Origin of the sequence: Streptomyces spiroverticillatus, assembly GCA_014650415.1 — a bacterium.
Classification (GTDB): Bacteria; Actinomycetota; Actinomycetes; order Streptomycetales; family Streptomycetaceae; genus Streptomyces; species Streptomyces spiroverticillatus.
The window spans coordinates 397,935-453,627 of record BMUX01000001.1 but is presented as its reverse complement, the minus strand read 5'-3'; the positions used below and the strand labels follow the sequence as shown (position 1 = coordinate 453,627).

Sequence of the window (55,693 nt, the reverse complement as noted above, 5' to 3'; positions counted from 1 at the left end):
ACAGGGCCTGTCCGGGACGGCGGCTCAGCTCCAGGAGCAGCCGCAGTTCGGTGGGGGTCAGCTGCAGGTCCTCGCCGTTCTTCGTCACGGTCATCGCGGACCGGTCGATGACCAGCGAGCCGAACGACGCCGCGTCGTTGGCCTCGCGCTCACCGCGCCGCAGCACGGCCCGGATACGGGCGTCGAGTACCCGCCCCTGCACGGGCTTCACCACGTAGTCGTCCGCACCGGACTCCAGACCCACCACGACGTCGATGTCGTCGCTGCGGGCCGTGAGCAGGATGATCGGCAACTGGTCGGTGCGTCTGATCCTGCGGCACACCTCGAATCCGTCGATGCCGGGCAGCATCACGTCCAGAACGATGAGGTCAGGGCGCTGCTCACGCAGCAGCTTCAGACCGTCCTCGCCCGTGGCGGCCGTGGCAACACGGTGCCCTTGGCGCGTGAGCGACAGCTCAAGCGCCGTACGGATGGCGTCGTCGTCCTCGATCAGCAACAGGAAAGGCACCCGGCCATTCTGGCCCATGGGGGCGTACGAGTTCGACAGTTGGAGCGCTCCCATCGCCGTGGCCTGCTCCGGGCCCGTCCCCGGTACGGGTGTTGCGGGTTGTGCGCTGTGCCCTGTGACGCGCCTGTGACAGTCGACGGACCTCGTCATGAAACTGCGCGGGCAAGCTCTTCATCACACGAACTGCTACGGACTCCACCGACGGGGGGCGCGAGATGAACGCACTGCACAGCACCAACTCAAGCGCAGTTGTCACGCGTCTCCACGACGTCGTACGGAGCGAGAACGTCCGCAGCGGGGAGAAGTCCGGTGCTGTGACCGGGCGGGGGTGCGGTCGCGGCATCGGACGTCAGCGGGCGTCGTCGTACAGCAGTTACGGGTACATGACGGTCGTCGACGTACCGGGGGGAACCGGGGGGAACGGCGGAGCTGCCGGGGGGACGTTCGGGGGAGCGTCGGCAGCGCCCGTCACGACGGAGACGTACGGGGAGGGCTCGGGGGAGCGGACGCCCGCGACTGCGGCGGAGGCGGAATTCACCGCCTACGTCCAGGAGCGCCGCGCCTCCCTGTACGCGACCGCCTACCACCTGACCGGCGACCGCTTCGAGGCGGAGGACCTGCTGCAGAGCGCCCTCTTCTCGACGTACCGCGCCTGGGACAGGATCAGCGACAAGGCGGCGGTCGGGGGCTACCTCCGCCGCACCATGACCAACCTGCACATCAGCCAGTGGCGTCGCCGCAAGCTGAACGAGTACCCGACGGAGGAGCTGCCGGAGACGGTCGGCGACACGGACGCCATGCGCGGCACGGAACTGCGCGCTGTCCTGTGGCAGGCCCTGGCGCGCCTCCCCGAACTCCAGCGCACGATGCTCGTCCTGCGCTACTACGAGGGCCGCACCGATCCCGAGATCGCGGACATCCTCGACATCAGTGTCGGCACGGTGAAGTCCAGCATCTGGCGGTCGCTCCGCCGGCTGCGCGAGGACGAGGTCCTCAGCTTCGGCCGTGACGAGGAGGAATCCTTCGGCGAACTGGTCGCCTGATCGTCCGGAGGATACGGGGGCCGTCGCTTGGGGGGAGGCGGCGGGAGTAGGGGGAACACGGGGGAAGCGGGGGGGGACACGGGGGGAACCACGTGGGGTCCGGGGGGAGCCCACGGGGGATCACGGGGGGTACGGGGGAAGCGGAGCGGGACCACGTCGGCCGGGGGGTCTGACGGGGTCCCGTTTTCGTTTGCCGCCCTGTTGTCGCTCTGTGCGTACGTTTTGTGCGTACGTTTTGTGCGTACGTTTTTGGGCCTACGCCGCTTCGGCCGCGTCCCGGACCGGGCGGGTCGCCCCCGGGCAGCGGCCCGCGGCGGCCGCGGCCAGGCGGCCCAGGGCCTCGTCCTTGGCGCACGGGTGCGCGCCCAGCTCGGTGTGCCGGGCCACGATGCCGCGCTCGGCCCGCATCAGCCGCAGGCCGCGCCGCAGCAGGAAAGGCACCGACTTGCGGCCCTCGCGCAGGTCCCGCAGGAGGCGGCGGCGGAAGGTCGTGAAGGGGCGGCCGCGCAGGCACAGCGCGTCGGCCAGCACACCCAGCTCGCGACAGCGGGCCACGATGTCGGCCGCGAAGATGCCCTCCGCGACGAACAGGGGCGTGCGGTCGATGTCGAGCGCCTCCTCGCCCACCCGTGAGCTGGTGGCGATGTCGTACACGGGCACGGTCGTACGACCGGACCGGCACAGCTCCTCGATGGCGGCCACCGCGACGTCCGCGTCCCAGGACAGCGGGGAGTCCCAGTCGATGTCCGAGCTGCCCTCGACCAGGGGCAACGTCGGGTCCGTGCACTCCTTGTAGAAGTCGTCGAGGCGCAGCACGGGCAGCTGGGCGCGGGCCGCGAGGGACGACTTTCCGGAACCGGAGGGACCCGTGAGGAGGACGACGCGGGCGGAGAGGGGTGTAGAGCTCACGGGAGACAAGTGTGCGGCATGGTCACCCTCCAGGTCTCCCCGGGCGACGGTGACGGATACCGGCGGCCCGTTTCAACTACGCTGCGTGTGCTCGCGATTACGCACGTGGGAATGTGTGTGCGGGCTTCTTCCTGCGCTTCCTACGCCTCCTACGCCTCCTACGCAGACGGGTGACCTCCTCCATGGCACGCCACGCAGCTTCCAAGTCCCCGCGCCGCACCCTCCTCAAGGCCGGGCTCACCGTGACGGCGGTGGGCGCCGCGCTGTCGGCGGGGGCGGGTGCGGCCCAGGCCGCCGCGCCCTCGGTGCCGTTGGCCGGGGTCGGCCAGGCGCTGGACGAGTTCGGGACCAGTCCGGGGGAGGCGCTGACGGGGGCCGTCACGCACTCCGCCGCCGGGGGGCTGGGGCCGGCCAAGAACATGCGGCTGGACCCGCTTGCCGGGACGGAGGTCGATCCGCTGAGCAACACGGTCGGCACTCAGGTGGCGGACTTCAAGCCGGTCAGCACGGGGGCGGCCACGGATCCCCTCGCCAAGGGCGGTGGCCTGAAGGACCTTCCGGTCGCGGGCAAGGTCACGTCCGTCCTGCCGGGCTGAGGGGCTTGGTGCGGGTGGGGTGGGGGTGCTGTTCAGGCCGGGGGCTCTGCCCCCGGGCCCCCGGTTTGTGCCCCTGTCCCGCCCCTTCACCTAAAGCGCTCGCCGCGCGGCTGGGTGGGGGGTTGCTCGCGCAGTTCCCCGCGCCCCTGAAAGGGGCGCTGTGCGGCGCTCTTTTCGTGCACCTCGGGGTGCATTTGATGGGGCTTGGGGTGCTTGTTCCGTGGGCGCGGCTCAAGGGGCGCAGCCCGTGGGGGGTGCTTGCCGCGTCCTGGGACTCGCGGTGGTACATCGGGATCGCCGAGCACGGGTACGGCACCGTGCGCGAGTACGCCTTCTTTCCGTTGCAGCCGGTGCTGATGCGGGCAATGCCCGGGAGTGCCGAGACCGCCGGGCTGCTTCTCGCCGTCGGTGCGTCCTTCGCCGCCGTCTGGGGCGTCTTCGCCGTGGGGGAGCATCTGCATGGGCCCCGCGTCGGCATCCTCCTGGCCGGGCTGTGGAGCGCGTACCCCGTCGGGCTCGTGCAGTGGATGGGGTACACCGAGTCGCTGTTCACTGCGCTCGCCGCCTGGTGTCTGTACGCGGTGCTCACCGGGCGCTGGATCGTCGCCGCGAGCCTCGCCTGTCTCGCCGGGCTCACCCGTCCGACCGGTATTGCCGTCGCCGCCGCCGTGATGGCGGGGGCCCTGGGCAGCGGGCGCAGGCGGGCGTTCCTCGCGGGAGTCCTCGCCCCGGCCGGCTGGGTCGCGTACGTCGGGTGGGTGGGGGTCCGGCAGGGCCGCTGGGACGGCTATTTCGCCGTGCAGCGGCGCTGGCGCAACACCTGGGACGGCGGCGCCGACACCCTCCGCGAGATGCGCGGGCTCCTCGCGTACGAGATCAGGCCGCCGCTCTTTCTCGTGGTCGTCACCGGTGTGATGCTCGCGGCGGTGGTGCTCTTCGTGTGGTGCGCGGCGGTGGAGCGGCAGCCGTTGCCGCTGCTGGTGTTCAGTGGGGTGCTGCTGGTGATCGTGCTGGGGGCGGACGGTGTGTATTTTCCGCGGGCCCGTTTTCTGCTCCCCGCGTTTCCCCTGCTGCTGCCCATCGCGCTCGCGGTCGGCAGGGCGCGGGCGCGCGGTCCGGCGGCGGTGCTGGTGGTGGGCGGGGCCGCCCTGTTCGCGGCGTACTTCGGGGCGTACATGGCCCTCGTGTGGCCCAGTGCGCCGTAGGGCCCGATCTCGTACGGCCCAATCCCGTACGGACTAGACCGTCGCGAGCAGCACGATCAGCGCCACCAGGCCCACCGCGCCCGGCACGATGATCTCCAGCGCCCAGCGCACCGACGGCGTCCCCTGGGCCGACGGCTCGGACGCCCGGGACTCGGCGAGTTCCTGGAGGTCGCGGACCGTCTGGTCGCTCATCGAGACCGTCGGCTTGTTGCTCGCCGAGGAGCGGCCGAAGGAGGTCCGGGTGGAGTCGGGGTCGTTGGAGGCCGCCGACCGGGCCTGGTTGCGGATGGCCTTCTTGCGCTGGCGGATGGAGACCGGCACGGCCCACATCTGGTACTTCGCCCCGCCCGCCAGCACCTCGCTGGAGTAACCGGAGCGGACCGCGTCGACCGCCGCCCAGGGCAGCGTGATCGTACGGAACGGATTGCGGATCCGGAGCCGGTCGGCCCCCGCGTACACGGCGGGCCGGATCGTGAAGGCGACCACCAGCGGCACCACGAACAGCAGTCCGGCCAGCACCTTCCAGATCGTCGCGGCCTCGCCCTTGATCAGCGCGTCGATGGTCAGCCAGGCCACGACGGCGAGCATGGCGCAGCCCCAGAAGACGCCGGCGCCGGAGCGGAAGACGCGGTCGGCGTAGGCCGTCGGCTCGCCGGAGGGGCCCGGGGAGGCGGACGAGGACGTGGGGCCGGTGCTAGTCATGCGGACGATTCTGCCTGACGTGCGTTCGAGTCCGAAGTGTGTGGGGTCGTGGTCTCTTCCCGGTCCCGTTTCCCCCTCAGCTCTCCTCCGGGGTGTACAGGCCGCTACGCGCGTAGATATGCTCCAGTGGTGACCATGCCCACCTCTGCATCCGCTCCCGCATCCGCATTTGTCGACGCGACCGCGTCCGACAGCGCACTGCGCCGCTTCCTGCACGGGCTGCCCGGCGTCGACGCCGTCGGCCTGGAGGCCCGCGCCGCCGCGCTCGGCACGCGCTCGATCAAGACCACGGCCAAGGCGTACGCCATCGACCTGGCCATCTCGATGATCGACCTGACCACGCTCGAAGGCGCGGACACCCCGGGCAAGGTCCGGGCGCTGTGCGCCAAGGGCGCCCACCCGGACCCGACGGACCGTACGACCCCCACGGTCGCCGCGATCTGCGTGTATCCCGACATGGCGGCCACCGCCAAGGAGGCCCTCGCCGGGACGGGGATCAAGGTCGCGTCCGTCGCGACCGCCTTCCCGGCCGGCCGTGCCGCCCTCCCCGTCAAGCTGGCCGACGTGCGCGACGCCGTCGAGGCGGGCGCGGACGAGATCGACATGGTGATCGACCGGGGAGCCTTCCTCGCCGGGCACTACCTGAAGGTCTACGAGGAGATCGTCGCCGTGAAGGCGGAGTGCGGGGACAAGGCCCGCCTCAAGGTCATCTTCGAGACCGGCGAGCTGTCGACGTACGACAACATCCGGCGCGCCTCCTGGATCGGCATGATGGCCGGCGCCGACTTCATCAAGACCTCGACGGGCAAGGTGGCCGTCAACGCCACGCCCGCCAACACCCTCCTCATGCTGGAAGCCGTACGGGACTACCGCGCGCAGACCGGCATCCAGATCGGCGTGAAGCCGGCCGGCGGCATCCGCTCCACCAAGGACGCGCTCAAGTTCCTGGTGCTGGTCAACGAGACCGTGGGCGCGGACTGGCTGGACAACCACTGGTTCCGCTTCGGCGCATCCAGCCTGCTCAACGACCTGCTGATGCAGCGTCAGAAGCTCAGCACGGGCCGTTACTCCGGCCCCGACTACGTGACGGTGGACTGATCCGCATGACCTTTGAGTACGCACCCGCGCCGGAGTCGCGCGCAGTCGTCGACATCGCGCCGAGCTACGGCCTGTTCATCGACGGCGAGTTCACCGAGGCGGCCGACGGCAAGGTCTTCAAGACCGTCAGCCCCTCCACCGAAGAGGTCCTGTCCGAGGTGGCCCTCGCGGGCAAGGACGATGTGGACCGTGCCGTGAAGGCCGCCCGCAAGGCGTTCGAGAAGTGGTCCGCGCTGCCGGGCTCCGAGCGCGCGAAGTACCTCTTCCGCATCGCCCGGATCATCCAGGAGCGCTCGCGCGAGCTGGCCGTCCTGGAGACCCTCGACAACGGCAAGCCGATCAAGGAGACCCGCGACGCGGACCTCCCCCTGGTCGCCGCGCACTTCTTCTACTACGCGGGCTGGGCCGACAAGCTCGACCACGCGGGCTACGGCGCCAACCCCCGCCCGCTGGGCGTCGCGGGCCAGGTCATCCCCTGGAACTTCCCGCTCCTCATGCTGGCCTGGAAGATCGCCCCGGCGCTCGCCACCGGCAACACGGTCGTCCTGAAGCCCGCCGAGACGACGCCCCTGTCGGCGCTCTTCTTCGCGGACATCTGCCGCCAGGCGGGGCTCCCGCGCGGCGTCGTCAACATCCTTCCCGGATACGGCGACACGGGCGCGGCCCTGGTCAACCATCCCGACGTCAACAAGGTCGCCTTCACCGGCTCGACCGCCGTCGGCAAGGCCATCGCGCGCTCCGTCGCGGGCACCGACAAGAAGGTCACCCTCGAACTGGGCGGCAAGGGCGCGAACATCGTCTTCGACGACGCACCCATCGATCAGGCCGTCGAGGGCATCGTCACCGGCATCTTCTTCAACCAGGGCCAGGTCTGCTGCGCGGGCAGCCGCCTCCTCGTCCAGGAGTCGATCCAGGACGAACTGCTCGACGCCCTGAAGCGCCGCCTGTCGACCCTCCGTCTCGGCGACCCGCTCGACAAGAACACCGACATCGGCGCGATCAACTCCGCCGAACAGCTCGCCCGTATCACCGCACTCGCGGAGACCGGCGAGGCCGAGGGCGCCGAGCGCTGGTCCGCGCCCTGCGAACTGCCCTCCTCCGGCTACTGGTTCGCCCCGACGCTCTTCACGAACGTCACCCAGGCGCACACCGTCGCCCGCGACGAGATCTTCGGCCCGGTGCTGTCGGTCCTCTCCTTCCGCACGCCGGACGAGGCCGTCGCCAAGGCCAACAACACGCAGTACGGCCTCTCCGCCGGCATCTGGACGGAGAAGGGCTCGCGCATCCTCGCGGTCGCGAACAAGCTCCGGGCGGGCGTCGTCTGGGCCAACACATTCAACAAGTTCGACCCCACCTCGCCGTTCGGCGGCTACAAGGAGTCGGGTTACGGCCGCGAGGGCGGTCGCCACGGCCTGGAGGCGTACCTCGATGTCTGAGACGACCGACGTGAAGCGCCTGAGCGTTTTCAAGACCTACAAGCTGTACGTCGGGGGCAAGTTCCCCCGTTCCGAGAGCGGCCGGGTGTACGAAGTGAGCGACAGCAAGGGCAACTGGCTCGCCAACGCGCCCCTCGCCTCCCGCAAGGACGCCCGTGACGCGGTCGTCGCGGCGCGGAAGGCGTTCGGCGGCTGGTCCGGCGCGACCGCGTACAACCGGGGCCAGATCCTCTACCGCATCGCCGAGATGCTGGAGGGCCGCCGCGAGCAGTTCGTCCGCGAGGTCGGCGAGGCCGAGGGCCTGTCGAAGTCGAAGGCGGCGGCGGTCGTCGACGCGGCCATCGATCGGTGGGTCTGGTACGCGGGCTGGACCGACAAGGTCGCGCAGATCGCGGGCGGCGGGAACCCGGTCGCGGGCCCGTTCTTCAACCTCTCCACCCCGGAGCCGACCGGCGTCGTCGCGGTCGTCGCCCCGCAGGACTCGTCCTTCCTGGGCCTGGTGTCCGTGATCGCCCCCGTGATCGCGACCGGCAGCACGACGGTCGTCATCGCCTCGGAGTCCGCCCCGCTCCCCGCCCTCTCCCTGGGCGAGGTGCTGGCGACCTCCGACCTTCCCGGCGGCGTGATCAACATCCTCACCGGCAAGGCCTCGGAGATCGCCCCCTCCCTCGCCGCCCACCAGGATGTCAACGCGATCGACCTCACGGGCGCGGGCCACGGCTCCGACCTGGCCCGCGACCTGGAGATCGCCGCGGCGGACAACCTGAAGCGCGTCCTGCGCCCGTCCGCCTCCCCGGACTGGACCGCCCCCCAGGGCACGGAACGCCTCACGGCCTTCCTGGAGACCAAGACGGTCTGGCACCCGACGGGCTCGCTGGGCGCGTCGGGCTCCGCGTACTGAGCCGAACACGCGGCCTGATCCGCACGCACGGCCCTGGGCCCCGCTTCCCCGCACCGGGGGAGCGGGGCCCAGGCGCGTCGCCCCCCGCCGCCCAGATCCGGCCGTCGGCCCCGTCCCGGCCGGCCCGACGGGGTGCCGCGAGCTGCGAAGAGCAGCCGCAAGTGTGGTTTCGATCATGGAGAGTTGGCGAATCGGGAGGAGGTGAGCCACTACTCTGGTTCCCCAATGGGCTCGTGGGGCGACGGGGGCGTGACGTCATGGCCGATACCTGGGACGGGATCAGGGAAGAGTGGGACGCAGCCGTGCAGCTCGTCAACGGCTCACGCTCCCGGTCCAACGAACAACTCGGGGCGACACGCGCGGGGTTGGGCCTCTCCCAGTACCCCATCGCGCTAACCGGCGAGCCCGGCGCCGGCAAGTCCGTCCTCTTCGACGCGCTGTCGGGCCACACGGGCGTCGGCGACGCCGAGTCGCGCCGGAGCCCGGACCGCGAGGAGGGGCACCGCACCTTCCTCCTCGGCTCCACCAAGCTGCGGGTCTCGGCGATGGTCGTACCCGGCCAGGAATCCCTTCAGCGTGAACGCGCAATGAACCGGATCCTCAGCGAGAACACGTCCCCCAAGGGGCTCATCCACGTCGTGTGCTGGGGGCACAACAAGGTCTGGGACCGCACCGGGCAGCGGGCGCTGGAGCGCAACGTACGTGCTCCTGACGGCTCGATCAGCGCCGACGGAACCCGTGACTGGCACCTGGAGAAGGAACTCGTCGACTTCGAGAAGATCTGCGACCGGATCATCGAGACGGGGGCCGCGACGCGGGGCCTGCGCTGGGTGATCGTCGCGGTCACCAAGGCGGATCTCTTCTGGAACCGGATCGAGGAGGCACGCGACTACTACGTCCCGGGCAGTGACAGCGCGGGCCACCACCATTCCGCGGAGTCCGGCTTCTGCACCATGCTGCGGGACCTGATGGACCACAACGACCGGCTCCGCGTCGCGGTGGTGCCGATGAGCTCCCAGCTCATCCGGCATTCGTTCAGCGAGTCGCTCGCCCCGCAGCTCAGCCAGATCGACAGCGTGGGGGCGGGGCGACTGCGGGAGAGCTTCTACCGCACCCTGCGACGGCTGACGTGAGGCCCGTGTGACGGCGAACGAGTACAAGGGCGAGCACGGGGGCGAGGGTGTAGCGCACGACGGCGCGAGCTTCGAGCAGGCGCTGCGCGGTGCGGAGGAACTGCGGAAGAGCACCGGACGGCTCCGGATCCGGCTGCGGACCCTGCGTCTGACCATGGTCGGCGGGGCGTCGGCGATCCTGGTCGTCGTCTTCGTGGCGGCCGGGGAGCCGCGCTGGGAGTTGTCAGGGCTTGCCGTGGGCCTCGTAGGGGCCGTTGCGGCGGGGCTGCGGGCCGAGCGCTCCGTACGGTCCGAACTCGGCCGCCACGAGGAGCGGTTGGAGCGGACCGTCGGCATGCTGCGGGAGGTGTTCGTGCACGTGTCGCGCCGGGAGCAGTGGGAGAAGTCCCGTGTCCGGCGGACCAGGGAACGGATCGCCCGCTTTTCCATCGACGAAAGAAGACTGTGGTGATCAAGCGGCTGGTGGCGTTCGTGACGATCGCCGGAGTGGCGAGCTTCCTGGGCCCCGGTGCCGTCGTGGCCGTGGCCAGGGGAAGCGGCATGGCGCAGGCGATGTCCGCCAACTGGGACGCGGCCGCGGCGGTCTGCGGTCTCGTCGCCTTCGGGATGCTGGTGCTGGGCTGGGGGAGTTGGCTGTGCTTCAGCGTCTCCGGCGGGTTCCGCGACAACAACATCGCGGTGGGCGCGACGAGCCTGGTGGCCGGGGCGGGTGCCCTGACGGCCGCCGGCATCGTGCTGTGGTCCGTACTCCTGTGATGCGTAATCCTGTGATTCGTACTCCTGTAGTGCGTAGCGTCACGGCCCGGGGCCGGGCCGTGACGGTACGCACCAGCGGTCAGATGCCCGCGGCCGCCGACAGGTCGCGCTTGATGGCGGCCAGGGTCTCCGCCGCCTGCGCGCGGGCCGCCGGGAGGGCGGAGGCGTCGGCGACCGGGACCACGACCTCCAGGTAGCACTTGAGCTTGGGCTCGGTGCCGGACGGGCGGACGATCACGCGCGCACCCGTGAGGTGGTAGCGCAGGCCGTCCGTCGGGGGCAGGGACTCCGTGCCCTTCGTCAGGTCCTCGGCCGAGGTCACCGGGAGGCCCGCGAGGTGGGTCGGCGGGGTCTCCCGCAGCCGGGCCATCGCGTTGGCGATGATGCTCAAGTCCTCGACGCGGACCGAGAGCTGGTCGGTGGCGTGCAGGCCGTGGGTGACGGCCAGCTCGTCGAGGAGGTCGAGGAGGGTGCGGCCCTCCTCCTTCAGCTCGGAGGCGAGCTCCGTGATGGCGAGGGCGGCGGTGATGCCGTCCTTGTCGCGGACACCCTCCGGGTCGACGCAGTAGCCGAGGGCCTCCTCGTACCCGTACCGGATGTTCTCGACGCGGGCGATCCACTTGAAGCCGGTCAGGGTCTCCTCGTACGCGATGCCCGCCTTCTCGGCGATCCGGCCGAGGAGGGAGGAGGAGACGATCGACTCGGCGAAGACGGCGTCCGGTCCGGCCGTGCCCTTGCGGACGATGTGGGCGGCGAGCAGTGCGCCGACCTCGTCCCCGCGCAGCATCCGCCAGTCGCCGCCGTCGGGGACGGCCACGGCGCAGCGGTCGGCGTCCGGGTCGTTCGCGATGACGAGGTCCGGGTCGGTCCGGCGGGCCGTCGCGAAGGCGAGGTCCATGGCGCCGGGCTCTTCCGGGTTGGGGAAGGCGACGGTCGGGAAGTCCGGGTCCGGCTCGGCCTGCTCGGCGACCAGGACCGGCGCCGGGAAGCCCGCGCGGGCGAAGGCTGCCAGCAGGACGTCCTTGCCGACGCCGTGCATGGCCGTGTAGACGGTCGTCGCGGTGCGGGGGCTGTCCGGGGTCAGGACGGCGTCCGTACGCGCCAGGTACGCCTCCAGGACCTCCTCGTCCAGGGTGAACCAGCCGTCGTCCGGGCGGGGTACGTCGGCGAGCGCCTCGACGGCGTCGATCTCGGCGGCGATCTCGGCGTCCGCCGGCGGGACGATCTGCGAGCCGTCGCCCAGGTACACCTTGTAGCCGTTGTCGCGCGGCGGGTTGTGGCTCGCGGTCACCTCGACGCCCGCGACCGCGCCCAGGTGCCTTATGGCGAAGGCGAGGACGGGGGTGGGGAGGGGGCGGGGGAGCAGTACGGCGCGCAGTCCGGCCCCGGTCATGACGGCGGCCGTGTCGCGGGCGAAGTCCGCGGACTTGTGGCGGGCGTCGTACCCGATGACGACCAGGTCGTCGGTCGAGCGGGGGTGCGCGGGCTGCTTCACCAGGTACGAGGCGAGACCTGCGGCGGCACGGATCACGACGGCACGGTTCATCCGCATCGGGCCTGCGCCCAGCTCACCGCGGAGGCCGGCGGTGCCGAACTGGAGGGTGCCGGAGAAGCGGTCGCTCAGCGCGGCGGTGTCCCGGGCCTCGATGAGCTTGGCCAGCTCGTCGCGGGTCTCGGGGTCGGGATCCTCGGCGAGCCAGGCGCTGGCGCGGGCGAGGAGGTCCTGGGAGGTGTCCTGGGGCACTGGGTCGCCTTTCGGGGTGCGTGTGTACGGGGTGGGGTGGGCGTCGGCCGGTGGGTGACCGGTACCCGGCTCGGCCGGGCGGCATCCGGGCGGGCCCGTGCCTGGCGCGACCGGTGTCGGGGGTGCGGGCGGGGGCCGGTGCCGGGGCGGGCCCGGATCGGGCGTACCGCCCCCTTGCCCGCCCGTTCCGCCCCCGGGGGGCGGCCCCGCCGCCCAAGGGGGCGAGGGAGAAGGGGGGGAGGCGGCTGCGGAGCAGCCCCTCCAGGGGCGCGGGGAACTGCGCGACCAGCCACGACGTACCCGCACGGGACTGGGACCACGAGCCGACCCGCACGGGACTGGGACCACGAGCCGACCCGCACGGGACCGGAACCACGAGTCGACCCGCACGGGACGGGGAGTGCGACGCCCCGCACCCCCACCCCGTACCCCTTAGATCCGCTCCAGGACCCTGGCCAGCAGGCTGCCCATCCGGGCCGCCGAGTCGCGGCCGGCCTGGAGGACCTCCTCGTGGTTGAGGGGCTCGCCCGAGAGACCGGCGGCGAGGTTGGTGACCAGGGAGATGCCGAGCACCTCGGCCCCCGCCTCGCGCGCCGCGATGGCCTCCAGGACCGTGGACATGCCGACGAGGTCGCCGCCCATCACACGGACCATGTTGATCTCGGCCGGAGTCTCGTAGTGCGGGCCGGGGAACTGGACGTAGACACCCTCCTCCAGCGTCTCGTCCACCTCCTTGCAGAGGGCCCGCAGACGCGGCGAGTACAGGTCGGTCAGGTCGACGAAGTTCGCGCCGATGATCGGCGAGGTGGCCGTCAGGTTCAGGTGGTCGCTGATCAGGACCGGCTGGCCGGGGCGCATGCCCTCGCGCAGACCGCCGCAGCCGTTGGTCAGGATGATCGTCTTGCAGCCCGCGGCGACGGCCGTGCGGACGCCGTGCGCGACCGCGGCGACGCCCCGGCCCTCGTAGAAGTGGGTACGGCCGAGGAAGACCAGCGCACGCTTGTCGCCGATCTTGTACGAGCGGATCTTGCCGCCGTGTCCCACGACGGCCGCCGGCGGGAAGCCGGGCAGCTCGGTGACGAGGAACTCGCTCTCGGGCTCACCGAGGGCGTCGACGGCCGGGGCCCAGCCGGAGCCCATCACGAGGGCGACGTCATGGGTGTCGGCGCCGGTGAGCTCGCGCAGGCGCGTGGCCGCGGCGTCGGCGGCGGCGTGGGGGTCCGAAATAACAGATGCGTTCACGCGGAAGAGGGTAGCCGCTCCAGCCCTACGCGCGTAGATGTCACGGCGGACGGCAACCCGATTGTTGCGTTGGACTTTCCGACGAATGCCCCGTCCGGACCCGCGAGGGGGCTCAGCAGGGCCGCTTCCGCAGCTCCATCACATAGTCGTGCGGCGCCCCCGCCGACTCCGCCGCGTCCGCGATCTCGCCCAGGTAGCGGGCGGACGGCAGGCCGCCCTCGTACCCGTTCAGGACGTACATCCAGGTGGCTTCCTCGCCGTCCAGGGTGTGCACGCGGACTCTCATCCGGCGGTAGATGTCCAGGCCGACGCCCTCCCACCGGTCCATGGAGTCCTCGTCCATCGGCGCGATGTCGTACAGCGCGACGAAGACCTGGGAGCGCGGGGCCTCGACCACCGTGGCGAGCGAGCCCTCCCAGCCCATCTGCTCGCCGCCGAAGGTCAGCCGCCAGCCGTTGAGCCAGCCCGTGCCGCGCAGCGGCGAGTGCGGGGCGCGGCGGGACATCAGCCGCGCGTCGAGGTTGCCGGCGTACGCGGCGTAGAGCGACATGGCTCCGAGGGTACGGGAGGCCCGACGATCGCGTACGGGCACAAGCGATCTCGTACCGGAACAGGTGAGGGCACCCGGCGATGTGCGCGAAGGGGCAGTACGAACGACTGCCGACGGCGCTGAGTTCCCGTATCCGGGGCCCCGGGGCGAAGCCCGCGCCCGGGTGCGGGACAATGAAGTACGTACTGCACTCCTCCGGGGCCGATCCCCCGGGACCCCGGCCGGGGCAGGCAGGACGGGCCGGGCGGAGTCGCGGCGCACCCAAGCGGACCGTATGCGCATGCATGCGGCGACCAGACTCGGCTCAGGCGGCAGGCCCGGGCTCAAGCGAACGCGAGGCGGACTTTTCGTGACCCGGATCGTGATCATCGGCGGCGGACCCGGCGGGTACGAGGCGGCCCTGGTGGGCACCCAGCTCGGCGCCGAGGTGACCGTCGTCGACTGCGACGGACTCGGCGGTGCGTCGGTACTGACCGACTGCGTACCGTCCAAGACCCTGATCGCCACGGCCGAGGTGATGACGACCTTCGACTCCTCGTACGAGGAGCTGGGCATCCTCGTGGCCGACGACACCCCGCCGGAGGAACAGGCCGCGCGGGTGGTCGGAGTGGACCTCGGCAAGGTCAACCGTCGTGTGAAGCGGCTCGCGCTCGCGCAGTCGCACGACATCGCCGCCTCCGTGACGCGTGCGGGCGCGCGCGTCGTGCGGGGGCGCGGCCGGCTGGAGGGCCAGCAGGCCATGGACGGTTCGCGGACCGTCGTCGTCACCGCGGCGGACGGCACGGAGGAGCGGCTGACGGCCGATGCCGTGCTGATCGCGACCGGCGGCCACCCCCGCGAGATCCCGGACGCGCAGCCGGACGGCGAGCGCATCCTCAACTGGACGCAGGTGTACGACCTCGAAGAGCTCCCGGAGGAGCTGATCGTGGTCGGTTCCGGTGTGACGGGTGCCGAGTTCGCGGGTGCCTACCAGGCGCTCGGCTCGCGGGTGACGCTCGTGTCGTCCCGTGACCGCGTGCTGCCGGGCGAGGACCCGGACGCCGCCGCCGTCCTGGAGGACGTCTTCCGGCGTCGCGGCATGAACGTCATGGCGCGCTCGCGTGCCGCCTCCGCCAAGCGCGTCGGCGACCGGGTGGAAGTGACCCTGGCCGACGGCCGGGTCATCACCGGCTCGCACTGCCTGATGGCCGTCGGCGCCATCCCCAACTCCGCGGGCATGGGCCTGGAGGAGGCCGGGGTCAAGGTCAAGGACAGCGGCCACATCTGGACCGACCGGGTCTCGCGGACGTCCGCGCCGGGCGTGTACGCGGCCGGAGACGTCACCGGCGTCTTCGCACTCGCATCGGTCGCGGCGATGCAGGGACGTATCGCCATGTACCACTTCCTCGGTGACGCGGTGGCCCCGCTGGACCTCAAGACGGTCTCCTCGAACGTCTTCACCGACCCCGAGATCGCCACCGTCGGCTACACCCAGGCCGACGTCGACGCGGGCCGCATCGACGCCCGCGGCGTCAAGCTGCCGCTGCTGCGCAACCCCCGCGCGAAGATGCAGGGCATCCGGGACGGCTTCGTGAAGCTGTTCTGCCGTCCGGGTACGGGGATCGTCGTGGGCGGCGTGGTCGTCGCCCCGCGCGCGAGCGAACTGATCCACCCGATCTCGATCGCCGTCGACAACAGCCTGACGGTGGAGCAGATCGCCAAGGCGTTCACGGTTTACCCGTCGCTGTCGGGGTCCCTGGCCGAGGTTGCGCGTCAGCTGCACACGCGCAAGACGGGCGACAACTGATCGTTTCGTAGGGGTAGTTGGACACGGCCCTTACGGGTGCGGGGTGCGGCCGGACGGGTTCCGGCCGCACCCCGCACCCGTAGCGAAACGCCTATACCACCTTCGGTCACTGTTTGCGACCAACTTCTGTTATTCGGCGCAAACTGCTGAAAACTATCGGCCGGTCAGGTTACTGTCAGTTTCGTGTTCGCTGCAGAACGTCGTCAATTGATCCTCGAAATGGTGCGGGCCAACGGGGCGGTTTCGCTCCGTGAGCTCGCCCGCGTCGTCCAGACCTCCGAAGTGACCGTACGGCGGGACGTGCGGGCGCTGGAGGCAGAAGGACTCCTCGACCGCCGGCACGGCGGTGCGGTACTGCCGGGCGGGTTCACCCGCGAATCCGGCTTTCCGCAGAAATCCCACCTCGCGACCGCGGAGAAGACGGCCATCGCCGACCTCGCCGCAGGGCTCGTGGAGGAGGGGGAGGCCATCGTCGTCGGCGCCGGTACGACCACGCAGGAGCTGGCCAGACGCCTGGCCCGGGTTCCCGGGCTGACCGTCGTCACCAACTCCCTGCTCGTCGCCCAGGCGTTGGCGCACGCCAACCGGGTCGAAGTCGTCATGACCGGTGGGACCCTGCGGGGTTCCAACTACGCGCTGGTCGGGAGCGGTGCCGAGCAGTCCCTCCAGGGGCTGCGGGTGTCCCGTGCCTTCCTGTCCGGCAGTGGGCTGACCGCCGAACGCGGGCTGTCCACGTCCAACATGCTCTCGGCGAGCGTCGACCGGGCGCTGGTGCAGGCCGCGGCGGAAGTGGTGGTCCTTGCGGACCACACCAAGCTGGGGACCGACACCATGTTCCAGACGGTGCCGACGGATGTCATCACGCGGCTGGTGACCGATGAGCCGCCGGCTCACGACGAGCGCGCGGGTACGGAGTTGCAGGCGCTCGCCGACCAGGGTGTGCAGATCGCCGTCGCCGGAACGGGTGGTGCGGGAGCGTCCGGGCCGGGGGGTGAAGGCGTCCCGACGGGGCGTCAGCAGCCCCGTCGGGACATGCCGTTGCCCGGCCAGCGCAGGTCGCACCCGGGTGCGCCCGGTTCGCAGTTGCGCAGTGCGGGAGCGCTCGCGGAGCAGCAGGCGCAGGGGGCGGGGGAGCGGGCGCGGGTGGCTGATATGCGTCGGCGCTGAGCAGCGCTACGTGTGTGATTCGGTGCGGGGCTGGAGGCCTCGTACCGCCAGGGACAGGAGTCGGTCGGCCAACTGAGGGTCGTCCGGCGACTGTTCGGCGGCGAGCGCGATCGCGTTCGTCAGCTGCATGAGGTCCCGGATGGGGACGTCCGGGCGGACGGTGCCCGACTGCTGGGCGCGGGCGAGGAGCGTCGTGCCTGCCTCCCGCATCGGGGTCGAGCAGGATGTCAGCGGGGAGTTCGGGTCGGCTTCGGTCGTGCCGGATGCCGACATCAGGGCGCGGGCCAGGCCCCGGTACTCACTCGCATGAGTGATGATGGCGCGCAGCCAGGTGACGAGCGCCCCGCAGGGGTCGGTTGCCCTGGTCAACTCGTGGGCTCGGGTGAGGAGTTCGTCCACCGCGCCCTGGAAGACCGCGCTCAGCAGGGCGTGCCGGGTCGGGAAGTGGCGGTACAGGGTGCCGATGCCCACGCCTGCGCGGCGGGCGACTTCCTCCAGGGACGCGTCGGTGCCGTGCTCGGCGAAGGCGGCGCGGGCTTCGGTGAGGAGCTTCTCGTAGTTGCGGCGGGCGTCGGCGCGCATGGGTCTGGGTGGGGTGGGGTGGGGCGGCATGCGGTCCAGCATGCCATTGGGGGGTTGGGGGGCGCGGGTCGGTGGGGGGTTGCGGTCTCGCTGCGCGGTGCGGGTGCGTTGTCGGTCGCGGTCCAAGCTCGGGGGCGCTGCCCCCGGACCCCCGGGTTTCGCCCCAGCCCCGCCCCTTCACCTAAACCCGCGGGGCAATTGTGGGGTTCCGTGCGGGTGCGTCGTGGCTGGGCGCGCAGTTCCCCGCGCCCCTGGATGGATGCCCTTCGGGCACCATCCCCGGCCGACGGCCGACGGCCCGCCCGCCCCCGGGGAGGGGGCAGGCGGGCCGTTCGGTGGAGCGGGGGGCGGGTCAGTCCTTGATTTCGCAGATCTGGGCGCCGGAGGTGACCGACGCGCCGACCTCCGCGGAGAGGCCCTTGACCGTGCCCGAGCGGTGCGCGTTCAGGGGCTGTTCCATCTTCATGGCTTCCAGGACGACGATCAGGTCGCCCTCGTTGACCTGCTGGCCCTCCTCGACGGCCACCTTCACGATGGTTCCCTGCATGGGGGAGGCCAGGGTGTCGCCGGAGGCGGCGGAGCCGGCCTTCTTGGCGGCGCGGCGCTTGGGCTTGGCGCCCGCGGCGAGGCCCGTGCGGGCCAGGGTCATGCCGAGCGAGGACGGGAGGGAGACCTCCAGGCGCTTGCCGCCGACCTCGACGACGATCGTCTCGCGGCCCGCCTCGTCCTCGTCGCCCTCGGCGCCGGGGACGGTGAACGGGGGGATCTCGTTGACGAATTCGGTCTCGATCCAGCGGGTGTGGACCCGGAAGGGCGAGGCGGTGAAGGCGGGGTCGACGACGACCGCGCGGTGGAAGGGGATGGCCGTGGCCATGCCCTCGACGTTGAACTCCGCCAGCGCACGGGTGGCCCGCTGGAGGGCCTGCTCGCGGGTCGCGCCCGTCACGATCAGCTTGGCGAGGAGGGAGTCCCAGGCCGGGCCGATGACCGAGCCGGATTCCACGCCCGCGTCCAGGCGGACGCCGGGGCCGGTCGGCGGGGCGAAGGCGGTGACCGTACCCGGAGCCGGGAGGAAGTTGCGGCCCGGGTCCTCGCCGTTGATGCGGAACTCGAAGGAGTGGCCGCGCACCGGCGGGTCGTCGTAACCCAGTTCCTCGCCGTCGGCGATGCGGAACATCTCGCGGACCAGGTCGATGCCGGAGACCTCTTCGGTGACCGGGTGCTCCACCTGGAGACGGGTGTTGACCTCGAGGAAGGAGATCGTGCCGTCGGCGCCGACCAGGAACTCGACCGTGCCCGCACCGACGTAGCCGGCCTCGCGCAGGATCGCCTTCGAGGAGGCGTACAGCTCCGCGTTCTGCTCGTCCGTCAGGAAGGGGGCCGGGGCCTCCTCCACCAGCTTCTGGTGGCGGCGCTGGAGGGAGCAGTCGCGGGTGGAGACGACGACCACGTTGCCGTGGGTGTCGGCGAGGCACTGGGTCTCGACGTGGCGGGGCTTGTCGAGGTAGCGCTCGACGAAGCACTCGCCGCGGCCGAAGGCGGCGACGGCCTCGCGCACGGCCGAGTCGTACAGCTCCGGGACCTCTTCGAGGGTGCGGGCGACCTTCAGGCCGCGGCCGCCGCCGCCGAAGGCGGCCTTGATCGCGATGGGGAGGCCGTGCTCCTCGGCGAACGCGACGACCTCGTCGGAGCCGGAGACCGGGTCCGGGGTGCCCGCGACCAGCGGGGCGCCCGCGCGCTGCGCGATGTGCCGGGCGGCGACCTTGTCGCCGAGGTCGCGGATGGCCTGCGGCGGCGGGCCGATCCAGGTCAGGCCCGCGTCGAGGACCGCCTGCGCGAACTCGGCGTTCTCCGACAGGAATCCGTAGCCCGGGTGGATGGCGTCGGCACCCGAGTCCTTCGCGGCCTGGAGCACCTTGGCCATGTCCAGGTAGGACGCGGCCGGGGTGTCACCGCCCAGGGCGAACGCCTCGTCGGCCGCGCGGACGTGCAGGGCGTCCCGGTCCGGGTCTGCGTAGACGGCCACGCTCCCGATTCCGGCGTCCCGACAGGCTCGGGCAACGCGGACAGCGATTTCGCCTCGGTTGGCGATGAGCACCTTGCGCACGATGGCTCCCTCCTTGTGAAACAAGCTGAGTTTAGGGACTGCCCACACGGCCCTACGACCCGTCCTCAATGGTGAGCTTGCCCACACGGAGTGTGATTCGAGGCGCGCTGGAGTCGCGAAATCCCTTGTCGTACCACGGTACGACGGGTTACCTCATCGCACAGTAGCCCTCTGGTGTGGCCAAGGTCTCTGTCCGGGCGGCCAGTGGGGTGAGGGGATTCTTTGTGGGGTCCCTACGAAGGTGCGGGCCGTTCTTTGCTCTACGCGGATCTCTGTGCGGAGCTCCGCACGGGCCGTGCGGGTCCGGGTGCGCCGGAACCCTTGTCGTGCGCATTACTCGTTAGTAGCCTGCGCGGCAGTCCTATTGCCGGAGTAAGTACGGGAGTACGGGAGAGGGTGGGCGCCGTGGCGCGCAGGCCGACAGCCGCCGTGACGGGGCTCGTGCTGATCTTGGAGGCGTTCGGCTTCGTCTTCGTCAACTACGTGCTGGGCCGGGTGGTCGAGGGCCAGTCGATGTCCCTCGCCGGGCTCGACCCGGGCGCGATGGCCGCCGGTGCGTGGATCATGGGCGGGGTCGCGGGGGTCTTCCTCGCCGTGTGCGGGGTGTTCCTGGTGCTCGCGGCCGTCAAGGACCGGCCCGCGCTGGCCCGTTGGCTGCGGATTCTGCTGATCGTGTGCGCCGTCGTGCACGGGGTGCTCGGGGCGGCGGCCGTCGGCCTGGTCAGCTGGTGGGCCTTCGCGTGGATGATGCTGGTGGTGGGCCTGATCGTGCTGAGTCTGCTGTTGTACGGGCGCCGGAGCGACGCCCTGCACGACCCGCAGGTCGACGCGCCTCCCGCCAAGCCGACCACCCCGCCCACCACCCCGCCCGGGAACGGGTCCGCCGCGACCGCGTAAGTCCCTTATCCCGTAAGACAGTTGGGGCGTCGCAACGCGGACGAGACGCTTCCGTGCCTCTCGTGCGCCAGCATCGACACATGCCCATCGAGCTGGACGAGGACGACGCGCCGCCCCGGGACCCCCGGGGCGTCACCCGGCGACGCCTGCTCGTCGGCGGCGGCCTCGCGCTGGGCCTCGGGGCGGCCGTCGGCTACCTGGCGCTCACCGGGGGCGACCCGCTGCGCCCCTTCCGCCCGTCGCCCCTCGCCCCCTCCTGGGCGGTGCGGCTCGACGGCGGCCTCCCCGACGCCCTGACCGTCGCCCCCGGCGCCCTCTACGTCCGGAACGCCTCCGGGCTCGCCCGTTACGACCCGGGCGCGGGCGCCCCGCGCTGGACGGCACCCGGCGTCGGCCCGCACCCCGAGGGCGACAGCCCGCCCCGGCTCGTCGGCGCGCTGGTCGTGGTGCACGGCGGCGAGCGCAGGGCGTTGCGCGCCCTGCGCCGGGACACCGGGCGCGAGCAGTGGCGCATCGCGACCCCGGGGGCGATCGCCGTCCCGGACGACGGCGGGCCGCTGGTGGAGACCGTGTGGCAGGAGGAGGGGCGGGGCTGGTCGGCCGGGCTGGAGCCGGGCGGGCGACGGCTCTGGGTCAGGCCGACACCGTACGGAACGGACGTCGTCGCCGCCGGGCCGCGCACGGCGGTCGTCCTGCACGGCGCGGGCGAGGTGCGCGCGTACGGGCTGGACAGCGCGGACGGGCGGGTGAGGTGGAGCTGGCGGGGGCCGTCCGGGCTCGCCTCGCAGACGTACGAGAAGGGCGTGCTGTACGTCGCGCACAGCGCGGGGCTGACCGCGCTGGACCCGGCGAGCGGGCGTGAGCTGTGGACGTACCGGGCGGGCGACGGCCGCGACCCGCATGCTCCAGCCGTACGGGACGGACTGGCGGCGGTCGCGGCCGGCGGGCGGCTGCACGGGATCGACACCCGCACCGGCCGCGCCCGGTGGGTCGTGCCGCTGGCCGACGAACTGGTGAGTGAGCCCCCGGCGGTCGGCGACGGGGCGGTCGCCGTCGTCGGCGGCGACGGCACGCACCGGCTCACCGTGCACGACGCGGCGAGCGGGCGGCGGCGGTGGGAGTACCGGGAGGACGGGGTGCGGCTGGGGCGGCCGGTGGTCGGGGGCGGGCTGGTGCATGTGCCGTGCCGGTTCCGGCGGGACGCGAATCTGCTGGGGCTGGACGTGCGGGGGCCCCGGTGGGACTAGGCGTCCTGGTGCGTCCACAGGCTGGTGAGGGCGATGTCCAGGTCGGCGAGGAGGGTGCGCAGGAGGGGCAGGGAGAGGCCGATGACGTTGCCGGGGTCGCCCTCGATGCCGCGCACGAAGGGGGCGGAGTAGCCGTCCAGGGTGAACGCGCCTGCCACGTACAGGGGTTCGCCGGTGGCGACGTACGCGGCGATCTCCGCGTCGGAGGGGTCGGCGAAGTGGACGGTCGTCGACGCGGTCGCGGCGGCGCGGCGGCCGTTGGAGGTGTCGATGACGCAGTGGCCCGTGCGCAGGATGCCGGAACGGCCGCGCATCGCCTTCCAGCGGGCGGTGGCGTCCTCGGCGTCGTCGGGCTTGCCGAGGGCCTGTCCGTCCAGCTCCAGGACGGAGTCGCAGCCGATGACGAGGGCGTCCCGGGCCTCGGGGAGGGCGGCCACCGTGTCCGCCTTCGCGGTCGCCAGGACGAGGGCGAGTTCGGCGGGGGTGGGGGCGGTCAGGGCGTCCTCGTCGACGCCGCTGACGATGACCTCGGGGTCCAGCCCGGCCTGCTTGAGGAGGCCGAGACGGGCGGGGGAGGCGGAGCCGAGGACCAGGCGTCGGCGGGTGGGGGTGGGGGTGGGGGTGGCATCCATGCGGGCCAGAGTAGCCACCCGGCGAGGCGGCACGGTGCCGGGTGCGTTCGGCTCCGCCGCCCCGGCGGGGCGGCGGAAAGGGGCGCTCTAGCGGATGCCGGCCACGAACATGGCCAGGACCATGGCCAGGGCCAGGAGGATTCCTGCGCGGCGCAGCATGACCTGCATGTCGCGCATTTCCTTGGGGGGCTCGTTCTTCGGGTCGGACCACAGCATGCAATCGATAGTGCGCCCGAGGCGTCCGTGGCGCCTGAGTACACGTACTCAGGCGCCACGGTGCGGAATGACTAATTCGGCCAGTAGGTGCGGGACCACGCCGTCCCGCTCGGCTGCGGCAGCCGGTGGGCCGCGACCCGTGCCGGGTCGGACCACGCGGGGCGGGGGGCGGAGGGGCCCGGCGCCGCGGTGCCCGCCGCCGCGGCGCGGGCCTGGACCACCGCCAGTGCGGCGGCCAGCTCCTCAGGGGTGGGGTTGCCCCGTACGACCTTGATCATGTCGGAGGACATGGGTGAGGTCCTTTCTCGAGCAGAGGGCTAGCAGAGGGCTAGAGGGGGATGTTGCCGTGCTTCTTCGGGGGGAGGGATTCCCGCTTCGTACGGAGTTGGCGCAGGCCGCGGACGATGTGGCGGCGGGTTTCGGACGGCATGATCACCGCGTCCACGTAGCCGCGTTCGGCCGCGACGTAGGGGTTGAGGAGGGCGTCCTCGTACTCGGAGATGAGCTGGGCGCGGGTCGCCTCCTGGTCCTCGGCGGCCGCGATCGTGCGGCGGTGGAGGATGTTGACCGCGCCCTGCGCGCCCATGACCGCGATCTGGGCGGTCGGCCAGGCCAGGTTGAGGTCCGCGCCCAGGTGCTTGGAGCCCATGACGTCGTACGCCCCGCCGAAGGCCTTGCGGGTGATGACGGTGATGAGGGGGACGGTGGCCTCGGCGTACGCGTAGATGAGCTTGGCGCCGCGGCGGATGATGCCGCCGTACTCCTGGTCCACGCCCGGGAGGAAGCCGGGGACGTCCACGAAGGTCAGGACCGGGACGTTGAAGGCGTCGCAGGTGCGGACGAAACGGGCCGCCTTCTCCGAGGCGTTGATGTCCAGGCAACCGGCGAACTGCATCGGCTGGTTGGCCACGATGCCCACCGGGTGGCCCTCGACCCGGCCGAAGCCCGTGATGATGTTCGGCGCGAAGAGGGACTGCGTTTCGAGGAACTCGCCCTCGTCCAGGACGTGTTCGATCGCCGTGTGCATGTCGTACGGCTGGTTGGCGCTGTCCGGGATGAGGGTGTCGAGGGCCTGGTCCTCGTCCGAGATCTCCAGGTCCGCCTCCTCCGGGAAGGCGGGGGGCTCGGAGAGGTTGTTCGAAGGGAGGTAGGAGAGGAGGGACTTGACGTACTCGATCGCGTCCTTCTCGTCGCCCGCCATGTGGTGCGCCACGCCCGAGGTGGTGTTGTGGGTGCGGGCACCGCCCAGTTCCTCGAAGCCCACGTCCTCGCCGGTGACGGTCTTGATGACGTCGGGGCCCGTGATGAACATGTGCGAGGTCTGGTCGACCATGACCGTGAAGTCCGTGATGGCGGGGGAGTAGACCGCCCCGCCCGCGCAGGGACCGACGATGAGGCTGATCTGCGGGACCACGCCCGACGCGTGCACGTTGCGGCGGAAGATCTCGGCGAAGAGGCCCAGGGCCGCCACGCCCTCCTGGATGCGGGCGCCGCCGCCGTCGTTGATGCCGATGACCGGACAGCCGGTCTTCAGCGCGAAGTCCATGACCTTGACGATCTTCTCGCCGTACACCTCGCCGAGCGAACCGCCGAAGATGGTGAAGTCCTGCGAGTAGACGCAGACCGGGCGGCCGTCGACCGTTCCGTAACCGGTGACGACTCCGTCCCCGTACGGGCGGTTCTTCTCGATGCCGAAGTTGGTCGAGCGGTGCCGGGCGAACTCGTCCAGCTCCACGAACGAACCCTCGTCCATGAGGAGTTCGATCCGCTCGCGCGCCGTCAGCTTCCCCTTGGCGTGCTGCTTCTCGACCGCGCGCTCGGAACCCGCGTGTGTCGCCTCCTCGATGCGGCGCTGGAGATCCGCGATCTTTCCGGCGGTGGTGTGGATGTCGATCCCTGCGGAAGCGGATGCGGATGCGGATGCTGCGGGTTCTGCGGTGGAGGACACGGGGCTGCGGCTCCCTGCTTCGACTGCGTCAACGGCACGCACGGTGTCAACGGCGACGGTACGGACGGCTACTGGTCCGTAGCGTAGCTGCGGGACTGCCGCTCGGCAGTGCGTCGTTTGCCACACCTACGCTGGCTTGCATGACGCCTCCCGATGCTTCAGGCAGCTCCCCCGAATCGCCCGGCGAAAACCCCAAAACCCCCGGCGGAGCCCCCGGAAACCGCTGGAACGACCTCGACCGGCCGCCGCTCAACGCGACCGCCCTGCGCAGGGCGCTCGTCCGCGACGGCGGCCTGTGGACCTCCCTCGACGTCGTCCCGTCCACCGGCTCCACCAACACCGACCTCACCACCGCCCCCTCCCTCACCGAGGGCACGGTCCTGGTCGCCGAGGAGCAGACCCAGGCACGCGGCCGCCTCGACCGCCGCTGGTCGGCGCCCGCCCGCTCGGGACTCTTCTTCTCCCTGTACGTCGAACCGGGCGCCGGCGTCCCCGTCGAACGCTGGGGCTGGCTCCCCCTCCTCACCGGCGTCGCCGTCGCCACCGGCCTGTCCCGCGCGGCGGGCGTCGACACCGCCCTGAAGTGGCCCAACGACCTCCTGGTCACCGTCGGCGACGAGGAGCGCAAGGCGGGCGGCATCCTCGCCGAACGCGCGGGCGCGGGCGTCGTGATCGGCGTCGGCCTCAACGTCACCCTGCGCGCCGACGAGCTCCCGGTCCCCACCGCGGGCTCCCTCGCCCTCGCGGGCGCGGCCACCCTCGACCGGGACCCGCTCCTGCGGGCCGTGCTCCGTTCCTTCGAGCAGTGGTACGGGGACTGGCGAACCGCCGGCGGCGACCCGGCCGCCAGCCGCCTCCAGGAGGCGTACGCGGCGGGCTGCTCCACGCTCGGCCGCACGGTACGGGCCGAACTTCCCGGCGGCCACGTCCTCACCGGCGAGGCCGTCGCCGTCGACGGGGACGGTCGCCTGGTCCTGGCCACGGCGGAGGGCGTCCAGCAGCCGGTGGGCGCGGGCGACGTGGTGCACCTGCGCCCGCAGGGGTAGGGGAGCCGGGGCGCGGGAGGACACCCTCCCGCGCCCCCGGCGACGTACGGCAGAAGCAGTGAGGACGTACGGCAGAACCAGCGAGGACGTGCGGCAGAACCAGCGCGGTCAATGTTCCGCCAGGTCCCTCCAGGGACAGGGAGTGAGCCAGCGCACATCTGCCGTATCGTTGAGGCGACCCGCGACACCCACACATGTCGCGCGAAAGAACGACGAGGCGGCAGCAGAGCAGTGCGCAGGGAACGGGCAGGAGGCGGCAGGTGACCGTCGACGACACCACGTCCGACGGGGACACGGACCCCCACCCCTCTACTCCGGCGACCCCGGAGCCCAAATCCCCCGTCTTCCACGAGGTCGACCACACGGCCGAACCCTCGGACGACCCGCTCGCCATCCGGCTGGAGCAGCTGATCCTCGGCGCCGAGCGCCGCTACACCGCCTTCCAGGCCGCCCGTACGGCAGGCGTGTCCATGGACCTGGCCTCCCGCTTCTGGCGGGCCATGGGCTTCCCCGACATCGGGCAGGCCAAGGCCCTCACCGAGGCGGACGTGCTGGCGCTGCGGCGGCTGGCCGGTCTGGTCGAGGCGGGGCTGCTGAGCGAGCCGATGGCGGTGCAGGTGGCGCGGTCCACCGGGCAGACCACCGCCCGGCTGGCCGAATGGCAGATCGACAGTTTCCTGGAGGGGCTGACCGAGCCGCCGGAGCCGGGCATGACCCGCACCGAGGTGACGTATCCGCTGGTCGAGCTGCTGCTGCCCGAGCTGGAGGAGTTCCTCGTGTACGTCTGGCGGCGGCAGCTGGCCGCCGCCACCGGCCGGGTCGTGCAGGCCGCCGACGACGACGAGATGGTCGACCGGCGGCTCGCGGTCGGCTTCGCGGACCTGGTCGGCTTCACCCGGCTCACCCGCCGCCTGGAGGAGGAGGAGCTCGGCGAACTCGTCGAGGCCTTCGAGACGACCTGCGCGGACCTGGTCGCCGCGCACGGCGGCCGCCTCATCAAGACCCTCGGCGACGAGGTCCTGTACTGCGCGGACGACGCGGGCACGGCAGCCGAGATCGCGCTGCGCCTGATCGAGACCCTCTCGCACGACCAGACGATGCCCGCCCTGCGCGTCGGCATCGCCTTCGGCACGGTCACCACCCGCATGGGCGACGTCTTCGGCACGACGGTCAACCTGGCCAGCAGGCTCACCTCGATAGCGCCCAAGGACACCGTCCTGGTCGACGGCGCGCTCGCCGAGGAGCTCTCCCGCACCGGCGACGCCCCGGTCTCCGAGGCGGAGGCGGCTGCGGAGGCCGAGAAGGCCGCGAAGGAGGGCCGGGAGTCCCCGACGTACCGCTTCGGGCTCCAGCCGATGTGGCAGCGGCCGGTGCGCGGGCTGGGGATAGTCGAACCCTGGATGCTCTCGCGACGGGCGAAGCCGGACTCCGACTGAGAAGCCGGGCTCCGGCTGAGGGGGCTTCCCCGGCCCTTGACCCCGCCCCTAAGATCGCCCCCGTAAACGAGCGTTCACATTCAGCGGGAGGGCGGCCGGCATGGGCGAGCAGCGGTACGGGGAATTCGTGGTCGTCCGGCGGCACGGCGACGGCGGGCACGTCGCCGAGTTGGTCCTCGACCGGCCCAAGGCCATGAACGCCGTCTCCAGCGCGATGGCCGCCTCCATCGGCGAGGCCTGCGCGGCCCTCTCCGCCGACCCCACGGTCCGTACCACCGTCGTGACGTCCTCGAACGACCGCGCCTTCTGCGTCGGCGCGGACCTCAAGGAGCGCAACTCCTTCAGCGACGCCGAGCTGGTGCGCCAGCGGCCCACCGCCCGCGCCGCGTACACGGGCGTGCTCGACCTCCCCATGCCGACCGTCGCCGCCGTGCACGGGTTCGCGCTGGGCGGCGGGTACGAGCTGGCGCTCGCCTGTGACGTCATCGTGGCCGACGCGAGTGCCGTGGTCGGGCTGCCCGAGGTGTCCGTGGGTGTGATCCCGGGCGGCGGCGGTACGCAGTTGCTGCCGCGCCGGGTGGGGGCGGCGCGGGCGGCGGAGCTGGTGTTCACGGCGCGGCGGGTGGAGGCGGGGGAGGCCCGGGAGCTCGGGCTCGTCGACGTACTCACGGAGTCGGACGCCCGCGAGGAGGCCCTCGCGCTGGCCGCGCGCATCGCGGCGAACTCGCCGGTCGGGCTGCGGGCGGCGAAGCGGGCGATGCGGCTGGGGCAGGGGCTGGACCTGCGGGCCGGTCTTGAGGTGGAGGACGCGGCCTGGCGGTCGGTGGCCTTCTCGGGCGACCGGGCCGAGGGGGTGGCGGCCTTCAACGAGAAGCGCAAGCCGGAGTGGCCCGGGGAGTAGGCCGGGGGAGCTCTGGGGAGAGCTCCGGGGCAAAACGGGCCTAACCTGTACGAATGGGTGAGGACGTTCGCGTGCGGGCCGTGGTCGCGCTGGCGCAGGCGATGGCGGCGGCGCACACCCCGCGCGAGACGTGGCGGGCCGCGGCCCTGGGTGCGCGGGACGCGCTCAGCGGCAGCTTCGCCGCGCTCTCGGTGTGGGAGCGGGAGGCCGGGCGGCTGCGGGTCCTGGTCAACGAGGGGGAGCGGGCGCCGGGGGAGGACGAATTCCCGGAGGACGAGACGTACCCCGTCCACCAGTTCCCCGAGATCACGGAATTCCTGCACGAGCAGTGGGCGGGCGGCGGCGAGCCCGACGCCTGGGTCGAGACGGCTGAGGAAGGCCCCGCGACCCCCCGCCCCGGCTACTGCCACCAGCGGGTGGCTGCCCTGCGCCGCCGGGGCAGGGGCTGCTGCGTGGTCGCGCCGATCGTGCTGCACGGGCGGGCCTGGGGCGAGCTGTACGTGGCCCGGCCGCCCGGCGCACCGGTCTTCGACCGCGCGGACGCCGACTTCGCGACGGTCCTGGCGTCGGTGATCGCGGCGGGAATCGTCCAGACGGAACGCCTGGAGGAAGTCCGCACGCTCGCCTTCACCGACCCCCTGACGGGGCTCGCCAACCGCCGCGCGGTCGACATACGCCTCGACGAGGCCCTGGAGGAGCACCGGGCTTCGGGGGCCGTGGTCAGCCTGGTCGTCTGCGACGTGAACGGGCTCAAGCAGGTCAACGACACCCACGGCCACGAGGTCGGCGACCGCCTCCTCGAACGCTTCGGCTGCGTCCTCTCCCGCTGCGGCGCGATGCTCCCGGGCGCGCTCGCCGCGCGCCTCGGCGGCGACGAGTTCTGCCTGCTCTCGGTGGGCCCGACCGCCGACGAGGTGGTCCAGGTGGCCTCCGAACTCTGCCTGCGCGCCGCTGAGTTGGAGTACGGGGACGGAGTGGCCTGCGGTGTCGCCTCCACCGGTGACCCGATCGGCCCGATCACCTCCGCCCGCCGCCTCTTCCGCCTCGCGGACGCCGCCCAGTACCGCGCGAAGGCCGCCCGCTCCCGCAAGCCGGTGGTGGCGGGCCGCGACGGGGAGGTCGTCGCGCTGGCGGAGTCGGTGAGGGGGACGACGGGGGAACGCCGCCGCTTCCGGGGGGCGCCCCGCTAGGGGCGCGGGGAACTGCGCGAGCAACCACGACGCACTCGCACGGGACCGGTCCCATTGCCCCGCGGGTTTAGGTGAAGGGGCGGGGCTGGGGGCCCTCTTGGCCCGGCGGGCCGGTGCTTCACGTGCCCGGTGCCGGGAGGCTTAGCGTGGGCCCCTGTGGCTGCGCGGGTCCGGTGCGGAAGGTGCGGGTGGGGGCCGGTACCGGGGCGGAAGGGGAGGGATCTCGATTGATGGCTGGGGCTGCACCGGTGAAGCCGTACACGTACGCGGATGTCGGCGCGACCCGGGACGCCGACGGGGCCTGCCCCGACGGATTCCGGGCTCTCAGGGTGAGGACCAGGGTCGGGTACGGGGCGGAGGCGCACCGCATCGCGGGCCGGGCGGTGCTGGGGTGGGCCATGCACCGGGGGCTCGGCCTGACGGTGGACGCCGGGACGGAGTCGGCCGCGCCCGGGGTCGAGGTCGTCGTCGGGATCGGGGTCGGGCGGTGGCGGGTGCAGGCCCCGTGCCGGGTCGTGTGGGCGGTGGACGAGCCGGGGCGCGTGGGGTTCGCGTACGGGACGCTGACCGGGCATCCCGAGTGCGGCGAGGAGGCGTTCGTGGTGGAGACGGATGCCGAGGGGCGGGTGTGGATGGAGGTACGGGCGTTCAGCCGGCCGGCGGCCTGGTACGCGCGGGCGGGCGGGCCCGTGACCCGGCTGGTCCAGCACGCGTGCGCGAAGGGGTACGGGCTGGCCGTGCGGCGGGTCGTGGCACGTCAGGTGCGTCGGTCGCGGCGCAGCACGACGTAGCCCTGGGACGCGTACACCTGGTGGAAGCCCGGCTGGGTGGGGCTCGGGGGGTCGGTGGAGAAGGTGGTTTCGGTCGTGTCCAGGACCATCCAGTCGACGCGGGCGTCCGGGCGGCCGGGGCTGTGCAGGTAGACCGTGGCGCGGTCGGTGAGGTGCGGGGCGAGACGGTTGGTGGCGGCGACCCTCGCGGCGGAGGGGATGAGGGAGAGGGCGTGGCGGGCGGCGGCCGCGCGGGGCGGGTCCTGCCAGTAGGCGGGGCGGAGGGCCTCCGCCAGGGGGAGTGAGGTGGCGAGGAGGGCGGCGACCGCGACCACCGGTGTGCGCAGGTCGGGGATGCGGCCCCGGTCCCGCGCGTCGATCAGGGCGAAGAAGGCGATCGGCATCAGCACGGCCGAGTAGTGGAAGTCCGTGCCCCAGTAGAAGGTGTTGGAGGAGGTGAAGCGCCAGGCCAGGGTGGGCAGGGCGAGCAGGAGCAGGGGGCTGCGGAGGGCGCCGAAGAGGGTGGGGAGGAGGAGCAGGAGGAGGGTGGTGCCCTTGGTGTCGAGGCCTGCGGGGGCGGCGGTGTCCGTGCCGGAGGAGAGGTAGGTATAGGCGCCGGAGGGGTTGAAGTGGGGGAGGACGACGAGGACCGCGAGGGCGGCGGCGGCCGGCCCCAGTACGCACAGGGCGGTGCCCGCGCGGCGGTCGCGCCGCAGCAGGAGCAGGCCCAGGACCAGCACGGTCGCCCCCAGGTCCTCCTTGACCAGCACCAGCCCCGCACCCCACCCCGCGCACGCCCGCCACCGGCCCTCGCGGTACGCGGCCAGGGCGAGCGCGAGGAGCGGCAGCGCGAACGCGACCTCGTGGAAGTCGAAGCCGATGAGCTTCTGGACGCCCCAGGACAGTGCGTACGCCACCCCGATCCGCCGCCCGCCGGCCCGCGTGACGACGTACACGGACCAGGCGACGAGCGCCGCCTGCGCGACGAGCAGGGTCTCGACGTGCGGGAGGAGGCGGTAGAGGGGCGCGAGGGTGGCGATCACCGGGTGGAAGTGGTCGCCGAGGAGGGGGAAGGGGGTGTCGGGGTCGGGGCCGGTGGTCGCCCTGATCTCGGAGGTGGGGAGGGCGAGTTCGGCGTACGAGCGGACGGCCTGGCCGAAGATGCCGAGGTCGTAGCCGGTGGTCCGGAAGCTCGCGTGCATGCGGAGGGCGTACGCGCTGCAGAGGGCGAAGGCGAGGAGGGCGAGGGCGGCGGCGTGGGGGCGGGGGATCCGGGTGGGGGCTGAGGGGAGGGCGGGGCTGCGCGGGCGCGCGGGGCCGGGGCCGGACGGAGTGCGCTCGCGGGCACGGGTGTGCGGGCGGGCGATGCCGAGCAGGGCCGCCGCTCCGGCCCGCACCGCTGCGTGGCGGGTGTGCGGGGCGCGGGCGGGGCTCTTGCCGGGAGGCCGGTCCACCGTGCCGGAGCGGTCGGCCGGAGGCGCGGCGAGGGCGGCACTCCGCATGGGGGCGGGGCGGCGAGGAGGGCTGGGCATGGGCCGGAGCATGGGCCTCACCTGCTGAGACGACCCTGAAGGTTCCTGAAGATTCCTTCAGGGGGCCGGTCAACCCCCGTGAATACTGGGGGACATGAGACTGCTGGTCGTGGAGGACGAGGAGCGCCTCGCCGCCTCCCTGAAGCGGGGGCTGAGCGCCGCCGGGTACGCGGTGGACGTGGCGCACGACGGGCTGGACGGGGTGTGGCGGGCCAGTGAATTCCCGTACAGCGCGATCGTCCTGGACATCATGCTGCCCGGCCTCAACGGCTACCGCGTGTGCGAGCGGCTGCGCCGGGCCGGGAACGACGTCCCGATCCTCATGCTCACCGCCAAGAACGGCGAGTACGACGAGGCCGAGGCGCTCGACACGGGCGCGGACGACTACCTGGCCAAGCCCTTCTCGTACGTGGTGCTGGAGGCCCGGCTGCGTGCGCTGCTGCGGCGGGGCGGGGCCAAGCGGGGGAGCGTGCTGCGGCTCGGGGATCTGTGGCTGGACCCGGCGGGCCGCGAGTGCGGGCGCGGGGAGACCCGAATACCCCTGACGGGCAAGGAGTTCGCGGTGCTGGAGTGCCTGGCGCGGCGGGCGGGGGAGGTGGTGCCGAAGGCGGACGTGGTCGACGAGGTGTGGGACGCGTCGTACGAGGGGGACCTCAACATCGTCGAGGTGTACGTGAGCGCCCTGCGGAAGAAGATCGACGTGCCGTTCGGGCGGGCGGCGATCGGGACGGTGCGGGGCGGGGGGTATCGGGTGGAGGGGGACGGTGGGTGAGGGGCGAGGGGGCTCGGAGGTGCGGGCGGGTGGTCCGCTTGCCGGGGCGGGTGGTTCGCTTGCCGGGGCCGCTGTCTCCGCTTCCCGTCCTGCCCCCGGCGCCCGCCCTCGCACCCCCTCCGGCCGCCCCCGCATCCCTTCCGCCCGCCCTCGGCTCCGTGTCGCCGTCGTCGGCGGGGGCGCTGCGGCCCTCGTCAACGCCCTGCTCGTCACTGCCTGGCTGGTGGCCTACGAGGTCGCCCCCTCCGACGACCCGTTCGGGCGGCTCCGCCCCTTCGTCGACGGGCTGCCCTGGTACGGGGTGACCGGCGGGACCCTCCTCGTCGTGCTCGCCGTACGAGGGGTGGCCCGGCGGTGGGGCGTCGCGTGCGTGGTGGGCGGGGTGGCCGGGATGGTGCTGTGGGCGCACGCGATCTGGGCCAACCACCTCAACTCCGCCGAACCCTGGGCGACTCCCGACGCCGCGCGGGATGCCGGATTCGGGTTCGCCGTGCCCGTCACGGCCGTGGTCGTCGGTTTCACCGGGTGGGTCGTGGCCGAGCCGCTGGGGCGGCTGGTGCCGTGGCGAGGCAGGAGGCAGTGGTGGGTGCCCGCCGCGCTCGGTGCGGTCGCCGCCGGGGCGGGCGTCGTCTGGGGCTTCGTACAGCCCTGGAGCGCGCTCCCCTCCAGCGACAGCGGCAACACCCTGTGGCTGCTCCTCACCTGCGGCACCCTCCTCCTCGTCCTCACCGGCTGGGCCGCCGCCCGCCTCACCCTGCGTCCCGTCGAGGCCATGCGCGCCGAACTCGCCGACATCACCGGCCGTTCCCTTGACCGCCGGGTCCCGGTCCCCGCCATCGGCGGCGTACTCCAGAAGCTCGCCCGCACCCTCAACGCCACCCTCGACCGCCTCCAGACCGCCGCCGACCGGCAGGCCCGCTTCGTCGCCGACGCCTCGCACGAACTCCGCAGTCCCATCGCCAGCCTCCGCGCCTCCCTGGAGTCCTCCCTCACCCACTCCGAGGGCGTCGACTGGCCGCACACCGTGCGCGGCACCCTCGCCGACATCGCCCGCATCCAGCACCTCACCGACGACCTCCTCCTGCTCACCCGCATCGACGGACCCGCCCCGAACGGTGAGGAGCCGGTCCAACTGGCGGACCTGGCAAGCGACTTGGTGGAGGAGATCCGCCACCTTCACCGCAACAGCGACCTCCGTGTCACCTGTACCGCCCCCACCTCCGGCCTCCCGCCGCTCACCGGCAGCCCGGTCCGTTTGGAGCGGCTCCTGCGCAACCTCATCGACAACGCCTGCCGTCACGCCCGTACGGAGGTGGAGGTCGTCCTGAGCAGGGGCGACAGGGGCACCGTCCGCGTGGAGGTACGGGACGACGGCCCCGGCATCCCGCCCGCCGACCGCGACCGGATCTTCCAGCGCTTCACCCGCCTCGACGACTCCCGCACCCGCGCCGACGGCGGCGGCGCGGGCCTCGGCCTCGCCATCGCCCGTGAGATCGCGGTGCGGCACGGGGGTGCGCTGTTCGTCGCCGACGAGGGCCCGGGGGCGGTCCTGGTGGCCGAGCTCCCTCTCGTACGACCGGACTGGGCCGATCTCGGGGAGCCCCCGGAGGCGGAGTCGGACGTCAAGTCCCATGCTTCGAAGGCGAGTTGGGTGGTCGCGGCGGCCTCCCTCGCGGCGGTGGGACTGCTGGCGGCGGCGCTGGCGGTGACCGTGCTGGGCGGCGGGGTGAAGGATCCTTCGGGGAATCCGCTGCCTTCGCAGATGGCGGCCGAGCCGGACATTCCGCCGCCCGCCGGTTCGGTCTGGGCGGGCGAGTGGGGCGTCGTCGTCCACCTCTACCCTCCGGTCCGCACGGACAAGGAGGGCTGGGCGCGCCTCGCGAAGATGCGGCGCGAGTGGCCGCACGCCGCCCTGCCCGGCGGGGGCACGGTCAGGACTCCGGGCGCGAGGCTTCCGTACCGCAACGACCGCACGGTCTTCGTGGCGGTGCACAGATCCGAGCCGGACAATGCCGTTTTCGCGTCCGGGGAACTCCCCGCCCCGGGCGGCGGCCGGACCCACACGGCCGTCACCGCGGTCCCCTCCTCGGAGGGCGGCGAACTCGTCCTCGGCTGGGCCCCGCCCACCGTCGGCGCCCTCGCCTACCGCTGGAGCGACGGCACGGTCAAGTGGCCCGAGCTCCAGCGCGTCCCCGGCTCGGACCGCCGCTGGTTCCTCACCCAGGGCCCGCCCGGCGCGAAGTCGCAGGGGTGCGACGTCTACGATCTGGCCGACCGCAGGACGGTGGGCGAGCCGTAGCCGCGTAAGGGGTCAACCCGCCCAGGGCTAGTGACAGGCGCGCATTCAAAACGTAGGCTCCTGAATATGGATATGCACACCGCCGTTCCGGCCGCCCCGGCTGCCGCCACCGTCCTCCTGAGCACCTCCGGCACCACCGTCGACGACGTCATCGCCGTCGCCCGTGGCAACGCCCGCATCGAGCTGACCGCCGAGGCCGTGGCCGCGCTCGCCGCCTCGCGCGAGATCGTGGACGCGCTGGCCGCCAAGCCGGAGCCGGTGTACGGGGTGTCCACCGGGTTCGGCGCGCTCGCCTCCCGGCACATCAGCCACGAGCTGCGCGCCCAGCTCCAGCGCAACATCGTGCGCTCGCACGCGGCGGGCATGGGGCCGAGGGTCGAGCGCGAGGTCGTGCGCGCGCTGATGTTCCTGCGGCTGAAGACGGTCGCGTCCGGCCACACGGGCGTACGTCCCGAGGTCGCGCAGACCATGGCCGACGTGCTGAACGCCGGGATCACGCCGGTCGTCCACGAGTACGGGTCGCTGGGGTGCTCCGGTGACCTGGCGCCGCTCTCGCACTGTGCGCTGACGCTGATGGGCGAGGGGGACGCGGAGGGCCCGGACGGGGTGGTGCGCCCGGCGGGCGAGCTGCTGGCCGAGGCCGGGATCGTACCCGTGGAACTGAAGGAGAAGGAGGGGCTGGCCCTCCTCAACGGCACGGACGGCATGCTCGGCATGCTGATCATGGCGATCGCCGATCTGAAGCGGCTGTACACGTCGGCGGACATCACGGCGGCGCTCAGCCTGGAGGCGCTGCTCGGTACGGACAAGGTGCTCGCGCCCGAGCTGCACGTCATCCGTCCGCACCCGGGCCAGGGCGCCTCCGCCGACAACATGCTGCGGGTGCTGGAGGGTTCGGGGCTGACCGGTCACCATCAGGACGACGCGCCGCGTGTGCAGGACGCGTACTCGGTGCGGTGTGCGCCGCAGGTGGCGGGTGCGGGGCGCGACACGATCGCGTACGCCCAGACCGTCGCCGAGCGCGAACTGGCGGCGGCCGTCGACAACCCGGTCGTCCTCCCCGACGGCCGCGTGGAGTCGAACGGCAACTTCCACGGGGCGCCGGTCGCGTACGTCCTGGACTTCCTGGCGATCGCGGCGGCCGACCTCGGGTCGATCGCGGAGCGCCGCACGGACCGCCTGCTGGACAAGAACCGCTCGCACGGGCTGCCCGCGTTCCTCGCGGACGACGCGGGGGTGGACTCGGGGCTGATGATCGCCCAGTACACGCAGGCGGCGCTGGTGAGTGAGATGAAGCGGCTGGCGAACCCGGCGTCGGTGGACTCCATTCCGTCCTCCGCGATGCAGGAGGACCACGTGTCGATGGGGTGGTCGGCGGCGCGCAAGCTCCGGACGGCGATCGACAACCTGGCGCGGATCGTGGCGGTGGAGATGTACGCGGCGACGCGGGGCATCGAGCTGCGGGAGGGGCTGACGGCGGCGCCGGCGTCGCAGGCGGCCATCAAGGCGGTGCGGGCGGCGGGTGTCCAGGGCCCCGGTCCTGACCGCTTCCTCGCGCCGGACCTCGCGGCGGCGGACGCTTTTGTGCGGAGTGGGGGGTTGGTGGTGGCGGTGGAGTCGGTGACGGGGGCGCTGGCGTAGTCGCCTGACGGGTACGGGGAGGGGCGCTCGGCGGAATTGCCGCCGGGCGCCCCTTCCGCGTGCGTGGCCCTCGGGCCGGGAGGGGGCGGGCCGGTGCTCGGGGTGCGGGCAGGGGGCGGTGCCGGGGCGGGCCCGGATCGGGCGGGCCGCCCCCTTGCCCGCCCGTCCCGCCCCGGGGGGGGGGGCGCCCAAGGGGGCGAGGCGGAAAGGGGGCGCGCCCAAGGGGGGCGGGGGCGGAGGGGAATCGGATTGCACCCTCGCGCGTCCCCCTGTTACCTTCACGGTGGAAATACTTCACCGTGGAGGTACCGTGAATCAAGACCCCGCACCCCCCAGCGGAGCGCACCGCTGGCTGGGCCTCATCGCCATCGCCCTCGGCGTCGCCCTGATCGTCGTCGACACCACGATCGTCAACGTGATCGTCCCGTCCGTCATCGAGGACCTCGACGTCAACTCCGGCCAGGCGCAGTGGATCCAGGAGTCCTACGCGATCGTCTTCGCCGCACTCCTCCTCCTCGTCGGCCGCTTCGCCGACCTCGTCGGGGCCCGCCGCATCTTCATCGCCGGTGTGGTGGTCTTCGGCGCGACCAGCGTCCTCGCCGGGCTCGCCCCCAACGGGGAGCTGCTGGTCGTGGCCCGCTTCCTCCAGGGCGCCGGCGCGGCGATGATCCTGCCGACCTCCCTCTCCCTCCTCAACGCCACCTTCACCGGCAAGGCCCGCGGCCAGGCCTTCGCCGTCTGGGGGTCCACCATCGGCGCGGCCTCCGCCCTCGGCCCCCTCCTCGGCGGTTGGCTCGCCGAACACGCCACCTGGCGCTGGGCGTTCGGCATCAACGTCCCGCTCTCGCTCCTCATCCTGGTCGGCGCGTTCCTCTACCTCGCCCCGTCCCCGAAGACCAAGGGGAAGATCGACGCCGTCGGCGCCGCCCTCTCCGTCGTCGGCCTCGGTCTGCTCGCCTTCGGCCTGGTCGAGGGACGTACGTACGGCTGGTTCGCGACGACCCGGCCCCTCGACCTCCTCGGCTTCCACTGGGACGGCGGCCCCTCGCCCGTCCTGGTCGCGCTCGTCCTCTCCGTCGTCTCGCTGCTGGCCTTCGTCACCCGCCAGGCCGCGATCACCCGCAGCGGCGACCCGTCCCGGGCGCTCATGGACGTACGGCTGTTCTCGATCTCGTCCTTCCGCAACGGCAACGTCGCGACGCTGATCATCGGGCTCGGTGAGTTCGGGATCGTCGCCGTACTGCCGCTGTGGCTGCAGTTCACGCTCGACTACAGCGCCGTGCAGGCGGGGCTTGCGCTCGTCCCCGTGGCCATCGGCAGCTTCGTCGCCAGCGGTGCCAGCTTCGGGCTCGCGGCCAAGGTGCACGCCCTCAACCAGCTCCGCATCGGCCTCGCGCTGGAAGTCGTCGGGCTGGCGGGGCTCGGGCTCATCGCCGCCACCGACAGCCCCTGGTGGACGGTCGCGCTGGTGCTCTTCCTGTACGGAATCGGAGTCGGCTTCGCCACCGCCCAGGTGACCAACGTCGTCCTCGCCGAGATCCCCGAGAACAGCGCGGGCCAGGGCTCCGGCATCCAGAGCGCCTTCCGCCAGCTCGGCTCGGCACTGGGCATCGCGGTCCTCACCACGCTCTTCTTCACCACCCTCAGCGGCAAGCTCGGCGACCGGCTCGACAGCCTCGGCCTGCCCGCCGGCCAGGCCGACAAGCTCACCCAGGCCGTCACCGACAGCGCGGGCGCGGCCATCGGCCCGCTCTCCGGCAACCCGGCCACCGCACCGGTCGCCGACGCCGCCCGCTGGGCGATGACCGAGGGCATCACGCTCGGCGGCTACGTCGCGGCGGCCTTCGTCGTCCTCGGCCTGATCGCCACCGCGCTGATCCCCTCGGCGGGGGTACGGGCCGCGACCTCGGCGGAGGAGGAGGGGAAGCGGGCTCCGGTCGCCGGTTAGGTTGGGCCGTACGCAATGGCCTCAAGAGAGAAGCGGACTGCCTCGATGGACGCGACGGAGCACGAGCAGACGGATGCTGCGGAGCACCAGCAGACGGATGCGGCGGAGCGCCTGCAGACGGACGCGGCGGAGCAGGTGCGGCTCGCGAAGCTCCAGCAGCGCGGCCCCACCGCCGCCGACGGCATCGAGGGCCGGCAGGACCGCCTCACCGAGGGGCTGCGGCTGTACGGCGCCGACTACCAGGAGGTGGGTCGGCGGTTCGCGGACTGGCTCGGCCTGCACACCACCGACGCCCACGCCCTGGTGCAGATCCTGTACGGCGAGGAGAGGGGGGCGCCCCTCTCCCCGGCCCGCCTCAGCGAGCGCATCCAGCTCTCCTCCGGCGCCACCACCGCCCTGCTCAACCGGCTGGAGAAGGCGGGCCACGTCGTACGCACCCGGGAGAGCACCACCGACCGGCGGATCGTCACCCTGCGCGGCAGCGCCCGCGTCCAGGAGCTGACGGACGACTTCTTCCGGCCGCTGGGGGAGCGCATCGGCGGGATGCTGGCCCGCTACCCGGCCGAGCAGCTCCAGCAGTTCGAGGCCTTCCTGAACGACCTGCACGTCACCATGAACGAGCACCTGGCCGCACTGGACCGGGGGGAGATCCCGGAGAGCCCTCGCGCTTAGACGGGCAGCGCGCCCCGACGACGTACCGAGTACGTGACGAAGCCCGCGCCGATACCGAGGAAGGCCGTCCCGCCGATGAGGTACGGGGTGGTGTCGACGCTGCCGGTGTCGGCGAGCGCGAGAGCGGCGTCCTTGCCCGGCTTGGCCGGCGCGGCCTTGTCGGGCGCGGCGGCGTTCGGCCCGTGCGCGGCCTGCTGGGCCTGCGTGGGCTTCTGCCTCTCGGCGGCCCGAGTGCCCTGCGTCTGTGCGCCCTGCGCCTGCGGGGTTTCCACCGTCGCGTTCGCCGACGGTACGAACCACAGCGCGGCCAGCAGCCCGCCTGCGGCGGTGGCGGTGAGCAGCGGTCGGAGTGCGGTCACGGTATCGATCCCCCTTGAGGCACCCGCGAATTGGTCGTGCGGGCCGATGCTAATGAAAGCAGCGGGTCGGAGGAAAGGCGTGTGGGGGCGGAATTCTTGGTTCCGGCGTCCGGAAATCCGGCCGGAAACCACCCTTGCCCCCCGCATGACCCCGCCCGAGCAGGGGCAAAAGGGGCGGCGTAGCGTCGGAAGTGCACGGGTCTCGGCCCGTGGCCCCGGTGAGTGGCGTTGACCACACTTTGCTCAAAAGTGGAACGGCGGCGTCGGATCCGGGGTTGTAACAGCATTGGCAGGGGAAGTGCTGCCCGGCGGGACCCGGGTTTTCGGCCAGGTCCGCGCCCCGGCGGCTGCGGGGAAATCGGCAACGATGGAGAAGCGTGTGATCACGAACAGCAAGCGGCGCAGGGGTCTGGCGTACGCGTCCGCGCTGCTCGGCGGCGTTCTGGTGCTTTCGGGCTGTAGCGACGACGGCAAGGGCGACGGCGGCAAGAGCGACGCCGACGGGTCGAAGAAGTCGCAGGAGCAGTCCGACGCGGCAGCCGCCAAGGACACCTCCAAGGCCCGAATAGAGATCTCCCCCAAGTCCGGTGCCACCAACGTCGGCATCAACAACGACGCCAAGGTCACCGTCGCCGACGGCAAGCTCACCGAGGTCAAGCTGACCGACGCCGCCGGCAAGGAGGTCAAGGGCACCATCGCCGCCGACGGTGCGAGCTGGAAGCCCGACACCCGCCTCCAGCGCGCCACGGTCTACAAGCTGAGCGCCACCGCCGTCGACGGCGACAACCGCAAGGCGCACGAGAACCGCTCCTTCACCACGGTCTCCCCGAAGAACAGCTTCATAGGCAACTTCACGCCCGAGGACGGCTCCAAGGTCGGCGTGGGCATGCCGGTCTCGATCCGCTTCGACAAGGCGATCACCAACAAGAAGGCCGTCCAGCAGGGCATCACGGTCTCCTCCAGCAGCGGCCAGGAGGTCGTCGGCCACTGGTTCGACTCCCAGCGCCTCGACTTCCGCCCCCAGGACTACTGGAAGGGCGGCTCCCAGGTCACCATGAAGCTCAAGCTGGACGGCGTCGAGGGCGCCGACGGCGTCATGGGCGTCCAGGACAAGACGGTGAAGTTCACCGTGGGCCGCAACCAGGTCTCCACGGTCGACGCCAAGACCAAGAAGATGACCGTCACGCAGGACGGCAAGGTCGTCAAGACCATCCCGATCTCCGCCGGTTCGCCGTCCAACCCGACGTACAACGGCAAGATGGTGATCTCCGAGAAGTTCAAGGAGACCCGCATGGACGGTGCGACGGTCGGCTTCACGGACGACGACGGCAAGGGCGAGTACGACATCAAGGACGTCCCGCACGCCATGCGGCTGTCCACGTCGGGCACCTTCATCCACGGCAACTACTGGGGCGCGAAGTCCATCTTCGGCAGCGCCAACACCAGCCACGGCTGCGTCGGCCTCTCCGACACCCAGGGCGCGGACGACCCGAACACGCCGGGCTCGTGGTTCTTCAACAACTCGATCGTCGGCGACGTCGTCATCGTGAAGAACTCCCCGGACAAGACCATCAAGCCGGACAACGGCCTCAACGGCTGGAACCTGGACTGGGCGGCCTGGAAGGCGGGTTCGGAGGTCTGATCCTCCGGCTTCTCTGCTCGTACGAGGGCGGGCGCACCCTTTTCGAAGGGGGCGCCCGCCTTTTCGCGTCCGGGAGTCCTGCGGTCGGTCGGTCCTGCGGTCGGTCCTGCGGTCGGTCCTGCGGTCAGAGGTCCTTGCGGCGTACGTAGCGCAGGCCCGCCATGTCGTCGTAGAGGTCGCCCTCGACGTTGTCCCCGAGCGTGCCGCGCGGGGTGCTGCGGGAGCCGGAGGCCATCCGGAAGAAGTCCCGCAGCCAGTACCAGGGCTGGAGCGGGATCCAGCACAGCCCGCCCAGCCAGCGCACCAGCGTCCTGATCGGCCCGGGGCGGCCCCCGTCGGCGGCCCGCACCACGCGGATGCCGGTGATCAGCTTGCCGACGCTGCCGCGGAAGAGCAGCGTCAGCACGTACTGGTTCACCAGCGACGTCCCGACCACGGCGACCACGAGCACCCCGAACATCTCGGGCCCGCTCATCGTCGCCGCGTCCGGCGGGAAGATCCGGGGCCCGCCGAACAGGGCGATCATGCCGTCGATGGTGACGGCGAGGTAGCGCCGGCCTTCACCGGCGCGGGCGGGGACGCGGGGGCGCTGGGGCGGCTGGGGGTACTGGGGCTGCTGAGGGTGCTGGGGTGCGTGCGGCCCGTACGGATAGGGGTGCTGGCCCTGGGGCGGTGCGTACTGGCCCTGCTGAGGGACGTACTGGCCCTGCGGCGGTGCGTACTGGCCCTGTTGCGGGACGTACTGGCCCTGCGGCGGAGGGTACTGCCCCGGCGGGTACGGCTGCTGAGCGTATGGCTGCTGTGGGTGAGGGTGTGGCTGCTGCGGCCCCCGTGGATAAGTCATGCGCACATCATGACGCAGCTCCCCGGGCCTTTCCCCGCCCGCCTCTTTACCCCGCACGTAATCGACCCCGCCCACCCTCTGCGGCACGATTCAACTCAACGCGAGGAAGCCGGAGTTCGCACCCCCGGCAGACCCTCCGAGCAGACCCACCGAAGGGAACGGGACATGACCGCCTACGCCATCGCCCACATCGGCCCCGGCCCGATCAACGACGACGTCCTCACCTACGTCGAGCGCATGCAGAGCACCCTCGACCCCTTCGGCGGCCGCTTCCTCGTCCACTTCAAGGAGCACGAGGTCCTGGAGGGCTCCTGGCACGGCGCCCCCGTCCTGGTCGCCTTCCCGGACCTGGACTCCGCCCGCGCCTGGTACGCGTCCCCCGCCTACCAGGAGATCGTCCCGCTGCGCACCAAGCACCTCCCCGGCGACATCATCCTGGTCGAGGGCGTCCCCGAGGACTACGACCCCTCAAGGACCGCAGCCCGCATCCGGGAGGCGCAGGCGGAGAGCTGACAGACCCTCAAGAGGGCGCATTCGTACGGGAGATGAGCACCGCCACCCCGTCCAGGATCCGCTCCACCCCGAACGTGAACAGGCTCTCCAGGTCCAGCTCGAACCCGTCCTGCTCGAAGTACGAACTCAGGACCGGGAAGCCGCCCGCCGCCTGCACCTCCGCCGCGCGCGCCTCCTGGGTCGCGAGCCACTCCTCCGAGGTCATCCCGGTGTCCTGCCGGGCCCTGTTCTCCTGCTCCAGGGTCCCGGCCAGGCCCTGGGCGTGCCCGAACAGGGTGAGGTGGACGTGCATCATCTGGGACGGCGTGAGCCCCTGCCCGCTCAGCGCGTGCAGCACCCACTCCGTGTACCGCATCGCGTGCGGGGCGGCCTGCGGGCGAGTCAGCGCGGCCATCGCCTGCGCCATCCAGGGGTGCCGGACGTACATCCGCCACAGCCACCGCGTGGAGTACGTGAGCCGGGCCCGCCACCCGCCCAGTGCGGGCGACCCGAGCGGGCGCTCCGCGAACGCCGCCTCCGACATCAGGTGCACCAGGTCCGCCTTGCCGGGGACGTGCCGGTACAGGGCCATCGTGGAGGTGCCCAGCTCGGTGGCGACCCGGCGCATGGTGAGCGTGCCGAGCCCCTCCGCGTCGGCGAGCGCCACGGCGGTGCGGACGATCCGCTCCCGGGTGAGCGCGCCCGGCGCGGGTGCGTGCGCGGGCCGCGTGCCGGTCGTCGGTGGCGCCACGACCGTACCCACGCCCGGAACCGCCCGGACCAGGCCCTCCTGCGCGAGCAGTGCGAGCACCCGGCTGGCGGTGGCCATGGCGACGCCCCACTCGCGGGTGATCTCCCGGGTGGAGGGCACCCGGTCGCCGGGGGAGAGGTCGCCGGAGGCGATGCGGCGGCGGATCGCGTCGGCGATGCGGGCGGAGGGGGTGGCGGGGACAGCGGGAGCGGCGGGGGCGGCGGCAGGGGGTGTGTCGCGGGTCATGGCCGTACCGTACTAGTGCACTGCACTAGTGCACCAGGGCCCCAACTGCCCCTCTGCGGCAGTGCACTAGGTCGGCCCTGGCTGCTTCCGAGCCGGGCTGTTTATCTCGTACGCACAGAGCTTGCGTACGACGTACAGACAGCCGCACGCACCACACTCCTCGGGAGCCCGCCATGACCACCACCGCACCCCCGCCCGCCCCCGCGCCCCTCGCGGGTCGCCGCGAATGGACCGCCCTCGGCGTCCTGATGCTGCCGCTCCTCCTCGTCTCCATGGACGTGTCCGTCCTCTACTTCGCGATCCCCTACATCGGCCGCGACCTCGCCCCCAGCGCCACGCAGCAGCTGTGGATCCTGGACGTGTACGGGTTCGTGCTCGCCGGGCTGCTCATCACCATGGGGGCGCTCGGCGACCGCATCGGGCGGCGCAGGCTGCTGCTGTGCGGGGCGGCGGCGTTCGGGGCGGCCTCGGTGGCCGCCGCGTACGCCACCACGCCCGAAATGCTCATCGCCGTACGGGCGTTGCTCGGCATCGGCGGGGCGACCCTGATGCCCTCCACGCTCGCCCTCATCCGCAACCTCTTCCGTGACGCGGGCCAGCGGGCCAAGGCGATCACGGCGTGGACGGGCGTCATGACCGCCGGGATCTCCCTCGGCCCGGTCCTCAGCGGCCTGCTCCTGGAACACTTCTGGTGGGGCTCCGTCTTCCTGATCAACCTCCCCGCCATGCTGCTGCTCCTGGCCCTCGCGCCCTTCCTCCTCCCGGAGTTCAAGTCCCCGACGGCGGGCCGCTTCGACGTCACGAGTGCGGTGCTGTCCCTGGCGGCGGTCCTGCCCGTCATCCACGGCATCAAGGAACTCGCCAAGCACGGGCTGGAGTTGACCCCCTGCCTGTCCATCGTGGCGGGCCTTGCCCTCGGCCTGCTCTTCCTGCGTCGGCAGCGCACTCTCTCCTCCCCGATGATCGACGTCCCCCTCCTCCGTCAGCGCATGTTCGGCGGGGCGATGCTGGCGAACGTCATCGCGATGTTCGGGACGGTCGGGTTCGCGGTCTTCTTCACGCAGTACCTCCAGTCGGTGCGCGGCATGAGCCCGCTCGAAGCGGCGCTGTGGAGCCTGGTCCCGTCGGTCGCCGTGCCGGTCCTGGCGCCGCTGGGCGCGACGCTGGCCGCCCGTCTGGACCGTGCGTACGTGATGACCGGGGCCTTCCTCCTCGCTTCGGGCGGCTTCCTCTGGCTCACCCAGGTGTCCGTGGACTCCGCCCTCTGGTACGTCCTGACCGGCTGTGCGCTGTACGTCGGCGGGATCGTCGTGGCCATGACCCTGGCCAACGAGATGGCCCTCGGCGCGGCCCCGCCGGAGCGGGCGGGTGCGGCGGCGGCGGTCGTGGAATCCGGCACGGAGTTCGGGGGTGCGCTGGGGATGGCGATCCTGGGGAGCATCGGGGCGGCGGTCTACACGCGGGGCATGTCCGCCTTCGACCCCGCTCCGGTACGGGAAACCCTGGGCGGCGCGCTGGCCTCGGCGGCCCACTTGCCGCCGGCCTCCGCCGAACCCCTCCTCTCCGCCGCCCGCACCGCCTTCACCGACGGCCTGAACGTGGCTGCCTTCGGGGCGGCGGGGGTGATGGTGGGCGCGGCGGTCTTCTCCTGCTTGGTCCTGCGCGGGGGGTCCCGTGAGGGGTGAGGGTGGTCCCGGTTCCGTGCGGGTGCGTCGTGGCTGGTCGCGCAGTTCCCCGCGCCCCTAGATGGATGCCCTCCGGGCACCATCCCCCCTGGCGGCGAAGCCGCCCCCCTCCCTCTTCCCTCGTCCCCTTGGGCGGCGGGGCCGCCCCCCGGGGGCGGGACGGGCGGGCAAGGGGGCGGCCCGCCCGATCCGGGCCCGCCCCGGTCCCGGCCCCTGCCCGCGCCCCCCGGCACCGGCCCGCCCCCTCCCGGCCCGAGGGCCCGCACCCCCGACACGGGCCAGCCCCACCACCTCCCCACCCGAATCAACCCTCCACCCCCACCCCCTCGTCCCTCTCCACATGACCCGAACTCAGCCCAAGAGGCTTACCCGCCAGGGGAGTTGGCGCTCCGCCGCCCTCGCCGCAGCCACACTGGCCACCCTCGCCACCACCCCGGCCCAGGCCCAGTCCCCCGCCCAGGGGCCCACTCAGGGCCCCACCCCCCTCTCCATCACCCCCTTAGCCACCCGCACCCCCACCGAAATCACCACCTCCGCCCGCCAACACGGCTTCACCGGCACCGACCCCCAGTACCGCAAGGCGATCGTGCACCCCGTCACCACCTACCGCGTCCGCTACCGCACCACCACCCCTCAGGGCACCCCCACCACCGCCTCCGGCCTCCTCGCCGTACCGGTGACCGGCAAGGGCGAACGACCCCGCCCCCTCCCCACCGTCCTCCACACCCACGGCTCGATGACCTTCAAGGGCCGCGCCCCCTCCGTCGCCCCCCAGGGCCCGGACGGCACCGCCGCCCAGGTGTACGCGGCCGGCGGCCGAGCCGTACTCGTACCCGACTACCTGGGCCTCGGCGAGAGCCCCGACCGGCACCCCTTCATGCACCAGCAGTCCGCCGTCTCCGCAACCCTCGACCTCCTCGAAGCGGTCCGCTCGCTCCGCCAGTTCCGCCTCTCCGACGACACGTACGTCACCGGCTTCTCGCAGGGCGGCCACGTGGCGATGGCGGTGGGCCGGGCGGTGGCGTCCGGCGCGGTCCGCCACGCCCGCCTGAGCGGACTCCGTACCGGATCGGGCCCCTACGACCTCGAACACGCCGAACTCCCGTCCATGGCCGACGGATCCGTGCCGGGCCGCGCCGCCGTGATCCTCATCGCGTACGTACTCACCGCGCACAAGAACCTCCACACCCCGCCCCTCTACACGGACCCGGCCGAGGTCTTCCGCGCCCCGTACGCGGCCCGCGTCGAATCCCTCTTCGACGGCACCCACAAGGAGGAGGAGATCATCCCCCAGCTCCCCGCCACCCTCCAGGAACTCCTCACCCCCGCCTGGTACGCCAACCTCGCCCACCCCACCGGCAACTTCCTCCGGGCGATCCGCTCCATCGACACGACCTGCGCCTGGCGCCCGAACCTCCCCGTCACCCTCTACAGCGCGACCGGCGACCACGAATCCGTCATCGCCAACACCCGAAGCTGCGCCCGCCAGTTGAAGGCCCACGGCACCCGCCACGTCACCCTCGTCGACCAGGGCCCGACCACCAACCACTTCGGCGTCTTCCAGCACTCGATGCTGGACGTGGCACTCCACTTCCCCCGCACCTGACGGCACCCGACCACCGACCACCCCGAATCCCCTGCTCCTCACCTGGGCAGTGATCCCCTGCCCACACCCCCACCCCCACCCGAGGAGCGCCACATGCCCCCGCACCACCCCGAGGCCACCATCACCACCGCCACCGTCCAGGACCTCCACCTCACCCGAACCTGGGCGGAAGCCGAAGGCTGGAACCCCGGACTCGCCGACCTCCAGCCCTTCCTCGCGACCGACCCGCACGGCTTCCTGATCGCCCGCCGCCCCGACGACCCCACCCCGGTCTCCAGCATCTCGGTGGTCCGCTACGGCACCGACCACGCCTTCCTCGGCCTCTACCTGACCCGCCCCGACGTACGCGGCCAGGGCTACGGAATCCAGACCTGGAACGCCGGAATGTCTCGCCTCACCGGCCGCAACGTCGGCCTCGACGGCGTCGTCGCCCAACAGCCCAACTACCGCAAATCCGGCTTCACTTCCGCCTGGACCAACACCCGCTACGAAGGCGTCGTCCCCACCGACCCCACCCCCACCCCACCCGGCGTCACCCTCACCGACGCCACGACCCTCCCCTTCGCCCTCCTCGCCGCCTACGACCGCCGCTTCTTCCCCACCGCCCGAGACACCTTCCTCGCCTCCTGGCTCACCGCCCCGCACCGCACCTCACTCGCCGCCCTCCAGGACGGCCACCTCGTCGGCCTCGCCGTCCGCCGCACCTGCACGACGGCCTCCCGCATCGGCCCCTTCTACGCCGACACCCCCGCCATCGCCACCACCCTCCTGACCCACCTCGCCCAGAACACCCCCATCGCCCTCGACATCCCCGACACCAACCCCGCCGCCCTCACCCTCGCCACCGAACTCACCCTGACCCCCACCTTCGAAACCTCCCGCATGTACACGGGCACACCCCCACGCATCGACCACCCCGCCCTCTACGGCATCTCCACCCTCGAACTGGGCTGAGCACCCCGCACCCCGCCCCACCCCCGGCGATCTCCTCGACGTGGTCGACTTCAAGGATCGGCAGATCCCGGTCCGTGACGCCGTCGGGCCGGCCGCCGCAACCGGGATTCTCGCCCACGGGCCGCTGCTAGCCCCCACCACTGACAACGCCCCGCTCGAAGCCGGGCCGACGTTCGATCTCCAGCCCGGCCGCATCGGGCCACTCCGTGACCGGGTCGCCGGACGCGGAGTAGATCTCCAGCCCCGACACGTACCCCTCCGCCGTGAACAGCAGCACCCCGGCCCCGTACTCGTCATCCGCATATCCGGCCTCCACCACCGGCCGGTCGTGCCCGGGCGCCGCCGCCACGGCGCCCCGGTCCACCTCCAGGTCCACGGTCACGCACCCGCATCCGCACCGGCCCGTCACCCGCACATACGGAACCTGCGCACGCAGCGCGGCGAGGACCGGGCCCGGTCCGTCGAGCAGGGCGGTGAGGACGGCGGAGGCGTCGGGGGAGAGGGGTTCGTCCATCGGGCCATGGTTGCTGACCGGGCACGGGCCCGCCGGCCGCTTACCGCTCCCCGGCCGGAGCCACCCCGATCGGGCAGGAGACGCCCGTGCCGCCGATTCCGCAGTAGCCCGCGGGGTTCTTGTCCAGGTACTGCTGGTGGTACGGCTCGGCCGGCCAGAAGGGGTTGTCGGCGGCAGGGAGGATCTCCGTGGTGATGCGACCGTAGCCGTTGCCCGTGAGGACCTCCTGGTAGGCGTCGCGGGAGGACTCCGCCTCGCGCAGCTGCTCCAGGGAGTGGGGGTAGATCGCCGAGCGGTACTGAGTGCCTACGTCGTTGCCCTGGCGGAAGCCCTGCGTGGGGTTGTGGGACTCCCAGAAGAGCTTGAGGAGGGAGGCGTAGGAGACGACGGCCGGGTCGAAGACGACGCGGACGACCTCCGTGTGGCCCGTCAGGCCCGAGCAGACCTCCTCGTACGCGGGGTTCGGGGTCGAGCCGCCCTGGTAGCCCGCCAGGGTCGTCCACACGCCCGGGGTCTGCCAGAACTTCCGCTCCGCCCCCCAGAAGCAGCCCAGCCCGAAGTCGGCGATCTCCAGGCCCTCGGGGTACGGGCCCAGGAGGGGGTTGCCCAGCACCGTGTGGCGGGAGGGGACCTCGAATTCGGGGGTGGTGCGGCCCTTCAGGGCCTGCTCGGGGGTCGGGAGCTGCGGCGTACGGCCGAAGAGCATGGTTCCTCCAGGGGCACGGGTGGGTCGGTACGTACAACGGTGTGGGGGCGGCCGGGATTCCCGGCCGCCCCCACACACCGAGCGGTTACGGCCGCAGCGTCGCCGGGCTCCCGCCGTTGGACTCGTAGCCCGCGACCGCCAGGTTCCGGTGGAGGGTGTAGTCGGCGGCCGGGTCGGGGTTGTGGGTCCAGGGGAGCGCGCCCACGTAGCCGTCGACGGCGGCGATCTGCCGGACGGCCTCCGCCCAGCGTTCCGAGCGGACCAGGAAGAGGATCAGGAGGTGGCGGACGTGCGCCAGCATCGGGTCGTCCGGGCGGGCCGCGTGCACCGCGAAGAGCGCGCCCTCCATGGCCCGCGTCACCACCGCGCTCTGGTAGAAGCTGCTGACCAGGACCACCTCGGGGAGGTGGTCGTAGACGGAGAAGAGGGGGAGGGCCGCGAGGAGCGAGCCCTGGGGGGCGCGCGAGGCGGCCATGGTGGCGAACGAGTCGGACTCGGCGCGCGAACCGTGCCACTTCTCCGAGAGGTAGTGCAGGGCGACCAGGTGCGCCCCCATGTGCGTCGGTGCGCGGTCGATCACTTTCGCCCAGAGGCGGTCGAATTCGGGCCTGGGGTAGGCGAGTCCGCGCGCGATGGAGAGTTCGATGATGTACGGGATCGGGTCGCCGGGGGCGAGGAGGGCGGCCTGCGCGCACAGGTCGCGGGACTCCTCCAGGATGATCCGCCAGTCGTCCTTGTCGGCGGAGGACGACCGCCAGGCCTGCTGCACCAAGAATTCTGCGTGAACTTGTGCGCCGCCCGCGTCCTTGGGGGATTCGGAACGCCAGTCCCGCAGCCAGCGGCCCCCCTCGCCCGGTCGCTGGGCCAGTTCGAGGGACGCCGCGCCCGCGAAGGCCTGGACGCGCTGCCAGCGCACCTCGCCCTCCTTCGGCGTACCCGCGAGGAGCTGCTGCGCCGCCCGCCAGTCCTGCGTGCGCTGCACGACGTCGAGGACGTCCAGGAGGTCCTGGTCGGGGCCCGGAAGCCGTACGTCCAGGGCCTCCTGCCGTACGAAGCCGTAGCTCTCCGGATCGGCGGCGTCGGGCGATCCGGGCGCGGCCAGCCGGATGCCGCCGCTCCTCCTGCGCAGCAGGAAGGGGCCGAGGGCGGCGAACAGCACGCCCACCGCGATCAGGAACCAGAGAATGTCCATACGCACATTGTCCCGGACCGGGAGCGTTCCCTCCGGGCGGCCGTCGCGGCCCCGCCGCAGGCCCTCGCCATGTGTTCTGGAGTGGCCGATTCCGCAGCGCCGTTCCGCACAGCGGACGTCAGCGACCGGTGGGAGAACTACCCTCGGCCCCATGACTGATGAGCAGAGCCGCTCCGAGCGCGCCTTCGAGACCCTCGCCATCCACGCGGGCAACACCGCCGACCCCCTGACCGGCGCCGTCGTTCCGCCGATCTACCAGGTGTCGACGTACAAGCAGGACGGGGTCGGGGGCCTGCGCGGCGGTTACGAGTACAGCCGCAGCGCCAACCCGACCCGCACCGCCCTGGAGGAGAACCTCGCCGCCCTGGAGGGCGGCCGGCGCGGGCTCGCCTTCGCTTCGGGGCTGGCTGCCGAGGACTGCCTGCTGCGTACGCTCCTGTCGCCCGGCGACCACGTCGTCATCCCGAACGACGCGTACGGCGGCACCTTCCGGCTCTTCGCCAAGGTCGTCTCGCGCTGGGGCGTGGAGTGGTCGGTCGCCGACACCTCCGACCCGGCGGCGGTCCGGGCCGCGCTCACGCCCCGTACGAAGGTCGTGTGGGTCGAGACGCCCTCCAACCCGCTGCTCGGGATCACGGACATCGCCGCCGTCGCGGAGATCGCGCACACGGCGGGCGCGAAGCTCGTCGTCGACAACACCTTCGCCAGCCCCTACCTCCAGCAGCCGATCGCGCTGGGCGCGGACGTCGTCGTGCACTCGACCACCAAGTACATGGGCGGGCACTCGGACGTCGTCGGGGGTGCGCTCATCACCAACGACGCCGGAATCGCCGAGGAGTTGGTGTTCCATCAGAACGCGATGGGTGCCGTCGCCGGTCCCTTCGACGCCTGGCTGGTGCTGCGCGGGATCAAGACCCTCGCCGTACGCATGGACCGGCACAGCGAGAACGCGACGCGCATCGCCGACATGCTGACCGCCCACCCCAAGGTCACCCAGGTCCTCTACCCGGGCCTGCCCGAGCACGCCGGGCACGAGACCGCCGCCAAGCAGATGAAGGCCTTCGGCGGCATGGTGTCCTTCCGCGTCGAGGGCGGGGAGGAGGCCGCTGTCGAGGTGTGCAACCGGGCACGGCTCTTCACCCTCGGCGAGTCCCTCGGCGGTGTCGAGTCGCTGATCGAGCACCCCGGGCGCATGACGCACGCCTCGGCGGCCGGGTCCGCGCTGGAGGTGCCCGCCGATCTCGTACGGCTGTCGGTCGGCATCGAGTCCGGCGACGACCTGCTGGCCGACCTCAAGCAGGCCCTCGGCTAGACCGGGTCAGAACCCCTCCACCGGCGGCGTGAAGTCCGCCGGTGGAGCCTGCCAGGGGTGCACGATCGACGCCCACACCAGGAACGCGATCACCACCAGCGTCCCGATCACCCACCACACCCGCCGCAGCGCCCTGCGCCGCCGCATCTGCCGCGCACCGCGCTCGGTGGCCCGTACGAGCAGGTCGGAGGGTACGACGGGACGCGCCGCCTGCTCCAGGACCAGGCGGACCTCGTCGTTCTTGTGCCGTTGCAGGCTCACGACGTGACCACCTCGCGCGCCGGGGCCTTCGGTGCGTGCCGCCGCGCGTGGACGTGCGAGACCGCGCGGGCGCAGATCGCCCGGACCCGCTGCACCGGCAGCCCCAGCAGTGCCGCCGTCTGCTCCTCCGGGACCCCTTCGTACAGTCGCAGTACGAGGACGAGCCGCTCCTGCGGGGTCAGCGAGCCCAGCGGGCCGCCCCGGTGCCTGCGGTGGTGCCAGGAGGTGCGGGCGAACCGGCCCGCCAGCTCCTGCCGGGTGCGGTCGTACGGGTCCTCGCCGCGCAGGAACTCCCAGCGGGCGTACGCGCCGGCCAGCGCGGCGACCAGGAGGCTCTGGGCTCGCGGGTTGGCGTCCGCGGGCTCGGCCGTCAGCAGGGTCGAGACGTGCAGGAGCCGGCCTGCGGCGCCAGCGACGAAGGCCTCGAACTCCCTTGCGCGGCGCCGCTGTTGGGCCGCATCGCGCTCTCGCACCGTTCCTCCCCGTCCGGCTTCTTCTGCTCATATGAAGCCAGGCGGGGGTGCAGGTCAAGAGGCGGGCGCGGCGAGTGCGTGACGGTCCGTCAGCGGCGTCCGGCGAAAGGGCTCAGGAGGCGGCCGGCGGTTCGGCCGGGGCCGCGGCCTGACGGGCCGAGAGTGCCGAGTTGAACCGGGTCAGCAGCGTGGTGAACGCCTCCCGCTCGTCCTCGCTCCAGCCGTCCGTGACCTGCGCCATCAGCTCGCGCCGCGAGGAGCGGACCTCGTCCAGGCGGGACTGCCCGCGCGGCGAGAGCTGGAGCACGACCGCACGGCCGTCCTCGGGGTGCGAGGTCCGCTTGACCAGGCCGGTGTCGACGAGCGGGGCGACCTGGCGGGTCACCGTCGAGGAGTCGATGCCCATGCCCGCGGCGAGCGCCTTGACGCCCATCGGGCCTTCCTGGTCGAGGCGGTTGAGCAGCAGGTAGGCCGCACGGTCCATCGAGTTGCGGACCTGGCCGACGCCGCCGAGGCGGGTCTGTTCCGCGCGCCGGGCGAAGACGGCCACCTGGTGCTGAAGGGCATCGAGGAGACCGGCGGCGGGGTCGGTCGTCATGTCCTGGGTAGGGGGCATGGCTCGGGCTCTCTTCGTGCGGTGGTCGGGTTGGTGGGGCAAGGGTACGCGGGTGCGGGCACACACGTACCGGCGCTGCGCAAACCTGTGGACAACGGACCTCGCGGACCGGTCCCGCCGCAGGTCACCGAGGCTGCCCGTGAGACGGGCCGACGCCCGCCCCCGCCGGGCTGCCAGACTGGCCGCCATGAGCTTCCGCACGCCCGAACATGCCCGCAGCCTGATCCTCGACGACGTGCGCGGTGCGCAGAAGATGCTCTCCGGAGTGGCCCGCTGCACCCCGCTGGAGGGCAGCAGGCACCTCACGCACCTGGTGGGTGCCCCGGTCCACCTGAAGTGCGAGAACCTTCAGCGCACCGGCTCCTTCAAGCTGCGCGGCGCCTACATCCGCATCGCGGGCCTGCGCCCCGAGGAGCGCGCGGCGGGCGTGGTGGCCGCCAGCGCAGGCAACCACGCGCAGGGCGTGGCGCTCGCCTCCTCCCTGCTCGGCGTGCGCTCCACCGTCTTCATGCCGGTCGGCGCCCCGCTGCCGAAGGTGGCGGCCACCCGGGAGTACGGCGCGGAGGTGCGGCTGCACGGGCAGGTGGTGGACGAGACGCTGGCCGCGGCCCAGGAGTACGCCCGTGACACCGGGGCCGTCTTCATCCACCCCTTCGACCACCCGGACGTCATCGCCGGTCAGGGCACGGTCGGCCTGGAGATCCTGGAGCAGTGCCCCGAGGTGAAGACCGTCGTGGTCGGGGTCGGCGGGGGCGGGCTCGCGGCGGGCATCGCGATCGCGGTGAAGGCGCTGCGTCCCGACGTACGGATCGTCGGCGTGCAGGCGGCGGGCGCGGCCTGCTACCCGCCGTCGCTGGCGGCCGGGCGGCCCACCTCGCTGGACTCGCTCCAGACCATGGCCGACGGGATCAAGGTCGGGCGGCCCGGCGACGTACCCTTCGCGATCGTCAACGAGCTGGTGGACGAGGTGCGGACGGTCTCCGAGGACGAGCTGTCGAGCGCGCTGCTGCTGTGCCTGGAGCGGGCCAAGCTGGTCGTGGAGCCCGCCGGGGCGAGCCCGGTGGCGGCGCTGCTGAGCCGTCCCGAGTCCTTCGAGGGGCCGGTGGTGGCGGTGCTGTCCGGCGGGAATGTGGACCCGCTGCTGATGCAGCGCACTTTGCGGCACGGAATGGCCGCGGCCGGTCGGTATCTGTCACTGAGGTTGCGGCTGACGGACCGTCCGGGAGCGCTTGCGCAGCTTCTCGGGGCGTTGTCAGTGCTGGACGCTAACGTCGTTGACGTGGGTCACACCCGGGCCGATCCGAAGCTCGGACTCACGGAGGTGGAGGTGGAGTTGCAGCTGGAGACGAAGGGGCCGAAGCACTGCACCGAGGTGCGGGAGGCGCTCAGGGACGCGGGGTACGTGGTCGTGTCGTAGGAGCGGCGTCGTCGCGTCGCTGGTCGGGGGGCTGTTCCCCGGAAGTCCTTCCCCAGACGCGATGTATCGCGTTATGGTGTGTCTCGCGCTGCTGCCTCGCCGGGCGGCCCGGCCGGCCACCGCCGTCCGCCCCGGCGGCTCTCGCCGGGCGGTACGAACCCGGCAAACCTAATATTTCGCGTAGGACCACCCACACACATGGGGGAACCCTTATGCCAGGCGCCATCTATGCCGAGGGTCTGGTCAAGACCTTCGGCGACGTGAAGGCTCTGGGAGGCGTCGACCTCGACGTCCCCGAGGGCACCGTCCTCGGCCTCCTCGGGCCGAACGGGGCCGGGAAGACCACGGCCGTCCGCGTCCTGACCACCCTGCTCCAGCCCGACAGCGGCAAGGCCGTCGTCGCCGGGATCGACGTGCTCAAGCACCCCAACGAAGTACGGCGCTCGATCGGCCTCTCCGGCCAGTTCGCCGCCGTCGACGAATACCTCACCGGCCGCGAGAACCTCCAGATGGTCGGCCGCCTCTACCAGATGCCCAAGAAGGCGGCGAAGGCCCGCGCGGACGAGCTCCTGGTGCGCTTCAACCTCGCCGAGGCCGCCGACCGCACCGCCAAGACGTACTCCGGCGGCATGCGCCGCCGCCTCGACCTCGCGGCGGCCCTGGTCGTCTCGCCCCCCGTGATGTTCATGGACGAGCCGACCACCGGTCTCGACCCCCGCAACCGCCAGCAACTCTGGGAAGTGATCCAGGAGTTGGTCGCCGGCGGCACCACCCTCCTGCTCACCACCCAGTACCTGGAGGAGGCCGACCACCTCGCCCACGACATCTGCGTCATCGACCACGGCAAGGTCATCGAACGCGGTACGTCGGACCAGCTCAAGGCCCGTACGGGCGGCGAGCGCATCGAGGTCGTCGTCCACGAGCGCGAGCAGATCGCGGTCGCGGACGAGGTGCTGCGGGGCTTCGGCAAGGGCGACACCAAGGTCGAGCAGCACACCCGCAAGCTGACCGTCCCGGTCACCGGCGGCGCGAAGCTCCTCGCGGAGGTCATCCGCGAGCTGGACGCCCGTGGGGTCGAGATCGACGACATCGGTCTGCGTCGCCCGACGCTGGACGACGTGTTCATCTCGCTCACCGGGCACGCGGCGGAGACCGAGGCGACGGAGGAAGAGGAGGTGGCGGCGAAGTGAGCGCAGACGCCCTGACGACGACACGCAAGTCGCTCGCACCCACGCCCAAGGGCGGTCTGGTGCAGTCGATCACCGACTCACTGACCATCGCCAAGCGGAACCTCATCCGGATGTCCCGCATCCCGGAGATGATCCTCTTCGGGATCATCCAGCCGGTGATGTTCGTGGTGCTGTTCACGTACGTGTTCGGCGGATCCATGAGCGTGGGCGGCTCGACCGACCCGACCGTCTACAAGAACTTCCTGATGGCGGGCATCTTCGCCCAGACGGTCACCTTCGCCACGGCGGGAGCGGCCGCGGGCATCGCGGACGACATGCAGAAGGGGCTCGTCGACCGCTTCCGGTCGCTGCCCATGGCCCGTGGTGCGGTCCTGACCGGGCGTACGGTCGCCGACCTCGTGCAGACCTGCATCACGCTGGCCGTGCTCGCTGCCGTCGCCCTGCTGGTGGGGTGGCGCACCGGGTCCGTCGAACCCACCAACCTGGGCAAGGTGCTCGGGGCCTTCGGGCTGCTGCTCCTGCTGGGGTACGCCTTCACCTGGATCGGTGCCCTGATCGGGCTCTCCGTCCGCACCCCCGAGGCTGCCACGTCGGGCGGGATCATCTGGCTGTTCCCGGTGACGTTCATCTCCAACGCCTTCGTGGACACCAGCATGATGACCCCGTGGCTGCGGCACGTCGCGGACTGGAACCCGTTCAGCGCCATCGTGCAGGCGTGCCGGGAGTTGTTCGGGAACTCGGGGGCTTCGTTGTCCTCGGCCTGGCCCATGCAGCATCCCGTGTGGGCCTCGCTGCTCTGGTCCCTGCTGATCATCGTCGTC

At 72.2% G+C, this 55,693-nt stretch carries 54 protein-coding genes (2 of these 54 only partly in view); 32 read left to right on the top strand and 22 right to left on the bottom strand.

All coding sequences use genetic code 11. The annotated features are described in order from the left end of the window. Positions 1-508: the 5' portion of a two-component system response regulator AfsQ1 gene (gene afsQ1, locus IE269_RS02075; protein ID WP_189820919.1), read on the bottom strand. Its footprint begins 170 nt before the window's first position; the window shows 508 of its 678 coding nt (coding positions 1-508); its start codon is at positions 506-508; its stop codon lies beyond the left edge, outside the window. A gap of 215 nt (positions 509-723) precedes the next feature. On the opposite strand from afsQ1, the gene IE269_RS02070 reads away from it, so the two are divergent. Further along, positions 724-1,551, top strand: a complete 828-nt coding sequence (locus tag IE269_RS02070; RefSeq protein ID WP_189820918.1) for a SigE family RNA polymerase sigma factor — start codon at positions 724-726, stop codon at positions 1,549-1,551. 255 nt (positions 1,552-1,806) lie between these two features. Here the strand turns inward: IE269_RS02070 and IE269_RS02065 are convergent, their stop codons facing one another. Then, positions 1,807-2,460, bottom strand: coding sequence for a uridine kinase family protein (locus IE269_RS02065; protein ID WP_189820917.1), 654 nt, complete (start codon positions 2,458-2,460; stop codon positions 1,807-1,809). A gap of 182 nt (positions 2,461-2,642) precedes the next feature. On the opposite strand from IE269_RS02065, the gene IE269_RS02060 reads away from it, so the two are divergent. Continuing rightward, positions 2,643-3,056 carry a hypothetical protein gene (locus IE269_RS02060; protein ID WP_189820916.1) on the top strand — a complete coding sequence of 138 codons (414 nt, stop codon included), beginning with the start codon at positions 2,643-2,645 and terminating at the stop codon, positions 3,054-3,056. Positions 3,057-3,253: 197 nt separating this feature from the next. Continuing rightward, complete coding sequence (locus IE269_RS02055; protein ID WP_189820915.1) at positions 3,254-4,261, top strand: glycosyltransferase family protein; 1,008 nt, start codon at positions 3,254-3,256, stop codon at positions 4,259-4,261. A 33-nt stretch (positions 4,262-4,294) separates the two neighbouring features. On the opposite strand, the gene IE269_RS02050 is transcribed toward IE269_RS02055, so the two are convergent. Beyond that, positions 4,295-4,963, bottom strand: coding sequence for a PH domain-containing protein (locus IE269_RS02050; RefSeq protein ID WP_189820914.1), 669 nt, complete (start codon positions 4,961-4,963; stop codon positions 4,295-4,297). A gap of 135 nt (positions 4,964-5,098) precedes the next feature. Between IE269_RS02050 and deoC the strand changes: the two genes are divergently transcribed. The 6 genes from deoC (at position 5,099) to IE269_RS02020 (ending at position 10,287) form a co-directional block, all read left to right on the top strand. Further along, positions 5,099-6,061: a deoxyribose-phosphate aldolase gene (deoC, locus tag IE269_RS02045; protein WP_189820913.1), complete on the top strand. Its 963-nt coding sequence runs from the start codon at positions 5,099-5,101 to the stop codon at positions 6,059-6,061. Next, positions 6,061-7,497 (top strand): aldehyde dehydrogenase family protein, encoded by a 1,437-nt coding sequence (locus IE269_RS02040; RefSeq protein WP_189821350.1) that lies wholly within the window; start codon positions 6,061-6,063, stop codon positions 7,495-7,497. Before deoC ends, IE269_RS02040 begins: the two co-directional genes overlap by 1 nt. Continuing rightward, positions 7,490-8,398 carry an aldehyde dehydrogenase family protein gene (locus IE269_RS02035; protein WP_189820912.1) on the top strand — a complete coding sequence of 303 codons (909 nt, stop codon included), beginning with the start codon at positions 7,490-7,492 and terminating at the stop codon, positions 8,396-8,398. Before IE269_RS02040 ends, IE269_RS02035 begins: the two co-directional genes overlap by 8 nt. 257 nt (positions 8,399-8,655) lie before the next feature. Next, positions 8,656-9,531, top strand: coding sequence for a hypothetical protein (locus IE269_RS02030; protein ID WP_189820911.1), 876 nt, complete (start codon positions 8,656-8,658; stop codon positions 9,529-9,531). Positions 9,532-9,538: 7 nt separating this feature from the next. Then, positions 9,539-9,982, top strand: a complete 444-nt coding sequence (locus IE269_RS02025; RefSeq protein ID WP_189820910.1) for a hypothetical protein — start codon at positions 9,539-9,541, stop codon at positions 9,980-9,982. After that, complete coding sequence (locus IE269_RS02020; protein WP_189820909.1) at positions 9,979-10,287, top strand: hypothetical protein; 309 nt, start codon at positions 9,979-9,981, stop codon at positions 10,285-10,287. The genes IE269_RS02025 and IE269_RS02020 overlap by 4 nt, the downstream gene beginning before the upstream one ends. 79 nt (positions 10,288-10,366) lie before the next feature. On the opposite strand, the gene IE269_RS02015 is transcribed toward IE269_RS02020, so the two are convergent. The 3 genes from IE269_RS02015 to IE269_RS02005 all read right to left on the bottom strand — a co-directional run bounded on the left by IE269_RS02015 (position 10,367) and on the right by IE269_RS02005 (position 13,823). Further along, complete coding sequence (locus tag IE269_RS02015) at positions 10,367-12,031, bottom strand: phospho-sugar mutase (RefSeq protein ID WP_189820908.1); 1,665 nt, start codon at positions 12,029-12,031, stop codon at positions 10,367-10,369. 432 nt (positions 12,032-12,463) lie between these two features. Then, the gene (locus IE269_RS02010; protein WP_189820907.1) at positions 12,464-13,273 is read right to left on the bottom strand and encodes a purine-nucleoside phosphorylase; all 810 of its coding nucleotides are present in this window, start codon (positions 13,271-13,273) and stop codon (positions 12,464-12,466) included. A gap of 112 nt (positions 13,274-13,385) precedes the next feature. Continuing rightward, on the bottom strand, positions 13,386-13,823 hold the full coding sequence (locus tag IE269_RS02005) for a gamma-glutamylcyclotransferase family protein (RefSeq protein ID WP_189820906.1): 438 nt from the start codon (positions 13,821-13,823) through the stop codon (positions 13,386-13,388). 349 nt (positions 13,824-14,172) lie between these two features. On the opposite strand from IE269_RS02005, the gene IE269_RS02000 reads away from it, so the two are divergent. Together IE269_RS02000 and IE269_RS01995 are read left to right on the top strand one after the other, a co-directional pair. Further along, entirely contained in the window at positions 14,173-15,609 is a 1,437-nt protein-coding gene (locus IE269_RS02000) for an NAD(P)H-quinone dehydrogenase (RefSeq protein ID WP_189820905.1), read from the top strand. Positions 15,610-15,792: 183 nt separating this feature from the next. Then, positions 15,793-16,776 (top strand): DeoR/GlpR family DNA-binding transcription regulator, encoded by a 984-nt coding sequence (locus IE269_RS01995; protein ID WP_189820904.1) that lies wholly within the window; start codon positions 15,793-15,795, stop codon positions 16,774-16,776. Between the two features lie 6 nt (positions 16,777-16,782). On the opposite strand, the gene IE269_RS01990 is transcribed toward IE269_RS01995, so the two are convergent. After that, on the bottom strand, positions 16,783-17,358 hold the full coding sequence (locus tag IE269_RS01990; protein WP_189821349.1) for a TetR/AcrR family transcriptional regulator: 576 nt from the start codon (positions 17,356-17,358) through the stop codon (positions 16,783-16,785). Between the two features lie 352 nt (positions 17,359-17,710). Next, complete coding sequence (locus tag IE269_RS01985; protein ID WP_189820903.1) at positions 17,711-19,465, bottom strand: acetyl/propionyl/methylcrotonyl-CoA carboxylase subunit alpha; 1,755 nt, start codon at positions 19,463-19,465, stop codon at positions 17,711-17,713. A 405-nt stretch (positions 19,466-19,870) separates the two neighbouring features. On the opposite strand from IE269_RS01985, the gene IE269_RS01980 reads away from it, so the two are divergent. Next, positions 19,871-20,362, top strand: coding sequence for a hypothetical protein (locus IE269_RS01980; protein WP_438817519.1), 492 nt, complete (start codon positions 19,871-19,873; stop codon positions 20,360-20,362). Positions 20,363-20,442: 80 nt separating this feature from the next. Then, positions 20,443-21,609 carry an outer membrane protein assembly factor BamB family protein gene (locus tag IE269_RS01975; RefSeq protein WP_189820902.1) on the top strand — a complete coding sequence of 389 codons (1,167 nt, stop codon included), beginning with the start codon at positions 20,443-20,445 and terminating at the stop codon, positions 21,607-21,609. Here the strand turns inward: IE269_RS01975 and IE269_RS01970 are convergent. The 4 genes from IE269_RS01970 to IE269_RS01960 all read right to left on the bottom strand — a co-directional run bounded on the left by IE269_RS01970 (position 21,606) and on the right by IE269_RS01960 (position 24,351). After that, positions 21,606-22,241, bottom strand: a complete 636-nt coding sequence (locus tag IE269_RS01970; protein WP_189820901.1) for a Maf family protein — start codon at positions 22,239-22,241, stop codon at positions 21,606-21,608. The two genes, IE269_RS01975 and IE269_RS01970, sit on opposite strands and share 4 nt — an antisense overlap. Positions 22,242-22,328: 87 nt before the next feature. Continuing rightward, positions 22,329-22,457 carry a morphogenic membrane protein MmpB gene (gene mmpB / locus IE269_RS42925; protein WP_268253583.1) on the bottom strand — a complete coding sequence of 43 codons (129 nt, stop codon included), beginning with the start codon at positions 22,455-22,457 and terminating at the stop codon, positions 22,329-22,331. Between the two features lie 71 nt (positions 22,458-22,528). Beyond that, positions 22,529-22,747, bottom strand: a complete 219-nt coding sequence (locus IE269_RS01965; RefSeq protein WP_229897403.1) for an acyl-CoA carboxylase epsilon subunit — start codon at positions 22,745-22,747, stop codon at positions 22,529-22,531. A gap of 38 nt (positions 22,748-22,785) precedes the next feature. After that, positions 22,786-24,351 (bottom strand): acyl-CoA carboxylase subunit beta, encoded by a 1,566-nt coding sequence (locus IE269_RS01960; RefSeq protein ID WP_189821347.1) that lies wholly within the window; start codon positions 24,349-24,351, stop codon positions 22,786-22,788. 194 nt (positions 24,352-24,545) lie between these two features. On the opposite strand from IE269_RS01960, the gene IE269_RS01955 reads away from it, so the two are divergent. From IE269_RS01955 to IE269_RS01935, 5 genes are all read left to right on the top strand, one after another. Beyond that, positions 24,546-25,451: a biotin--[acetyl-CoA-carboxylase] ligase gene (locus tag IE269_RS01955; RefSeq protein ID WP_189820900.1), complete on the top strand. Its 906-nt coding sequence runs from the start codon at positions 24,546-24,548 to the stop codon at positions 25,449-25,451. A gap of 260 nt (positions 25,452-25,711) precedes the next feature. Further along, complete coding sequence (locus IE269_RS01950; RefSeq protein ID WP_189820899.1) at positions 25,712-26,887, top strand: adenylate/guanylate cyclase domain-containing protein; 1,176 nt, start codon at positions 25,712-25,714, stop codon at positions 26,885-26,887. A gap of 100 nt (positions 26,888-26,987) precedes the next feature. Further along, positions 26,988-27,788, top strand: a complete 801-nt coding sequence (locus IE269_RS01945; protein ID WP_189820898.1) for an enoyl-CoA hydratase/isomerase family protein — start codon at positions 26,988-26,990, stop codon at positions 27,786-27,788. A gap of 53 nt (positions 27,789-27,841) precedes the next feature. Continuing rightward, positions 27,842-28,978 carry a GGDEF domain-containing protein gene (locus IE269_RS01940; RefSeq protein ID WP_189820897.1) on the top strand — a complete coding sequence of 379 codons (1,137 nt, stop codon included), beginning with the start codon at positions 27,842-27,844 and terminating at the stop codon, positions 28,976-28,978. Positions 28,979-29,208: 230 nt separating this feature from the next. After that, the gene (locus IE269_RS01935) at positions 29,209-29,769 is read left to right on the top strand and encodes a DUF1990 family protein (RefSeq protein ID WP_189820896.1); all 561 of its coding nucleotides are present in this window, start codon (positions 29,209-29,211) and stop codon (positions 29,767-29,769) included. Here the strand turns inward: IE269_RS01935 and IE269_RS01930 are convergent. Continuing rightward, complete coding sequence (locus IE269_RS01930) at positions 29,736-31,280, bottom strand: DUF2079 domain-containing protein (protein WP_189820895.1); 1,545 nt, start codon at positions 31,278-31,280, stop codon at positions 29,736-29,738. The genes IE269_RS01935 and IE269_RS01930 overlap by 34 nt on opposite strands. Before the next feature lie 94 nt (positions 31,281-31,374). Here IE269_RS01930 and IE269_RS01925 point away from each other — a divergent pair, with 94 nt between their 5' ends. From IE269_RS01925 to IE269_RS01905, 5 genes are all read left to right on the top strand, one after another. Beyond that, positions 31,375-32,052, top strand: coding sequence for a response regulator transcription factor (locus IE269_RS01925; protein ID WP_189820894.1), 678 nt, complete (start codon positions 31,375-31,377; stop codon positions 32,050-32,052). Further along, positions 32,045-34,351, top strand: coding sequence for a HAMP domain-containing sensor histidine kinase (locus IE269_RS01920; RefSeq protein WP_229897402.1), 2,307 nt, complete (start codon positions 32,045-32,047; stop codon positions 34,349-34,351). Before IE269_RS01925 ends, IE269_RS01920 begins: the two co-directional genes overlap by 8 nt. 66 nt (positions 34,352-34,417) lie before the next feature. Further along, positions 34,418-35,992: a histidine ammonia-lyase gene (gene hutH / locus IE269_RS01915; protein ID WP_438817518.1), complete on the top strand. Its 1,575-nt coding sequence runs from the start codon at positions 34,418-34,420 to the stop codon at positions 35,990-35,992. Between the two features lie 310 nt (positions 35,993-36,302). Beyond that, on the top strand, positions 36,303-37,940 hold the full coding sequence (locus IE269_RS01910) for a DHA2 family efflux MFS transporter permease subunit (RefSeq protein ID WP_189820893.1): 1,638 nt from the start codon (positions 36,303-36,305) through the stop codon (positions 37,938-37,940). Positions 37,941-37,985: 45 nt separating this feature from the next. Then, positions 37,986-38,612, top strand: a complete 627-nt coding sequence (locus IE269_RS01905) for a MarR family winged helix-turn-helix transcriptional regulator (RefSeq protein WP_189820892.1) — start codon at positions 37,986-37,988, stop codon at positions 38,610-38,612. Here the strand turns inward: IE269_RS01905 and IE269_RS01900 are convergent. Beyond that, complete coding sequence (locus IE269_RS01900; protein WP_189820891.1) at positions 38,609-38,971, bottom strand: hypothetical protein; 363 nt, start codon at positions 38,969-38,971, stop codon at positions 38,609-38,611. The two genes, IE269_RS01905 and IE269_RS01900, sit on opposite strands and share 4 nt — an antisense overlap. 367 nt (positions 38,972-39,338) lie before the next feature. On the opposite strand from IE269_RS01900, the gene IE269_RS01895 reads away from it, so the two are divergent. Continuing rightward, a complete protein-coding gene (locus IE269_RS01895; protein WP_189820890.1) occupies positions 39,339-40,613 on the top strand; it encodes a L,D-transpeptidase in 1,275 nt (424 codons plus the stop codon). Positions 40,614-40,737: 124 nt separating this feature from the next. Here IE269_RS01895 and IE269_RS01890 read toward each other — a convergent pair whose 3' ends face one another. Continuing rightward, entirely contained in the window at positions 40,738-41,457 is a 720-nt protein-coding gene (locus IE269_RS01890; RefSeq protein WP_189820889.1) for an RDD family protein, read from the bottom strand. A 165-nt stretch (positions 41,458-41,622) separates the two neighbouring features. Between IE269_RS01890 and IE269_RS01885 the strand changes: the two genes are divergently transcribed. Then, entirely contained in the window at positions 41,623-41,970 is a 348-nt protein-coding gene (locus tag IE269_RS01885; RefSeq protein WP_189820888.1) for a DUF1330 domain-containing protein, read from the top strand. Between the two features lie 7 nt (positions 41,971-41,977). On the opposite strand, the gene IE269_RS01880 is transcribed toward IE269_RS01885, so the two are convergent. Then, positions 41,978-42,946 (bottom strand): TetR/AcrR family transcriptional regulator C-terminal domain-containing protein, encoded by a 969-nt coding sequence (locus IE269_RS01880; RefSeq protein WP_189820887.1) that lies wholly within the window; start codon positions 42,944-42,946, stop codon positions 41,978-41,980. Between the two features lie 173 nt (positions 42,947-43,119). On the opposite strand from IE269_RS01880, the gene IE269_RS01875 reads away from it, so the two are divergent. The 3 genes from IE269_RS01875 (at position 43,120) to IE269_RS01865 (ending at position 47,191) form a co-directional block, all read left to right on the top strand. After that, entirely contained in the window at positions 43,120-44,631 is a 1,512-nt protein-coding gene (locus IE269_RS01875) for an MFS transporter (RefSeq protein WP_229897401.1), read from the top strand. Positions 44,632-44,971: 340 nt separating this feature from the next. After that, positions 44,972-46,237 (top strand): alpha/beta hydrolase family protein, encoded by a 1,266-nt coding sequence (locus tag IE269_RS01870; protein WP_189820886.1) that lies wholly within the window; start codon positions 44,972-44,974, stop codon positions 46,235-46,237. A 93-nt stretch (positions 46,238-46,330) separates the two neighbouring features. Beyond that, the gene (locus IE269_RS01865) at positions 46,331-47,191 is read left to right on the top strand and encodes a GNAT family N-acetyltransferase (RefSeq protein ID WP_189820885.1); all 861 of its coding nucleotides are present in this window, start codon (positions 46,331-46,333) and stop codon (positions 47,189-47,191) included. Positions 47,192-47,318: 127 nt separating this feature from the next. Here the strand turns inward: IE269_RS01865 and IE269_RS01860 are convergent, their stop codons facing one another. The 3 genes from IE269_RS01860 to IE269_RS01850 form a co-directional block, all read right to left on the bottom strand. Then, positions 47,319-47,705: a hypothetical protein gene (locus tag IE269_RS01860; RefSeq protein WP_189820884.1), complete on the bottom strand. Its 387-nt coding sequence runs from the start codon at positions 47,703-47,705 to the stop codon at positions 47,319-47,321. Between the two features lie 40 nt (positions 47,706-47,745). Further along, positions 47,746-48,411, bottom strand: coding sequence for a peptide-methionine (S)-S-oxide reductase MsrA (msrA, locus tag IE269_RS01855; RefSeq protein ID WP_189820883.1), 666 nt, complete (start codon positions 48,409-48,411; stop codon positions 47,746-47,748). 85 nt (positions 48,412-48,496) lie between these two features. Continuing rightward, a complete protein-coding gene (locus IE269_RS01850; RefSeq protein ID WP_189820882.1) occupies positions 48,497-49,603 on the bottom strand; it encodes a hypothetical protein in 1,107 nt (368 codons plus the stop codon). A 151-nt stretch (positions 49,604-49,754) separates the two neighbouring features. Here IE269_RS01850 and IE269_RS01845 point away from each other — a divergent pair, with 151 nt between their 5' ends. Beyond that, positions 49,755-50,915, top strand: coding sequence for a cystathionine gamma-synthase (locus IE269_RS01845; RefSeq protein WP_189820881.1), 1,161 nt, complete (start codon positions 49,755-49,757; stop codon positions 50,913-50,915). A gap of 6 nt (positions 50,916-50,921) precedes the next feature. Here IE269_RS01845 and IE269_RS01840 read toward each other — a convergent pair whose 3' ends face one another. The 3 genes from IE269_RS01840 to IE269_RS01830 form a co-directional block, all read right to left on the bottom strand. After that, positions 50,922-51,176, bottom strand: a complete 255-nt coding sequence (locus IE269_RS01840) for a hypothetical protein (protein WP_229897399.1) — start codon at positions 51,174-51,176, stop codon at positions 50,922-50,924. Next, positions 51,173-51,649 carry a sigma factor-like helix-turn-helix DNA-binding protein gene (locus tag IE269_RS01835; RefSeq protein ID WP_189820880.1) on the bottom strand — a complete coding sequence of 159 codons (477 nt, stop codon included), beginning with the start codon at positions 51,647-51,649 and terminating at the stop codon, positions 51,173-51,175. The genes IE269_RS01840 and IE269_RS01835 overlap by 4 nt, the downstream gene beginning before the upstream one ends. A 112-nt stretch (positions 51,650-51,761) precedes the next feature. Further along, on the bottom strand, positions 51,762-52,265 hold the full coding sequence (locus IE269_RS01830) for a MarR family winged helix-turn-helix transcriptional regulator (protein WP_189820879.1): 504 nt from the start codon (positions 52,263-52,265) through the stop codon (positions 51,762-51,764). 187 nt (positions 52,266-52,452) lie between these two features. Between IE269_RS01830 and ilvA the strand changes: the two genes are divergently transcribed. The 3 genes from ilvA to IE269_RS01815 all read left to right on the top strand — a co-directional run. Further along, positions 52,453-53,682 (top strand): threonine ammonia-lyase, encoded by a 1,230-nt coding sequence (ilvA, locus tag IE269_RS01825; RefSeq protein ID WP_189820878.1) that lies wholly within the window; start codon positions 52,453-52,455, stop codon positions 53,680-53,682. A 212-nt stretch (positions 53,683-53,894) separates the two neighbouring features. Then, positions 53,895-54,872 (top strand): ATP-binding cassette domain-containing protein, encoded by a 978-nt coding sequence (locus tag IE269_RS01820; protein WP_189820877.1) that lies wholly within the window; start codon positions 53,895-53,897, stop codon positions 54,870-54,872. A gap of 11 nt (positions 54,873-54,883) precedes the next feature. Further along, positions 54,884-55,693, top strand: the 5' portion of a protein-coding gene (locus tag IE269_RS01815) for an ABC transporter permease (protein ID WP_438817524.1). It continues 45 nt past the right edge of the window; the window shows 810 of its 855 coding nt (coding positions 1-810); it begins with the start codon at positions 54,884-54,886; the stop codon falls past the right edge of the window.

Bases quoted from the DNA above. Each gene is read 5' to 3' on its own strand.
- IE269_RS02070 (WP_189820918.1), top strand. From the start codon at position 724: ATGAACGCACTGCACAGCACCAACTCAAGCGCAGTTGTCACGCGTCTC.
- IE269_RS02060 (WP_189820916.1), top strand. From the start codon at position 2,643: ATGGCACGCCACGCAGCTTCCAAGTCCCCGCGCCGCACCCTCCTCAAG.
- IE269_RS02055 (WP_189820915.1), top strand. From the start codon at position 3,254: ATGGGGCTTGGGGTGCTTGTTCCGTGGGCGCGGCTCAAGGGGCGCAGC.
- IE269_RS02050 (WP_189820914.1), bottom strand. From the start codon at position 4,963: ATGACTAGCACCGGCCCCACGTCCTCGTCCGCCTCCCCGGGCCCCTCC.
- deoC (WP_189820913.1), top strand. From the start codon at position 5,099: ATGCCCACCTCTGCATCCGCTCCCGCATCCGCATTTGTCGACGCGACC.
- IE269_RS02035 (WP_189820912.1), top strand. From the start codon at position 7,490: ATGTCTGAGACGACCGACGTGAAGCGCCTGAGCGTTTTCAAGACCTAC.
- IE269_RS02030 (WP_189820911.1), top strand. From the start codon at position 8,656: ATGGCCGATACCTGGGACGGGATCAGGGAAGAGTGGGACGCAGCCGTG.
- IE269_RS02005 (WP_189820906.1), bottom strand. From the start codon at position 13,823: ATGTCGCTCTACGCCGCGTACGCCGGCAACCTCGACGCGCGGCTGATG.
- IE269_RS01990 (WP_189821349.1), bottom strand. From the start codon at position 17,358: ATGCGCGCCGACGCCCGCCGCAACTACGAGAAGCTCCTCACCGAAGCC.
- IE269_RS01975 (WP_189820902.1), top strand. From the start codon at position 20,443: ATGCCCATCGAGCTGGACGAGGACGACGCGCCGCCCCGGGACCCCCGG.
- IE269_RS01970 (WP_189820901.1), bottom strand. From the start codon at position 22,241: ATGGATGCCACCCCCACCCCCACCCCCACCCGCCGACGCCTGGTCCTC.
- mmpB (WP_268253583.1), bottom strand. From the start codon at position 22,457: ATGCTGTGGTCCGACCCGAAGAACGAGCCCCCCAAGGAAATGCGCGAC.
- IE269_RS01965 (WP_229897403.1), bottom strand. From the start codon at position 22,747: ATGTCCTCCGACATGATCAAGGTCGTACGGGGCAACCCCACCCCTGAG.
- IE269_RS01955 (WP_189820900.1), top strand. From the start codon at position 24,546: ATGACGCCTCCCGATGCTTCAGGCAGCTCCCCCGAATCGCCCGGCGAA.
- IE269_RS01945 (WP_189820898.1), top strand. From the start codon at position 26,988: ATGGGCGAGCAGCGGTACGGGGAATTCGTGGTCGTCCGGCGGCACGGC.
- IE269_RS01940 (WP_189820897.1), top strand. From the start codon at position 27,842: ATGGGTGAGGACGTTCGCGTGCGGGCCGTGGTCGCGCTGGCGCAGGCG.
- IE269_RS01935 (WP_189820896.1), top strand. From the start codon at position 29,209: ATGGCTGGGGCTGCACCGGTGAAGCCGTACACGTACGCGGATGTCGGC.
- IE269_RS01930 (WP_189820895.1), bottom strand. From the start codon at position 31,280: ATGCCCAGCCCTCCTCGCCGCCCCGCCCCCATGCGGAGTGCCGCCCTC.
- IE269_RS01925 (WP_189820894.1), top strand. From the start codon at position 31,375: ATGAGACTGCTGGTCGTGGAGGACGAGGAGCGCCTCGCCGCCTCCCTG.
- hutH (WP_438817518.1), top strand. From the start codon at position 34,418: ATGGATATGCACACCGCCGTTCCGGCCGCCCCGGCTGCCGCCACCGTC.
- IE269_RS01905 (WP_189820892.1), top strand. From the start codon at position 37,986: ATGGACGCGACGGAGCACGAGCAGACGGATGCTGCGGAGCACCAGCAG.
- IE269_RS01895 (WP_189820890.1), top strand. From the start codon at position 39,339: ATGGAGAAGCGTGTGATCACGAACAGCAAGCGGCGCAGGGGTCTGGCG.
- IE269_RS01890 (WP_189820889.1), bottom strand. From the start codon at position 41,457: ATGACTTATCCACGGGGGCCGCAGCAGCCACACCCTCACCCACAGCAG.
- IE269_RS01885 (WP_189820888.1), top strand. From the start codon at position 41,623: ATGACCGCCTACGCCATCGCCCACATCGGCCCCGGCCCGATCAACGAC.
- IE269_RS01880 (WP_189820887.1), bottom strand. From the start codon at position 42,946: ATGACCCGCGACACACCCCCTGCCGCCGCCCCCGCCGCTCCCGCTGTC.
- IE269_RS01875 (WP_229897401.1), top strand. From the start codon at position 43,120: ATGACCACCACCGCACCCCCGCCCGCCCCCGCGCCCCTCGCGGGTCGC.
- IE269_RS01870 (WP_189820886.1), top strand. From the start codon at position 44,972: ATGACCCGAACTCAGCCCAAGAGGCTTACCCGCCAGGGGAGTTGGCGC.
- IE269_RS01865 (WP_189820885.1), top strand. From the start codon at position 46,331: ATGCCCCCGCACCACCCCGAGGCCACCATCACCACCGCCACCGTCCAG.
- IE269_RS01860 (WP_189820884.1), bottom strand. From the start codon at position 47,705: ATGGACGAACCCCTCTCCCCCGACGCCTCCGCCGTCCTCACCGCCCTG.
- msrA (WP_189820883.1), bottom strand. From the start codon at position 48,411: ATGCTCTTCGGCCGTACGCCGCAGCTCCCGACCCCCGAGCAGGCCCTG.
- IE269_RS01850 (WP_189820882.1), bottom strand. From the start codon at position 49,603: ATGGACATTCTCTGGTTCCTGATCGCGGTGGGCGTGCTGTTCGCCGCC.
- IE269_RS01845 (WP_189820881.1), top strand. From the start codon at position 49,755: ATGACTGATGAGCAGAGCCGCTCCGAGCGCGCCTTCGAGACCCTCGCC.
- IE269_RS01830 (WP_189820879.1), bottom strand. From the start codon at position 52,265: ATGCCCCCTACCCAGGACATGACGACCGACCCCGCCGCCGGTCTCCTC.
- ilvA (WP_189820878.1), top strand. From the start codon at position 52,453: ATGAGCTTCCGCACGCCCGAACATGCCCGCAGCCTGATCCTCGACGAC.
- IE269_RS01820 (WP_189820877.1), top strand. From the start codon at position 53,895: ATGCCAGGCGCCATCTATGCCGAGGGTCTGGTCAAGACCTTCGGCGAC.